Here is a 57,671-nt window from a genome sequence, read left to right on the forward strand (position 1 = left end):
ATACGACCGTGTTCGGTGAGTGCGCGCCGAAGGAGAAACTCGATCTGGGCGTTGGTACTTCGGAGGTCGTCGGCCGCCCACCGGGCGAGCGCGTCGTGCACCGCAGGATCCAACCGAAGCAGGATCTTCTTACGCTCGGATCTCGGAGCTGGATCCGTGGCCATGTGGCCTTTCCTTTACTGGTAGAGCGAACCGGTGTTCAGCACCGGTTGAGCGTCGCGGTCGCCGCACAGCACGACCAGAAGGTTACTGATCATCGTGGCCTTGCGTTCCTCGTCGAGTTCGACGACGTGCTTTTCCTCGAGCTGCTTGAGTGCCATGTCGACCATGGACACCGCACCTTCGACGATTTGCTTGCGCGCGGCGATCACAGCACCCGCTTGCTGGCGCCGAAGCATCGCGCTGGCGATCTCCGGTGCATAGGAGAGCCTGTTAATCCGTGTCTCGATCACTTCGACACCTGCCGCCCGCACGCGGGCGTGAACCTCCTCCGACAAGGTGGTTGTGATGATATCGGCGTTCTCGCGCAACGAAACTCGGCCTTCGGCGTCGTACGGATAGCTGCCGGCGATATGGCGGACGGCCGCCTCGGTCTGCACCGAGACGAACTCCTCGTAGTCGTCCACCTGGAACGACGCGAGCGCAGTGTCGGCGACTTGCCAGACGACCACCGCCGAGATCTCGATGGGATTGCCGTCGGCGTCGTTCACCTTCGCCTGACCGGTCTCATGGTTTCGGATACGCGTGGAGATCGATCGACGGACCGTCAGCGGGTTCGTCCATCGCAGTCCCGGCGTGCGCAGGGTGCCGCTGTACGAGCTGCCCAGGAGCTGAAGAACTCTGGCCTGATTCGGTTGCACCAAAGTCAGACCCATCAGCAGGGGGAGTGACGCGATGAACAGCACCACTCCGACCGGAATCAGGGCAAAGAGTCCCAGAACTCCGCCTACGACGGACAGCGCGATTCCGGCCAGGAACAAAAGGACGCCGCCGAGAAGCATCCACCCGCCGGACAGGTCCCAGCCTGGGCGTTCGGCGATCGTGGTGGTGGCGACACCGGTCGGTTTCTCGGCCACGGTAGGGGTGCTGGTCATGCGAGACTCGCTTTCCATCGGTAAGTGATATTTAATTGATATCACATTTTTGATCCATGTGGAGGGGCGCGTGCGACACATGTTGTTGTGTTGGCATCGCGGACCCGACACAACGGGTAGTGTTCAGGCAAGCCAACATTCGGCAGTATCTCTCTCGCTAGGTAGGAATTATGGTCAAGCTGGTCAGTCGCGTTTCCGCCATCAACTGGAACCGCGTCCAGGACGAGAAGGACGCCGAGGTGTGGGATCGCCTCGTCAGCAATTTCTGGCTGCCCGAAAAGGTGCCGGTCTCCAACGACATCCCGTCCTGGGGAACGCTGACCGCGCAGGAGCAGCAGCTCACGATGCGTGTCTTCACGGGTCTGACGTTGCTCGACACCATTCAGGGGACCGTCGGCGCGGTCAGTCTCATCCCCGACGCAATCACTCCCCACGAAGAAGCGGTCTACACCAACATCGCCTTCATGGAATCGGTGCACGCCAAGAGCTACAGCTCGATCTTCTCGACGCTGTGCTCCACCCCGGACATCGACGACGCGTTCCGCTGGTCGGAGGAGAACCCCAACCTGCAGCGCAAGGCGCAGATCGTTCTCGACTACTACAACGGCGAGTCGCCGCTCAAGCGCAAGGTCGCCTCGACGCTCCTCGAGAGCTTCCTCTTCTACTCCGGCTTCTACCTGCCGATGTACTGGTCCTCGCGCGCCAAGCTCACCAACACCGCCGACCTCATCCGCCTCATCATCCGTGACGAGGCCGTGCACGGGTACTACATCGGCTACAAGTACCAGAAGGGCCTCGAACAGCTCACCGAGGCCGAGCGCGAAGAGCTCAAGAACTACACGTTCGAGTTGCTCTTCGAGCTCTACGAGAACGAGGTCGACTACACGCAGGACCTCTACGACGGCGTCGGTCTGACCGAGGACGTCAAGAAGTTCCTGCGCTACAACGCCAACAAGGCACTCAACAACCTCGGCTATGAAGGCCTCTTCCCGAAGGACGAGACGGACGTCAATCCGGCTATCCTGTCGGCACTTTCACCGAATGCGGACGAGAATCACGACTTCTTCTCCGGCTCGGGAAGCTCCTACGTCATCGGCAAGGCCGTCAACACCGAAGACGACGACTGGGATTTCTAGAGCGACCCGCTCGGGACTTCTAGAGCGCCTATATCAAACGAAGCCCGACTCCTGCACACGCAGGAATCGGGCTTCGATTGTCCATGGGGGAGTGGACTAGCGCAGAAACCACGCTTCCGGCTTGTCCTGCAACGCTTTTTCGAGGCGTAGCCGCGAGGTTTCCGTCATGTCCGAAGGCAGTTCGCTCGGCGCGAACCACGCGACTTCGAGGTTCTCGTCGTCCGCCACATGCGCTTCTCCGCCGGTCCACTTGGCCAGAAAGCACACGTCCAGGTACTGAGTCACGTCGCCGTTGGGGTACGTAATGGGCTCTGTGACATCGACACTCGTGATCCGAACCAATTCGGCGTCGACTCCGGTTTCTTCCTTCGCCTCCCGCACCGCCGCCGACGACGGTTCCTCGCCGGGCTCGAGAACACCGGACACGACGGCCCATTGACCGTTGTCGGCTCGGCGGGTGAGCAGGACCCGACCGTCGTCGTCGCGAATCACGACGCTTACTCCGGACAGCCAGAGCGGCGCATGACCGACCTTCTCGCGCAGGGCGACAATGAATTCCGGGATCGGCATGATCAGAATCCGAACATCACGGTTGCGGCGAGCTGTCTCGAATGTGGGAGTCGTGTTTCGTTCCGGTCAGCTCGCATATCCGTTCAAGGTTCCCTTCAAATCCGCCAATACGGCATGGGCGGCAGTCATCCCGTTTCCGTTCCAGATTTCGTCTTCCGCCACGAACACACGCCGATCGGAGGCGGCGGCGAGGTCCTGCCACTGATCGCTTTTCATGACCTCGGTGCCGTAGGTACGGCCGTTCGACCCGTCGAAGAGGACGTAGATCAAGTCGCCGTCGGCTGCGCTGAGATCGTCGGCCGGAATCGGTGCTGTGGTCGCATCGGTCAATCGCTGGGCCGGTGGGCGCCGGACGCCGACGTCACTGAGGATCTGTCCGGCGAAGGACGCGGGACCCTCGATCTGCAGGTCCTTCGAACCGAACCGAACCACTGAGGCCTGCGTCTGTGATGCATTCAATGCGTCGCCGAGTTGCACGACGTCCTGCTGGTATCGATCGAGCTCCGCCGACGCCGCCGACGAGCGGCCAAGTGCCTGACCGGCCAGCGCGAACTGCGCTTTCCAATACACGGGATCCGAGCCCGCGAACACGGTGGGGGCGATGGCGTCGAGTTGCCCGTACAAGCCGTCGGACGCCGGACTCGACCCGAGGATCAAGTCCGGCGCGGCGGCCTTCACGGCGTTGACGTCGGGTGCGCTCACGGGGCCGACGCTCGGAATCTCCGAGATGCCGAAACCGAGGTACGACGGTTGAGGCGAGTCGACACCGGTCGCGGCGCCCACTACCCGCTCCCACAGACCGAGGGCGCACACGGCGTCCATCGAGACGCTGTCGAGGACCACGATCCGTTGGGGATCGGAAGGAACCTCGGTTTCACCCGCAGTGTGTACGACTCGACGCTTCACCTCGGGGCCCGCTCCCGGGTCGGCTTGCGTCGGCGTCGGGCACGCGGTGGCGGTGTCGCGTTCGATGCCCATCACGCCGGCACCGGCGATCGACGTAGTGGTCCGGACGATGGTGCTCGCCGGATCGTCCGACGAGTCGGACGAGCAACCACCGAGGACGAGCATCGTGGCGGTGATCCCCAGGATCGAGACGCGACGAACGGACGTGCGGGCGGTCGTGCGTGAGAGAACAGACGTGCGTGAGAGAACAGACAAGTCGACGGCTTCCTGTGTGAGCGGGCGCCGTTCAGGTTAGCTGTTCGACTCAGCTGTTCTGCTTGTCCACCTCGAACGTGTCCGAGAGGTCGTCGAGAATCATGTGGGCGCCCTGGATGCTGACCGGCGACATCCAACGTGAATCGTCCACGTCGACCTTGCGTCCTCGAAGCGTCTGCCACAGCGGGCTCTCGAGGAACGGCTTCGCAGCTTCGGCGCTCTTGCCCTCGGCGTCCTGCCAGGTGCTGATGAAGATGACGTCCGCGTCGGCTTCGTTGATCAGCTCGGGGCTGATCTTCATCATGATGTTGCCGGCATCGGCGGGGTCAGGTCCCTGGTTGTCCGGGCGCTTCAATCCGGCGTCCTGAAGAACGATGCCGCTGAACGAGGTGGTGCGGTAGAGACGTGCGGTCGGTTCACCGGCGAACCGGACTACCGAGATGACCGGGTTGTTCGCCTTCTCGTTGATTTCCTTGCCGACGGCAGCCGCGCGTGTTTCGTATTCGGTGATTTTCGCCTCGGCCAGCGATTCCTTGCCCAGCGCTTCACCGACTACGCGGATGTTGTCCTTCCACGTCGGACCGGTCGTCTGGGTGAAGACGGTGGGCGCGATTGCGGAGAGCTGCTCGTAGTTCTTCCCGTCGCGGACCTCGGCGGAGATGATGAGGTCCGGCTGCAGTGCGGCGATCTTCTCGAGGCTTGCACTGCTGACCGTGCCGACCGAGACGGCGTCCGCGGCGAATTCCTCCCGCGAGGATCCGAGGTAGTCGGGCAGACCGGGCTCGCGGTAGTCGACGTAGCCGACGAGCGGGGATTCGAGGAGAAGGACGGCGTCGGTGAAGCTGTTGTCGAGCGCGACGATCCGCTGGGGTGCTGCCGGGATTTCGGTGCTTCCACGGAAGTGTTCGATCGTGCGGGGGAATGCGCCCGACTCGGTCGAGGTGGTGGTTGCAGCGGGCTCGTCGTTACTCGAGCAGGCTGGAACGACCAAGGCGATCGAGGCTGCGACAGCTACCAGCGCGGCGCGGCGGGGAAAGAATTTCACTGAATACTCCTGAGGTGAGTTAGGCGAGGGTGACCTTATCAGTGGAGGAGATGGCCGAAAACGGACACCGGCCGAATTCTTCGACGGGTACGACACGCCGATTCGGATGTGGGTTCGGACTCCCGAGGGAACATAAACCGCAGGTCGTTCGTTTGGTGCCCCCAAAAACGGATGCTCGAGTACGACGCAGAGTAGGACCGGGTCGCGGTGCCTCGGAGTCACGGTCTACGATTCGATGAGCGCAAGCCAGAAGCCGTTGTCCGCAGCCCGGGCGACGGACCCTGCGGGCGCAACCAAGGGCTCTTTGACGGAGTCTGCGGAGCGACCAAAGGCACATTCAGGAGGATCAGTGACTGCCGTAGCGCCCCAGCCAGTCCCCACGATAGCGCCGGCCAGGCCTTACCCGCCGCGGCAGGGACCCAAGGGCTCATTCATTTTCAAGATGATCACGACCACCGATCCCAAGGTGCTCGGAATCATGTACTTGGCGACTTCCATCGCCTTCTTCCTCATCGGTGGCCTCATGGCACTGATGATGCGTGCCGAACTTGCTGTACCCGGCATGCAGTTCCTTTCCAACGAACAGTTCAACCAGCTGTTCACCATGCACGGCACGATCATGCTGCTGCTGTACGCGACCCCGATCGTCTTCGGCTTCGCGAACTACATTCTTCCGCTCCAGATCGGTGCACCCGACGTCGCGTTCCCGCGCCTGAACGCGTTCAGCTACTGGCTGTACCTGTTCGGTGCGATCATCACGACGGCCGGATTCGTCACGCCCGGTGGCGCAGCAGACTTCGGTTGGACGGCGTACACGCCGCTGACCAGCGCGCTGCACAGCCCCGGCGTCGGCGCCGACCTGTGGGTCTTGGGTCTGGCCGTCGCCGGCCTCGGCACCATCCTCGGTGGCGTCAACATGGTCACCACCGTGATCTGCCTGCGCGCACCCGGTATGACCATGTTCCGCATGCCGATCTTCACCTGGAACATCTTCATCACCAGCATCCTGATCCTGCTGGCGTTCCCGCTGCTGACCGCTGCATTCATGGGCCTGTTCGTCGACCGCCATCTCGGTGGGCACATCTTCGACCCGGCAACGGGCGGTGTGCTCCTGTGGCAGCACCTGTTCTGGTTCTTCGGTCACCCCGAGGTGTACATCATCGCGCTGCCGTTCTTCGGCATCGTCTCGGAGATCTTCCCGGTCTTCAGCCGTAAGCCGATCTTCGGCTACAGCGGTCTGGTGTACGCAACGTTGGCCATCGCCGCTCTGTCGATCGCGGTGTGGGCTCACCACATGTACGCAACCGGCGCTGTTCTCCTGCCGTACTTCTCGTTCATGACGTTCCTGATCGCCGTGCCGACAGGTGTGAAGATCTTCAACTGGATCGGCACGATGTGGAAGGGGCAATTGACCTTCGAATCGCCGATGCTGTTCTCGATCGGCTTCCTGATCACCTTCCTATTTGGTGGTCTGTCGGGTGTCATCCTCGCGAGCCCGCCGCTCGACTTCCACGTCACGGACAGCTACTTCGTCGTCGCCCACTTCCACTACGTGGTCTTCGGCACGGTCGTGTTCGCCACGTACGCCGGTATCTACTTCTGGTTCCCGAAGATGACCGGTCGCATGATGGACGAGCGCCTCGGCAAGTGGCACTTCTGGACCACGTTCGTCGGCTTCCACGGCACGTTCCTCGTTCAGCACTGGCTCGGTGCCGAAGGTATGCCGCGTCGTTACGCCGACTACCTGCCCTCGGACGGATTCACGGTTCTTAACTCGGTGTCCACGATCTTCGCCTTCGTACTCGGTGCCTCGACGCTTCCGTTCATCTGGAACGTCTTCAAGAGCTACCGCTACGGCGAAGTTGTCACCGTCGACGATCCGTGGGGTTACGGAAACTCGCTGGAGTGGGCAACCACCTGCCCGCCGCCGCGTCACAACTTCACCGAGTTGCCGCGCATCCGCAGCGAACGCCCGGCGTTCGAGCTGCACTACCCGCACATGGTGGAGCGGATGCGCGCGGAAGCGCACGTCGGCCCCGGCCACGGCGGGAAGAACGCCAGCACCGTGCTCGAAGATGCTCGTCACGAGCCGCTGACAGTCGGGGACGAAGGCGACCCCGGCACCGACAGCCGCTCCTGAGCGAAGTAACACACTGAAGTAATCGCGAAGGCCCCGCCCGAGTAACGGGTGGGGCCTTTCGCTTGGCACAATAGTGACGATAAAGACGCGAACGAAGAAACGATCGGAGTTTTCGGTGGGTGCCTCTGACACCACTGTTCTGGTGACTGTGACCGGGCCGGACCGCCCTGGCGTCACCTCGGTATTGTTCGCGGCGCTGTCGCGGCACGATGTGCGTCTACTCGACGTGGAGCAGGTGGTGATTCGAGGTCGACTGACACTCGGAGTCATGGTGGCCTGCCCGAACGATCCCGAAGCGCTTCAGGAAGAACTCGAACAGGCGATGGCGACGGTCGGAATGAACGTCGACATCGAAATCGGTGCCGATCCCGGACGGCCCGCGGTGTCCACCCATGCGGTAGTTGTTCTCGGCAGCCCGGTCAATGCTCGCGCTATGCGATCGGTTGCGCGCGAACTCGCGAAGCAGGGCGCCAACATCGATTCCATCCGTGGTGTCGCCGATTATCCCGTCACCGGTCTCGAACTCAGCGTCAGTGCCGCGGATACTGTCGACGGCGACGCGAAGCTGCGCACCGGACTCGCCGAGGTTGCTGCACTCGAAAACGTCGACATCGCGGTCGAGCGCGCAGGTCTCGCTCGCCGGGCCAAGCGTCTGATCGTGTTCGACGTGGATTCGACGCTCGTCCAGGGCGAGGTCATCGAGATGCTGGCCGCGAAGGCCGGCGTCGAGGACGAGGTCCGCGCAGTCACCGAAGCTGCAATGCGCGGCGAGATCGACTTCACCGAATCACTGCACCAGCGGGTGGCCACACTCGCCGGTCTCGACGCATCCGTCATCGACGAGGTGGCAGAGAGCATCGAACTGACGCCGGGTGCACGCACCACCATTCGCACCCTGCGCCGCCTCGGATTCCACTGCGGCGTCGTGTCCGGTGGCTTCCGCCAGGTCATCGAAGGCCTCGCACACGAACTCGAACTAGACTTCGTACACGCCAACACCCTCGAGATCGTCGACGGCAAGCTGACCGGACGTGTGATCGGTGAGATCGTCGACCGGGCTGCGAAGGCCGTGGCGCTGCGCAAGTTCGCCGATCAGGTCGGTGTGCCGATGGAACAGACCGTCGCCGTCGGTGACGGTGCCAACGACATCGACATGCTCAACGCTGCGGGCCTGGGTGTGGCGTTCAACGCCAAGCCTGCGCTGCGTGAGGTAGCGGATGCGGCTCTGTCGCACCCCTTCCTCGATGCTGTGCTGTTCATTCTCGGTGTGACTCGCGACGAGGTCGAGGCGGCAGACGCCGTCGACGGTGGCGTACGACGCGTACCGATTCCATGAGTTCCGATCCAGCAGTCACCTCCGATCCAGCTGTGACTTCAGATCCAACTGTGATGTCCGGCCCCGATTCTCGGTGGCGCCAGCGTCACGCGGTGCTGGCCGCTGGATACGGTGGGCAAGACGATCCTGCGGATCCGGCGCTGGTGCTGGCGATGCCGATCGTTCTCCATATTCCGAAGGCAGACCCGCCGAAGCGCACTGCACTGCTCGAGGCTGCGGCAACCGCGGCAGTTGCGCTGTGCCTGGACGAACGCGTCGGGTTCACCGAAGACGGGGAACCCGGCCCGTGGCACGAGGATTATTCAGCCTGGGTGGGCGCCCGGATCCGGAAGGTGTCTCGTCGAGCGCGAGGTGCTCAGTGGCTTGCGGCGCAGGAGGTACCGGGCATCACCGTCGACGTGGATGGTGCCCAGGCGCGGGCGTTGGTTCCCGGGCCGGTCGGAGAACTGGACCCCCGAATCAAGAAGTTGCAGATCGGTGGCACCGATCTCGAGCACGACGAACCCGGACCGCCCGAGCCTGGACTGCCGGTGCTGTGGATCGACGCGGCGCTCGAGATGACGGTAGGCAAGGCGTCGGCTCAGGTCGGCCATGCCTCGATGTTGTTGGCAGCGGCCATGTCCGAGGAACAATGCTGGACCTGGGCGCAGAACGACTTTCGCTGCTCGGTCCGCGACGCAAGTCCGAAACAGTGGGCCGAGGCGGTAGATCGATTGAAGAAGTCGGAGGCCGTCGCGGTTCGTGATGCAGGGTTCACGGAAGTCGCACCGGGTTCCATGACAGTCATCGCGGTTCCGTAAGACTCAACCGACCAGTCCAGTATCGGCAACTTGGCTATGGATGAACAGTCCAGTGGCCTTCAGGATGGTCGAGTGTTGATACGGAGATTTGCCTCGCTGTTCGTCGGTCTGTGGTTGTACGGGTTCTCGATGGCCATGATGATCACAGCGGGGCTCGGCCTCGATCCGTGGGATGTGTTTCATCAGGGTGTGGCCGAGCACGTTTCGCTCAGCTTCGGCGTGATCACTGCAATCACCGGTGCGGTGGTACTGCTGCTCTGGATTCCGATCCGTCAGCGCCCAGGATTCGGCACGGTCGCCAATGTCGTGGTGATTGCCATATCGGTGGATACTTCACTGGCCTTCTTGCCGGTCTTCGATTCCATGCCAGTTCGCGCTGCCATCATGGTCGGGGGAATTCTCCTCAACGGACTGGCCAGCGTTCTCTACATCGGCGCCGGCATGGGGCCGGGTCCTCGCGACGGATTGATGACCGGACTGGTCGCTCGCACCGGCCTGTCGGTCAGGCTCGTGCGTACCAGCATCGAAATCGCGGTCCTCGCTACCGGATGGCTTCTCGGTGGAACCGTTGGCGTCGGAACCGTGTTGTACGCCTTCGGAATCGGACCGACCATTCAATTCCTGATCAAGGTGCTACCGGATTCCATGACAGCAGCGGTGACCGGCGGACGTGCCACCGAACGTAAGGCCAAGACCGTGGGTCCGGTCAACGAAATTTCGGTGCCGACGGAAACTTCCGCGGTCGAGGCAGGCTCTCCGGTGGGTGACGCCGAATCGAACGATGCAGTCAAGGTGCCGTCGAACCATTCCGGAGTTCCGACGGTGACTTGAGTCGGTCCGCCGGAATGCAGGATCAGGAGCCAACTGTCGTCACCGAGAGGGCGCCCGGTCCGCGTGTGGGACCGAACGTCGGCGCCATCGATCCAGGCCTGCAGGGTTCGGTGAGCCTCGTCGTACCACGCGGTGTCGTCGAACTCGATGCCGGCAGCGTCGAACCAGACGAGGTCCGGGTGTTCCAGTCTTCTTCTGCCTTCGAAGAATTCGGGCTGACGCAACGCCGGTGCCGCTCGGCGTAGTCCGAGAGCTCGGGAGACGAATCGCACCAACGACTGATCGGCGCTCGTCCAGTCCAGTGCCCACGACTGTGCAGGGGAGGCAAGAGCGGGAACACAGTACGCGTTGTTGTTCCCGCCCAGGCTGTGGCCGAACTCGTCACCGGCGGTGAGCATCGGTGTACCAGTCGACAGCACAAGCGTGGCGAGCAGCGCCCGTACGTGGCGCGCCCTGGCGTCCTGAATTTCGGGATCGGTGCTCGGACCTTCGATTCCGTGGTTGAACGAATCGTTGTGATCGGCGCCGTCGCGATTGTCTTCACCGTTGGCCTCGTTGTGCTTATGGTCGTATGTCACTAGATCGGCGGCCGTGAACCCGTCGTGCGCGGTGACGAAGTTGATCGATGCCCAGGGGCGACGGCCGCTGCCGGCAAAGATGTCCTCGGAACCGGCGAGGCGCGACGCGACCTTCCGGACGCTGGAGCCGCCGTTCCAGAACTGGCGAATGGTGCTGCGGTACTTGTCGTTCCATTCGGACCACTGGAGTCCGAAGTTTCCGACCTGGTATCCGTCGGCAGTCGCATCCCAGGGTTCGGCGATGAGCTTGCACCGAGTCAGTACCGGATCGGAGGAGATAGCCGACAGGATTGACGCGCGCTGGTCGAAGCCGCCGCCGCGCGGCCGACCCAACGCGCTCGCGAGATCGAATCGGAAGCCGTCGACACCCATTTCGGTGGCCCAGTAACGGAGGCTGTCGGTGATCATGCGGACGGCGATGGGGGAGCAGGCGTCGACCGTGTTGCCGCACCCGGTCAGATCGATGTCGCGGCCGTCTGTGTCGAGAAGGTAGTAGCCGGGGCCGTCCAAACCTCGCCAGCTGACACTGATTCCGTCGACGCTCTGCTCGCAGGTGTGGTTGTAGACGACGTCGAGGATGACCTCGATGCCTGCCGCGTGAAGTGCGTCGACCATGATCCGGAACTCGGTGACTTCGCTGCCCGGCGTTGCCGCGTATCCGGGATGCGGGGCGAAGTACGACGCCGTCGAGTAACCCCAGTGGTTGCGCATCCCTCGCTCGCGGACGCTGTGTTCGGTCAGAAACGCCTGCACGGGAAGCAGTTCCACGGCGGTGACGCCGAGTGCGACGAGGTGATCGATCACAGCCGGCGCGGTCAGACCGAGGTACGTTCCGCGGTGGGCAGCGGGAACTCCTGGATGCGTGGCGGTGTACGAGCCCACATGCAGCTCGTAGATCACGCTTTCCTCCCACGGCGTCTCGAGGCGGGCGGCGGCGGGCACGAGGCCTGGAGTCACCACGGACAGTGGCACGTGGCCGAGCGAGTCGAGCGTCGACGGGTCGCCGAAGGGATCGTCGGCGTACGACAGCAGGGCACGGTGATCACCGAGTTCCCCCTCGATGCGGCGCGCCCACGGATCGACGAGCAGCTTGTGTGGATTCAGTCTCAGCCCGGCGCGCGGATTCCACGGACCGCTCGCCCGAATTCCGTATCGCTGCCCCGCACCGATCCCGGCGATGATTCCATGCCAGATTCCGTACGTGTGTTGCCGAAGTTCGACGCGATCTTCGTTTCCGGCCTGGTCGATCAGGCAGATGTGGACGCTCGACGCGGCCGGGGCGTGGACCGCGAACTGGGTTCCGGAGTCCACGATGTGGGCGCCGAGGGGGAACGGAGACCCGGGCGTCGGGGTGTGAGTTTCGATGAGAGGCGACACGCAAGATGATCCTGCCGTGAACGGCCGGAGAATGTGCGGGAAGATGTTCGGGTGCCGCTACCTGATCCAGATCTGCTCATCGATTTCGACAACGTACTCATCCGCCGGGGAGGGTCCACTCTCGTGGGTCCCGTCACCTGGAAAGTGGAGCTCGACGAGCGATGGGTGGTGCTCGGACCCAACGGCGCCGGCAAGACGTCGCTGCTGCGCATCGCGGCCGGCGAGACCTTCCCGACCAGTGGTTCCGCCCACCTCCTCGGTGAAGTTCTCGGCAAGGTCGACGTCAACGAGTTGCGCCCGCGAATCGGATTGTCCTCGTCGTCGCTGGCAAACCGGGTTCCCGGCGACGAGAAGGTGAGCGACCTCGTCGTGTCGGCGGGCTACGCCGTTCTCGGTCGGTGGCGCGAGGAGTACGAATCCATGGACACCTCGCGTGCTGTCGAGATGCTCGAAAGCCTCGGCGCCGAGCACCTGGCGGATCGTACGTACGGGACGCTTTCCGAAGGCGAGCGCAAGCGCGTCCTCATCGCGCGAGCCCTGATGACCGATCCTGAACTTCTTCTTCTGGACGAGCCGGCAGCCGGCCTCGATCTCGGTGGCCGTGAGGAACTTGTGGCCAGGCTCGCCGAACTGGCTGCCGATCCGGATGCCCCGGCAACCGTTCTGATCACCCATCACGTCGAGGAAATCCCGCCGGGATTCACTCACGCACTCCTTCTCAAGGAAGGTGAGGTCGTCTCCCAGGGGCTTCTGGACGACGTCATCACTGCCGAAAATCTGAGCGCGGCATTCAGCCAGTCCATCAGTCTCGACAAGGCGGACGGCCGGTACTTCGCCCGCCGCGCGAGGCCGTCCGGAGCTCATCGCGCGTGAGCTTCAGTGGGACCTGAAATGCGGCCCAGATCACAGATCGCGTAGGTTCGCGAAGCATGGCTAACGAGAATGCAAACGCTGTCCCCGGCCCCAAGGATGCGTCGACCGTCATCTTGGTGCGCGATGCCGAATCCGGTATCGAGATCTTCCTGCTTCAACGAGTACAGGGGATGGCGTTTGCCGGGGGCATGACGGTCTTCCCCGGCGGCGGCGTCGACAAGTCCGACGCGACGGCCGAGGTCGAGTGGGCCGGCCCGTCGGTCGAGTGGTGGGCCGAGCGGTTCAGCACGGATGTGGCTCGGGCGAAGGCCCTCGTCTTGGCTGCGGTTCGGGAAACGTTCGAGGAGTGCGGCGTCCTGCTCGCCGGACCGACCGCAGGCACCGTCGTGGCCGACACGGCCGGCTACGCGCAGGACCGGGTTGCTCTCGAAAAGCACGAGTTGTCGTTCAGTGATTTCCTGAAAAAGGAGAACCTGGTCCTGCGAACGGATCTGCTGCGGCCGTGGGCGAACTGGATCACGCCGGTGGGCGAGACCCGCCGCTACGACACACGCTTCTTCGTCGCAGCGTCACCGACCGGACAGATTGCGGACGGAGTCACCTCCGAGGCCGCCGAGGTTCGTTGGCAGAGCCCGCAGGACGCTCTTGCGCATTGGCGTGAGGGTGGCAGCATCCTGTTGCCGCCGACATGGAGTCAGCTGACCGAATTGGCCAAGTTCAGCTCGGTGGCGGAGATACTCGCAGCCGAGCCGGAGATCCCCGTCATCCTGCCTACGCTGATCACCGACGAGGAAACCCTGCGCGTGGAATTCCCGAACCAGGACGGCTACTACACCGCCGGACCGCATCCGTGGTCGATCAAGGCGGCAAAGTAGATTCTCGATCATGGCTGAATTTGTGACTCTCGAAGTTTCCGAAGGCATCGGCACCATCCGTCTGGCGCGCCCGCCCATGAACGCGCTGAACCGTCAGGTTCAGGACGAGTTGGCAGCTGCCGCACACGCTGCGACCGTCGACAAGGCGGTCAAGGCCGTCATCGTCTACGGCGGGGAGAAGGTCTTTGCTGCCGGCGCCGACGTCAAGGAAATGGCCGAGATGGACTACGGCCAGATCCGCGACGCGATCGGTGGCATGCAGGCCGGGCTCGGCGCCGTGGCGTCCATCCCGAAGCCGACCGTTGCCGCGATCACCGGATACGCACTCGGTGGCGGACTCGAAGTTGCACTCTCGGCCGATCGCCGGATCGTCGGAGACAACGCCAAGCTCGGAGTTCCGGAGATTCTGCTCGGAATCATTCCCGGTGGCGGCGGAACGCAGCGCCTGGCCCGCCTGATCGGGCCGGCCAAGGCCAAGGATCTGGTCTTCACCGGCCGTTTTGTCGGCGCTGACGAGGCGTTGGCCATCGGGTTGGTCGACCAGGTCGTCGCTCCTGACGACGTGTACACCGCAGCCCGCACGTGGGCCTCGCAGTTCGTCGGAGGTGCGTCGCGTGCGTTGGCTGCTGCCAAGGCGGCCATCGACGAGGGTCTGAACACCGACCTGGAATCCGGCCTCAAGATCGAGCAGCATCTGTTCGCCGGATTGTTCGCGACCAAGGATCAGACGATCGGCATGGAGTCGTTCATCGCCAACGGTCCGGGCAAGGCCGAGTTCACGGGCGAGTAGGCTCCCCTAAACTAGAACTTGTTCATCTCTTACCAGCGAGTAGGATAGCCGCCATGACAGCCAGCCCGAATGACGACGCAACCGTCACGCCGCCCGCCGCTACCGACACCTCGGTAGTCGACCCCGCGCCGCGGCCGCACGCCACGGCCGAAGAGGTCGAGGCCGCTCGTAAGGACACCAAGCTCGCCCAGGTGCTCTACCACGACTGGGAAGCCGAAACTTACGACGACAAGTGGTCCATCTCGTACGACGAGCGCTGCATCGACTACGCACGTGGTCGTTTCGACGCCGTCGCGGGCGACCAGCCGCTCCCGTACGAGCGCGCCCTCGAACTGGGTTGCGGCACCGGATTCTTCCTCCTCAACCTGATGCAGGGTGGAGTCGCCAAAACCGGCTCGGTCACCGACCTCTCGCCCGGCATGGTCAAGGTCGCGCTGCGCAATGCCGAGAGCCTCGGCCTGCCGGTCGACGGCCGTGTCGCCGACGCCGAGACCATTCCGTACGAGGACAACACCTTCGACCTGGTTGTCGGCCACGCCGTGCTGCACCACATTCCGGACGTCGAGAAGTCGCTGCGTGAGGTCCTTCGTGTCCTCAAGCCCGGCGGACGTTTCGTCTTCGCCGGTGAGCCCACCACTGTCGGCAACTTCTACGCTCGCTGGCTCGGCCGCGCGACGTGGGAAGCAACCACACGCGTGACCAAGCTGCCGTTCCTCGCAGACTGGCGTCGCCCGCAGGAAGAGCTCGACGAGTCCTCCCGCGCAGCAGCTCTCGAAGCTGTCGTCGACATCCACACGTTCGATCCCACGGACCTCGAGAACATGGCGAAGTCCGCCGGCGCCGATCAGGTCCACGCTGCCACCGAGGAGTTCGCCGCGGCTCTTCTCGGCTGGCCTGTCCGCACCTTCGAGGCGGCTGTTCCGCCGGAGAAGCTCGGTTGGGGCTGGGGGCGTTTCGCTTTCGGTGGTTGGAAGACGCTCAGCTGGGTCGACGAGAAGGTACTCCGCCACGTCGTTCCTCGCGGATTCTTCTACAACGTCATGATCACCGGCGTGAAGCCCGGCAACTGAATTGGGCTATGACTTCACCCTCGGCGACGTCGACTATCTCGGAAGTGATTCTGGCGTAGCGGCCTTGGCCGAGGTGGATCAGCTCGAACTGTCCACGCGTACGCGTCTGGCCGACATCGGCCGGGCGCGTACGCGTTTCGGTGATCACATGCCCGCGCTCGTGGACACCGTCCTACTACGGCGTAAGGCGGCCGCGAAACTGCCGGGCAGTGAGCAGTGGTTGTTCACGGACGACGCGATGCAACAAGCCACTCCTGGCGTTGTCGCGGCCCACCGGGCGCAGCGTCTGATCGGGCGCGACGTCCATGACGTGACGTGCTCCATCGGCGCCGAACTGCACGCATTGACCGGCGTTGCGCATCGCGTGATCGGCAGCGACATCGATTCCGTTCGGCTGGCGATGGCGCAGCGCAATGTGCCGAGTGCAGCATTGTTGCGCGCCGACGCTCTCCGCCCGACGAGCCGCGAAACCGTCGTACTGGCAGATCCCGCAAGGCGATCGGGCGGTCGCCGCACTCATGATCCCGCAGCGCTGATGCCGCCGTTACCAGACCTCATCGAGGCGTACTCCGGGCGAGATCTCGCCGTGAAGTGCGCTCCCGGACTCGATTTCGACAACCTCGGTTGGGCAGGCGAAGTCGAGGTCGTCTCGCTCGACGGCGGCGTCAAGGAAGCCTGCCTGTGGTCGACGGGACTGGCCGAGTCCGGCGTCACGCGTCGAGCGTCGGTGCTTCGCTCCGACGGGACCGGTTGGGCGATCACCGACGCCGAGGACGACGTCATCCCGGAGCAGGCACCGGGGGAGTGGATCGTCGACCCGGACGGGGCGGTAGTGCGCGCGGGCCTCGTGCGCCACTACGCGGCCAGACACGGCCTGTGGCAACTGGATCCGCGGATCGCTTATCTGACCGGTGACAGTGTCCCTGAGGGCGTTCGCGGATTCCGGATCCTCGAGCAGATCAAGTACTCGGAGAAACTGCTCAAGCAGACGCTGGCCAAGCGGGACTGCGGTGTCGCCGAAATCTTGGTGCGGGGAGTCGACGTCGATCCGGCAGTGCTGCGTCCGCGGCTCAAGCTGAAAGGCTCGCTCGCGCTGAGCGTCGTGATCGTTCGGATCGGACGATCGGCGTCGGCCTTCATCTGTGAGGCATCCCGCTAGATCACTTGAAGACGAACAGCTCACCGATTGCGCTGGGCGTCAACACTTCGCCCTTGGGTCCGATGGAGGTGCCGACGGTGAAGCCGACCGCGCCCGGCAACGTGTCCTGATCCACCGTCTCGCCGGTTTCGGTGTCGAAGGTGATCAGGCTCAGTCCGTTCTCGCCCTCGCGCACGACGGTGTATCCGGTGTTTCCGGCGGTCTGTGCCGGAACACCCAGCTGCAGAAGGTCTTTACGCTCCCAGACCAGTTCGGCGTGATCCCCCTCGTCGCGCACGGCAAGGAGATGCCCCTTGTCGCCGCCGGCGGGGATGATCAGGCCGTCGTCGGACGTCGAGGCGCTGCCCGCCGAGTTGAAGCCGATGTCGTAACTCCACCGCGGGTCACCGGTTTCGGCGTCCACCGCCCAGAGTGATCCGTTGTTGTCGGTGGCGTACACGGTCTTGCCGTCCTTCGACAGGTCCGGGCTCGACGCAGTCCCACCGGGAAGCGCGTCGGTGGACCACTCACGGGTGATGGACGGGTTGTTGCCGCCCGTGTACTTCATGGCGACCAGATCGGCTGCCTGCGAACTGGGTCCGTAGAAGGTGAAGTAGAACTTGCCGGTGCCCAGGTCGACTGCCGGCGTATTGGCCACCGGGCAACCGGACGTGCCGAGGAAGCACTCGTTCAAACCCTTGTTGTCGGGAATGAGTTCTGCATTCGCGCCCTGGTCGATCGTCGGCGGCGGGATCAGGTCGAACGACGGAAGAACCTTTGCGCCGGTCTGCGGATCGAGCACGTTGATCTGGCCCAGTTGCGTGATGAAGAGCAGGTTCCCGTCGCCGGTGAACTGCGACGAGAGCGGGGTGCCGACAACAAGAGTGCGCCAACGTACTTGGCCGGTCTCAGTGAACGACATCATCGCGCCGCTCTCGCCGACGTAGACATTGGTGGCCGTGTCGACGATGGGCGTCGAGGCGACTACTCCGTCGTTGAGTCGAGCGCACCACTTCTTGCGACCCGAATCCATCTGGAACGAAAAGAGATTGCAGCCGTTCTCGGTGCGGGCGGTGACGAAGCTCTGACCGTTCGCGGCGACCGAGGCGTAGGCGGCAACAGGACCGCCGAGGGGCCGTGACCACGCGAACTCGATATCGCGTGATCCGGTGACCGGACTCGTGTCGCTGTTGCGTGCGTCGGCATGCATGGCCGGCCAACCCGCCGACGCGTACCGGTCCACCCGGCCGTCGTCGCTGCCGCAACCGGCGATCAGGACCGCAGCGATCGCCGTCGACACCATCACGGACGACCGTAGGACCCGCCGCATCACAATCTCCCTGCCTTCACTTCGTCAAGAGCCTTCGACAACTGCACAAGCCCGGACCAGAGACTATCCCGACCGGGGCAACGTGACGGGGCACACCCCGAGGGTCGGTGAGTCGGCCCCACGTAGGCTGAACACTCATGACGAGCATGTGGGGCGCACCGTTGCGCACTCGATGGCGGGGATCACGCCGAGGCGACAGCGATCAGGCCAAGTTCTTGACGGTCGATTCCCTCAAATGGGTTCTGGCGAACAAGGCGTACACACCCTGGTACCTGGTGCGGTACTACCGTCTCGCCAAGTTCAAGATGGCCAACCCGCACGTGATCCTGCGCGGCATGGTGTTCCTCGGCAAGAACGTCGAAATCCATTCCACCCCCGACCTGTCTCGCCTCGAGATCGGGCGCTGGGTGCACATCGGTGACGGCAATGCGATCCGGTGCCACGAAGGCTCGCTGCGCATCGGCGACAAGGTCGTCTTCGGCAAGGACAACGTCGTCAACACCTACCTCGACATCGAAATCGGTGCTTCGACGCTCGTAGCCGACTGGTGCTACATCTGCGACTTCGACCACCGCATGGACGACATCAACACACCGATCAAGGACCAGGGCATCGTCAAGGGCCCCGTCCGTATCGGCCCGGACACCTGGGTTGCCGCCAAGGTCACCGTGCTGCGGAACACCCGCGTCGGACGTGGTTGTGTCCTCGGGGCGCACGCCGTCGTCAAGGGAGACATCCCGGACTACAGCATCGCCGTCGGCTCGCCCGCGAAGGCGGTCAAGAACCGCAAGTCCGATTGGGAAGCCGGCGCTGCCGATCGCGCGAAGTACGTCGCCGCGCTCGAGGACATCGCGCGCAAGAAGGCTGCCGCAGACGCTGCCGACGCGTCGTCGACGTCGTAAGCCACTTTTCGACAGATCCCGCGATTACTTTCGGCGCCGCCACCGGTCTGTATCGGTATCGGCGCCGAAAGTCTGCGCCGGTGAAAGGAGTGCCGACATGAGCGAACAGACACCCGAATGGGTCGTGGCGCAGCGCCGCGAACTGGTGGGATTTCTCGAAGGCCTGAGCGCAGAGCAGTGGAACGCGCCGACCCTGTGCGACGGGTGGCGCGTCCGCGAAGTGATCGCGCACATCACCATGCCGTACCGATACTCGGCGCCGCGATTCGTCGTGGAAATGGTCAAGTCACGCGGAAATTTCAACAAGATGTCGAATCGGCGAGCGCTCGCCGACGCGTCGGAAGTTGGTGAGCAACAACTGCTCGCCTCGCTTCGTGACAACGTTGCACACCCGTGGAAGCCGCCGGGCGGCGGCTTCGAGGGCGCGCTTTCGCACGACGTGATCCACGGTCAGGACATTCGCGTGGCACTCGGCGACGATTACGTGGTGCCGGAAGACCGGCTCAGCCGCGTCCTCGGCGGCCTCTCACCCAAAACAGTGAAGTATTTCGGGACGGACCTCGACGGCGCGCGTCTGCGCGCCGACGACCGGGACTGGGAATACGGTGCGGGCGCCGAGGTCCACGGAGCGGCGCAGGATCTGCTGCTGGTGCTGTGCGGTCGGATGCTGCCGCCAGGCCATCTGCTCGGGGATGCGAGTTCTCGCTTCACCGCGCCGCTCCCGACCCCTTGAGGTCAGCGCCCAGGTAGCGGACGCTCGGGTATCTGCGGACGGGCCAGGGGCTGCCGCACCCGACGCTTTGCGCCCGCGTAGACGTGCGCAGTCTCCTCGGCGACCTGATGCCAGTCGAAGTCCGACGTCAGGCGTGCCCGGGCGGCCACGGCCCGCTCCTGTGCCCCGGCGGGATCGTCGAGAACCTCGCGAACTGCCGAGGTGAGTCCGGCGATGTCGCCCGGTTGGAAAGACATGCCTGTCACGCCGTCGACGACGGCCTCGCCCAGTCCGCCTGCGGTGGACGTGATCAGCGGAGTGCCGGCTGCCGCCGCTTCGAGTGCGATGATCCCGAACGGCTCGTAGCGTGACGGCAGGACGATGGCATCCGCGCCGTGCAGCCAGCTGAGCAGTTCGGTGTGATCGAGGTTGCCGAGAAAGTCGACGGCCCGCGCGACGCGATGCGTGCGTGCCTGTTGGTAGAGCCAGGTGAACTGGGTACCTTCGCCTGCGATCGCGAGGGTCGTGCCAGGGTGGCTACGACGGATTCGGGGGAGTGCTGCGATGGCGTCCTGCACGCCCTTCTCGTATTCCAGGCGGCCGACGAAGAGGAGTTTCGGCGGTCCGGAACGCGGTCCTCGTTCGCGAAAGTTCCACGTGGTCACGTCGATTCCGTTGCGGATGACGGTGATCGGTGGAAGCGTCGGGCCGTAGAGCTCGGTCACTTCTTCCTGCATTGACGCCGAACAGGTTATGAGAGAGTCGGATTCGTTTGCAAGCCACCATTCGACGGAGTGGACCTGACGGTTGATTCGGCCGGAGATCCAGCCGCTGTGCCGACCGGCTTCGGTGGCGTGAAGCGTGGAAACCAGTGGTACGTCGTAGAATTCGGCCAGGGCGATCGCCGGATGTGCAACCAACCAGTCGTGCGCGTGCACCACATCCGGTTGCCAACCTTCGCCGACGCCCGGCTTGTGCAGCGCCATCCCGGCACGGACCATCGCATGGCCCATGGCCAGGGTCCACGCGAGCATGTCCTCACCGAAGACGAAGTGCGCCGGGTCCTCGGCCACCGCGACGACGAGAACGCCCTCGGAAATGTGCGTGACTGTCGGGTGGGTCGATGAATCGGTGCCGGACGGGCGGCGTGAGAGCACCACGACCTCATGGCCCGCGGCTGCCAATTCGGTGGCGAGATGGTGGACGTGTCGACCGAGCCCGCCGACGACGACCGGTGGGTACTCCCACGAGACGATGAGAATTTTCACGACGGACTCAGTTCTGTTTCAGGTAGACGGCGAGCATCCAGTCCCGGGAACAACCCGTCGGCGCGATTCCAGCCTTCGGCGAGTCCCACGGCGACGGCATCGCGGCCGGATACCAGCGCTTCGGAGATTTCCCTGGTCGCATGGGCGTGCTTGTGCGCACGTTCGCGGGCGTACCCCGCGGCCGAATCCTTGCTCACCATGAATGCCCAATCGCTCGAAACTGTCATCAGTGTCTCGCGAAGTACCTGATCGTTGACGCGGTTTCGCAGTTCCGGTCGTCCGGGTGCGTTGTCGCGTCCGCGAGACTTGTCCACGGTGCCGAGCGCGGTCTCCACCACTTCGGAGTTCAGTTGCACCAGGTCGGATACCTGATCGCCGGCCCACACGCGCCAGTCCTTACCCGATCCCCAGGACGAGTCCTCGAGCTGAACGGGTTCGCCGACGTATCCCGATGCCTTGGCGTCGGCGAGGGTGCCGACGCGAATTCCGGCTTCGGGGAGCGCGCGCAGGAGCTTCTCGAGCCACTGCGGACCTTCGTGCCACCAGTGCCCGAACAGTTCGGTGTCGAAAGCGGCGACCACGAGGGCGTCGCGGCCGATGCGGGCGGATTCACTGCGCAGACGCGCCCGAACGGTTTCGACGAAGTCGGCGACATGCTTGTCGACGGCGGCCGCGGCGAGTTCGGGGTCGTACGGCAACTTGTCGGCGGAGTCGACGGTCCGTCCGGTGACCCGCGACGGCTTGAGGCCCGTCGCGTGGTCGTAGGTGTGGAAGTCGCGGTAGGCAGCGTGGCCCGGGTATCCGGACTTGGGGGACCAGACACGGTAGCTGACCTGCAGGTCGCGGCCGAAAGCGACGACGTCGGATTCTCGAACCGGTCGGCCGAGGGACGTGTCGCCGCGCAGGGCGGGGCCGTCGACCATGAAGTGAGTGACACCGGCTTCGGCGTAACCGCGCTCCATGCCCGGGGTGTACCCGCACTCGGGTCCCCAGATCCCGGTAGGGGTGTGGTTCCACCGGGCATGCGCGTCGGCGAGACCTTCGCGGAGGGAGAAGGCTCGCAAGCGGGGATCGAGCAGTGGTTGGAACGGATGGGCCAGCGGCCCGCCGAGAAGCTCGAATGCCTCACGATCGATGAGGTCGCGAAATACCGGCGAGGCACCGTGCTGCCAGTGAGTCTCGAAATCTTCGAGAGCGGCTGCTGACGCCCGGTGTTCGCGCGCTCCGAGTTCGCGGTGCGCTGCGTCCGGCATGCCGGCGGCCTCGTGGGCGCGGATCTGCCAGTTGCCGAGCCAGTGATGCATTCCGGCGAGGCAGTGGGGATCGTCCAACTGGGCTGCGAGTACCGGCGTGATTCCCAGCGTCAGCAAGTGCGATCGACCCTCGTCGGCCAGGCGTCGTAGCGCCGCGGCGAGCGGAATGTACGACGCAGCCCAGGACTGGTAGATCCATTCCTCGCCGACTGGCCATCTGCCGTGGTTGGCGAGCCACGGCAGATGGGAGTGCAGAACCAGGGCGAACATCCCCGGTTCGGTGACGGGTGTTGCGTTACTCACTCGCCGGTTTCCTTCACGGCAGCTTCCTTCACAGCGGTGTCTTTCGCAGCGGTGTCTTTCACGGCGATAGCGACGAGGTCGAGGCTGTCGTCGATGTCAGGTTCGCTGATGCTGAAATCGTCGACGGTGATGCCCTCGACGTCGCGGGTGAGATCTTCCGGCCAGGGCTCACCGGCCAGCGCGCGGTCGATCTGCGCATTGATGAACGATCCGCCGTGCTTGGCGTCGAGTTCCTTCAGGCGCGAACCGTGGTGCACACCGGTCATCAACTGAACGCGGAATCCGGCGTCTTCGAGCAATTCGGTCATTTCAGCGGCGTTGAGCTCACGAGTGTGGAAAGGGTTGAGCGGCGTGTCGCGGCCGGGGGAGAAGGTGATCCGGTTGGGGGTGCTGATCAGAAGTTCACCGCCGGGAGCGAGAACTCGGAAGCACTCGCGCAGGAACTGACCCTGATCCCACAGGTGCTCGATCACCTGGAAATTGACGACGACGTCAACGGAGTTGTCGGCCAGAGGAAGCTCGGCGAGGTTGCCGTGAAGCATCTCGACGCGTGGGTAGCGGGCACGGACGTGTTCGACCGCGGAGATGTCGTAATCGAGGCCGGTAACCTTCGTTGCGACGTCGGCAATCATGTTGGCGCCGTAGCCTTCTCCGGATCCGGCTTCGAGGACTCGGCGGTCCGTGCAGCGCTCCAGAAGTGCGCGGTACACCACTTCGTGGCGTCGGAACCAGTAGTTCTCCTCGGGGATTCCTGGCACCGTTCGCTCGCCCGTCAGGGGCAGGGGTGCGTCCTCGTGGTTGCTGACACTCGTTTCACTCACCCGTGCGAGATTAGTGCCATCCGAGTAGAACGTGTTCGCCGTGGTCCAGATCACTGCTGTCAATTCCTGTTCGTGCCGTTATGGTGGACGAGGTTCCACGTTAAGTTACCCACCGGTAACTTAACGTGGGGTAATCTAACGCACAGCCGACGTGAACCGAGAAATCCGCCCGTAGGGAGACCTGTCGGACTCTCTTTTCGGACGCTCGGACTGCGCGAGCACCACAGACGATTTATCAGGTGAATTACACACAGGAGGTCGACGAAGACCCATGACGAATATCGTTGTTTTGATCAAGCAGGTCCCCGACACATGGTCCGAGCGCAAGCTGACCGACGGCGACTACACGCTTGACCGTGAAGCCGCCGACGCAGTCCTCGACGAGATCAACGAGCGCTCCGTCGAAGAAGCACTCCTCATCAAGGAAGCTCAGGGCGGTGAGGTAACGGTGCTGTCCGCAGGTCCCGACCGCGCCACCGACGCTATCCGCAAGGCTCTGTCGATGGGCGCCGACAAGGCTGTCCACATCAACGACCCGGCACTGCATGGCTCCGACGCGATCCAGACCGCATGGACCCTCGCTGCTGCTCTCGGACAGATCACCTTCGAGAACGACGAGCCTGCCGACCTGATCATCGCCGGCAACGAGGCCACCGACGGCCGCGTCGGCGCTGTGCCGGCCATCATCGCCGAGTACCTGGGCATCCCGCAGCTCACGCAGCTGCGCAAGGTCGTCGTCGCCGACGGCAAGATCACCGGTGAGCGCGAGACCGACGAGGGCGTCTTCGGCCTCGAAGCTTCGCTGCCCGCGATCGTCTCGGTCACCGAGAAGATCAATGAGCCGCGCTTCCCGTCCTTCAAGGGCATCATGGCCGCGAAGAAGAAGGAAGTTCTCGTCTACACGTTGGCCGACCTCGGAGTCGACCCGGAGACCGTCGGAGTTGCCAACGCCGGCACCACCGTGACGTCCTCCACCCCGAAGCCCCCCCGTACCGCTGGTGAGCGCATCGTCGACGAGGGAGACGGTGGCACCAAGATTGCCGCTTACCTCGTCAGCAACAAGGTCATCTGATCGCGCCCTTCTAGACATCCAGCAGAAGAACTCAGGGAGAGTTAAGTCATGGCAGAAGTACTTGTGCTCGTAGAGCACGCAGAGGGTGCGCTGAAGAAGGTCAGCACCGAACTCATCACCGCTGCACGCGCACTCGGTGAGCCGTCGGCAGTTGTCGCCGGCCCCGCGGGCACCGCAGCAAAGCTCGCCGACGCGCTGGCAGCAGCCGGCGCCGAGAAGATCTACGTCGCCGAGTCCGACGACATCGACGGCTACCTCGTCACCCCCAAGGTCGACGTTCTCGCCGCTCTGGTCGAGTCCACCAGCCCGGCAGCAGTCATCACCGCAGCCGGCACCGAGGGCAAAGAGGTTGCCGGTCGTCTGGCCGCACGTCTGGGCTCCGGACTGCTGACCGACGTCATCGAGATCAAGGCTGACGGCACCGGCGTCCACTCCATCTTCGGTGGCGCGTTCACCGTCGAGGCCAAGGCCAACGGCGACGTTCCCGTCTACTCGGTTCGTCCGGGTGCCGTCGAGGCTGCTCCGCAGGCCGGCGCAGGCGAGCAGATCACCGTCGAGGTTCCGGCTCAGGACGAGAGTGCCGTCAAGGTCACCTCGCGTGAGCCCATCGTCGGCGGCGACCGCCCCGAGCTCACCGAGGCGTCGGTTGTCGTCTCCGGTGGACGTGGCGTCGGCAGCGCGGACAAGTTCTCCGTCGTCGAAGAGCTGGCCGATTCCCTCGGCGCTGCAGTCGGTGCTTCGCGTGCCGCTGTGGACTCGGGCTACTACCCCGGACAGTTCCAGGTCGGTCAGACCGGTAAGACGGTCTCCCCGCAGCTGTACATCGCGCTCGGCATTTCCGGTGCCATCCAGCACCGCGCCGGCATGCAGACGTCCAAGACCATCGTCGCGGTCAACAAGGACGAAGAGGCACCCATCTTCGAGATCGCCGACTTCGGCATCGTGGGCGACCTGTTCAACGTCGCACCGCAGCTCACCGAAGCTGTGAAGTCCCACAAGGGCTAAAAAGCACAATCTGCTGTGCGCCTTTATCAACCCCCCGCGGTTGATAAAGGCGCACAGTGCTTTATTCACCCGGCCTGCATCGGTATGTCACTTCGTCGATACCGGGATGCCGTTCGCGCTCGATAAACCTTGCGCATGACAATTACGTCAGTCCTTCGCTCCGCGAGTGACAATCTCGGCCGTGAGGTCGCCCAGCCGAGATATTCCCTGATCGTCTCCTCCGACCGCGAGCATCGCGTCGCTGCGCAGCGTCTTCGATACCGAGTGTTCGCCTCCGAGCCTGGCTTCTCCCTCCCGGCAACGGCCGGGGTGTTCGAACTCGACGCCGACGCCTTCGACGAATTCTGTGATCATCTTCTCGTTCGTGACAACATCACCGGGGAGTACGTCGGCTGCTACCGAATGCTGCCGCCGGATTCCGCTGCGGCGGCCGGTGGGTATTACACCGCAACGGAATTCGACATCTCCGCGCTCGACCCGGTGGCGAACAGGATCGTCGAGATGGGTCGCGCGTGCGTCGATCCCGCTCACCGCACCGGATCCGTCCTGAGCCTGATGTGGTCGGGCATCCTGCACTACCTCGAACTGACCGGATACGAGTGGGTGATGGGTTGCGTCTCCGTGCCCATCCTGCCGCGCCCCGATGCCATCGCCGGCGCAGATGTCCGCGGCGTGCGTGACTTCGTGATGAACAAGCACGCCAGCCCGGTTTCGCGACGGGTGACACCTCGAAACCCGGTGGTCCTCGGCGGCCGGACGCTCGACGAGATTGCCGCACCGGAACGCCTCACGATGCCGCCGTTGCTCCGCGGCTACCTACGGATGGGCGCGACAATTTGCGGGGAGCCTGCTCACGATCCCGAGTTCGGCGTGGCTGATTTTGTTGCGCTGCAAGGCCTTCACTCCGCAAACAAGCGTTATCTCGAACGGCTGCGATCGGCGGCCGCCGCACACGAGTCGGGGATCGGCTGATGACCGCGGCGGCGCCGTACTGGGTACCGACGAGCCCCTGCGGCGACGGGTGTCTACCCGCGGACGCACCCGGTGTGTCGAGTATCACCGTGATTGCCCGCGGGGTCATGGTCGGTGCCGCCCTGGTGACTGCGCCGGTGTTGTCGGCCGGCTGGCTGCTCCCGCGCACCTGGCGCACTGAGATGCAACGCGGATACTCGCGGGCGTTGCTGCGCTGTCTGGGGATCAAGCTCACGGTCGACGATCAACGGTTGGGGCGCGCCGAACCGGCAGGCGTGATGGTTGTCGCCGGTCACGTCTCGTGGACCGATGTACTGGTCGCGAGCGCCGTTGCTCCGGCCAACTTCGTCGCCCGCGCCGACCTGCTCGACTGGGCAGTGCTCGGCGGTCTCGCGCGGCGGATGCGCGTCGTACCCATCGATCGAGCACGACTGCGGGACCTCCCCGGAACCGTCGACGTCGTGCGCGAACGCCTGCAGCGCGGTGTCCGCGTGATGGTTTTTCCCGAGGGGACGACCTGGTGCGGCCGAGCGTACGGCGGTTTCCGCCCGGCGATGTTCCAAGCTGCCGTCGACGCCGAATGCCCGGTTCAGCCGATGGCGATCCGATACGAGAACGCCGACGGTTCCCTGTGCACCGGACCGTGCTTTGTCGGCACCGAAACGATCGGTCAGTCCATCCGCCGGATCCTGCGTCAGAAGAACGTCGAGGTGAAGGTCAGGCTGGCTCCGCTCGAGGAGGCAGGGGAGTGCCGAGCCGATCTCGCGCAGCGATGCGAGAGAGCCGTACGCGGCGTCGACAGCATCGATCTGGCAGCTCACGACATCTTCGACCCCGCACCGGAACTCGTGACACAAGCCGTGGGACAAATCGATCCCTCCCCGGCGATGACTGCTTAGCCTGCTGAGCGAGGCTGGGCGAGCTCTCGTGCTGGGCTATCCTTGTCAAGCCATGACTCTGCCTGCACACAGTGCCCACGCCGGATTTCCGGTGTACCTCGATCATGCCGCCACGACTCCGATGTCGGCAGCCGCTATCGAGGCGATGACCGATACCTTCAAAACCGTGGGCAACGCGTCCTCGCTGCACGGCTCCGGCCGTGCGGCCCGGCGCCGCGTCGAGGAATCGCGCGAATCGATCGCCGCCAGCCTGGGCGCGCGGCCGTCGGAGGTCATCTTCACCTCCGGGGGAACCGAGAGCGACAACCTCGCGGTCAAGGGCATCTACTGGGCTCGCCGTGACGCCGATCCACGACGCACTCGCATTCTGGCCAGCTCCGTCGAGCATCATGCTGTGCTCGACGCCGTCGAGTGGCTCGAGCAGCACGAGGGCGCGCGCGTGACGTGGTTGCCGGTCGACGAGAACGGTGTGGTCGATCCGCAGACGTTGCGCGACGAACTGTCCGTCCACGCCGACGAAGTAGCACTGGTGACGGTGATGTGGGCCAACAACGAGGTCGGCTCGATCATGCCGATCGTGGAGTTGGCGGAGGTCTCGGCCGAGTTCGAGATTCCGATGCACAGCGACGCGGTCCAGGCCGTTGCTCAGTTGCCCGTCGACTTCGCGGCGAGCAAGTTGTCCGCGCTGAGCATCGCCGCACATAAATTCGGTGGTCCGCACGGCGTCGGTGCACTCTTGCTCGGACGCCAGGTTCCCTGTGTGCCGCTCCTTCACGGCGGTGGGCACGAACGTGATCTGCGTTCGGGCACTCCGGATACTGCGGGAGTTGTCGGAATGGCTGCGGCGCTGCGCGCAAACGTCGAGAACTTCGATTCCAGCACAAGGGAATTGGCGCAGCTGCGTGACCGTTTGATCGAGGGAGTCCTGGAGATCCTTCCCGAGTCGGTGCTCAACGGCCCGACCGGTTCCGATCGGCTTCCCGGTAACGCGCACTTCACCTTTCCCGGCTGCGAGGGCGATTCGTTGCTGATGCTCCTCGACGCAGCCGGTATCGAATGTTCCACCGGTTCGGCCTGCACTGCCGGTGTGGCCCGGGCCAGCCACGTGTTGATCGCGATGGGCGTCGAATCGCCCGTAGCGCGTGGCTCACTGAGATTTTCGCTCGGACATACGTCGAGTGTCACCGATGTGGATGCGCTGCTCGCAGCCCTTCCGCAAGTAGTAGAGCGCGCTCGGGCCGCCGGTCTTGCCGGTGCCGGTTCGCGTGGAGGGGATCGCTGATGCGAGTACTCGCAGCCATGAGCGGAGGTGTCGACTCCGCTGTCGCCGCCGCCCGCGCTGTTGCCGCCGGACATGACGTCGTCGGCGTTCATCTTGCGCTGTCCACGGCGCCGGGCGCATTGCGTACGGGTTCGCGGGGTTGCTGCTCGAAGGAAGATGCCGGCGACGCGAGGCGCGCCGCCGACGTCCTCGGAATACCCTTCTACGTCTGGGATTTCGCCGATCGCTTCAAGGAAGACGTGATCGACGACTTCGTGGCGTCGTACGCGGCAGGTGAGACCCCCAACCCCTGCCTGCGCTGCAACGAGAAGATCAAGTTCACCGCACTCGCCGATCGCGCGGTCGCTCTCGGCTTCGACGCCGTGGCGACCGGTCACTACGCACGCCTCGAAGACGGCGTCCTGCGCCGGGCGGTCGACGCGGACAAGGATCAGTCGTACGTCCTCGGTGTGCTGACGGCAGAGCAGCTTTCACGCGCGATGTTCCCGATCGGTGACACCCCGAAGGAACAGATCCGCGAGGAAGCGGCCGAGCGCGGCCTGGCTGTGGCGAACAAGCCTGACAGCCACGACATCTGCTTCATCCCGACCGGTGACACACGAGCATTCCTGGGTGCGCGCATCGGCGTTCGTCCCGGAAGCGTTGTCGACGCCGATTCCGGTGAAGTCCTCGCCGCGCACGACGGCGTCCACGGCTTCACGATCGGACAGCGCAAGGGTCTCGGCGTCGAAGGTCCGGCGGGTGATGGCCGCCCGCGGTACGTGACCGCGATCGAGCCCGAAACCGGAACGGTCCGAGTGGGTTCGGCCAAGAACCTCGACGTCTGGGCCATCTCGGCGCAGCGTGCGATCTGGACTTCGGGCCAGGCGCCGGAAGGCCCCGTCGAATGCATGGTGCAGGTTCGTGCGCACGGCGGACTGGCACAGGCCGTCGCGGAGGCCGTCGATGACGGTACTTCGAGCGGCGGTATCTCGATTTCGTTGCGCGAACCACTGACCGGCGTCGCAAAGGGTCAAGCTGTCGTGTTGTATCGCCCCGACAGCGAACTGGGCGACCAGGTTCTCGGCAGTGGCACCATCTCGGGCACCGAATCCGAGCCGAACACACTGTGACGCAGCAGGTTTCCATCGGTGGTCTCGTCACCGGAATCGGATCCTGGCCGGGCACGGATGCCCGCGAAAGTGCAGCAACCATCCTCGGCGAGCTTGGCGGTTTCCCACATCTGGTGGAGCTGCCGGGCCGCGGTCTCGGCGCAGACATGGTCGGCCGGGCAGGGGCCATTTTGGTCGACATCAACCTCGACGCCTCGACACGTGCCTATCGCGTCGTGCCTCGCCGGGGCAACGTCGCGAAGCGGGCCGAGGACTTCCTGAATCAGGATCTCGACGCTCTCGAGGAAGCTTGGGAGTCGGCTCGCTTGGTCGGCGGAGAGCACGTGATCAAGCTTCAAGCTGCCGGCCCGTTGACGCTCGGCGCCGAGATCGAGGTCGCGAACGGCTCACGAGTTCTCGTCGACCGCGGGGCGCTCCGCGACATCGCCGAATCACTCGGTGAGGGTCTCGCGCGTCATGCGGCCGAGGTCACTCGCCGGACCGGCGCCGCAGTGGTGATCCAGTTGGACGAGCCCCAGATCGCGGCCGTACTGGCCGGTTCGCTGCCAGGGCGCACCAAGATGGAGAGCGTTCCGGCACTGCCCGAACCCGAGGCGCTCGCCGTTCTCGACTCGACGATCAGCGGTTGCGGGCTGCCCACGATCGTCCACAGCTGCGGCGCCGACATGCCGTGGGATCTATTGAGGCGAAGTCAGGCGTTCGGCGTGAGCTTCGACATGTCGCTCATCGGCTCACGCGATCTCGACGGTATCGGCCAGTTGTTCGACGCCGGCAAGGAATTGGCGCTCGGTCTGGTTCCGTCCGTGGAGCCGGAAAAGCCGGTGACGTGGAAAGAGTGCGCGATTCCCGCCGTCACGCTGATCGATCGTCTCGGATTCTCGCGTGAACTCCTGCAGAACCAGGTCGCGGTCACTCCGCGTTGTGGTCTTGCGGGTGCGAGCCTGGAGTGGGCTCGTGCCGCTCTTCGGCTGAGCACAGACGTCGGCAAGGCATTGGTGGACGATCCGTCGGCGTTCTGATGCGTGGAGTCATGTGGTGTGTCGGTGTGACCCGATAATCTTCTAGCTGTGACTGAAACCGCGGATGCAATGCAGCCAGCGCCCAACGAGGCGCGCGAGCAGTGGACGGAGCTGGCCGAAGAGGTACGCCAGCATCAGTTCCGCTACTACGTTCGTGATGCGCCCGTCATTTCGGACGGTGCATTCGACACATTGCTCGGGCAGCTCAATGCTCTCGAAGAGCAGTATCCGGATCTGCGGACTGCCGACTCTCCGACGCAACTGGTCGGCGGCGGATTCGCGACGGACTTCACCTCCGTCGATCACCTCGAGCGGATGCTCAGCCTCGACAACGTCTTCGACGAGTCCGAGCTGCGTGGATGGATCGCCAAGGTAGAGCAGGAAACCGGGCCCGAACTGCACTATCTGTGCGAAGTGAAGATCGACGGTGTCGCGCTCAACCTTGTCTACGAGAACGGCAAACTCGTGCGCGCCGCTACCCGCGGCGACGGTCGCACCGGCGAGCTGGTCACACTCAACGCCCTGACGATCAACGACATACCGGAGCGGCTCACCGCCACGGACGAGTACCCGATTCCGAGCCTGCTCGAGGTGCGCGGTGAGGTGTTCTTCCGCCTCGAGGACTTCGCGGCACTCAATGCCTCGCTGGTGGAGGAGGGCAAAGCGCCGTTCGCCAATCCGCGCAACTCCGCGGCGGGCTCCCTGCGTCAGAAGAATCCGGCCGTCACCGCGCGTCGTCGCCTCGGCATGATCTGCCACGGGTTCGGACGCATGGAAGGTTTCGATCCGGCTTCGCAGTACGACGCCTACGTGGCCCTCGCCGCCTGGGGTCTGCCGGTGTCCACGCACACCTCGCGGGTGGTCGGCGCCGACGCCGTGGTCGAGAAGATGAAGTACTGGGGAGAACATCGCCACGACGTCGAGCACGAGATCGACGGCCTGGTGGTCAAGGTCGACGAGATGTCGTTGCATCGACGTCTGGGCACCACGTCTCGCGCACCGCGGTGGGCGATCGCGTACAAGTACCCGCCGGAAGAGGTTACGACCAAGCTCCTCGACATCCGGGTCAGCGTCGGGCGCACCGGACGCGTGACGCCGTTCGCGCACATGGAACCCGTCACGGTGGCGGGTTCCACTGTGTCCTTGGCCACGCTGCACAACGGATCCGAGGTCAAGCGCAAGGGTGTGCTGATCGGCGACACCGTGGTGTTGCGTAAGGCCGGAGACGTTATCCCCGAGGTCCTCGGGCCCGTGGCAGACGTGCGCGACGGTACCGAGCGCGAGTTCGTCATGCCGACGCACTGCCCCGAGTGCGGCACGTTGTTGGCACCGGCAAAAGAGGGCGACGTCGACGTGCGATGCCCCAATCAGCAGTACTGCCCGGCGCAGTTGCGCGAGCGCGTGTTCCACGTTGCCGGTCGCGGGGCATTCGACATTGAGGTGCTCGGATACGAGGCCGCGACCGGTCTGCTGGAAGCGAAGGTCATCGGCGACGAGGGTGATCTCTTCTCCCTCGACGCCGAGAAACTGATCGACGTTCCGATCTTCCGTACCAATGCGGGAGCACTGTCCGCCAACGGAAAACGCTTGCTGGCCAATCTCAATTCGGCCAAGGACAAGCCGCTCTGGAGAGTGCTTGTGGCACTGTCGATTCGGCACGTCGGCCCTACTGCCGCCAGGGCGTTGGCCGGCGAATTCGGTTCGTTGCAGCGCATTCGGGAAGCGTCGGTCGACGAGTTGGCTGCAGTGGACGGCGTCGGATCCACGATCGCGGCGGCGGTCGTGGAGTGGTTCTCCGTCGACTGGCACCAGCAGATCGTCGACAAGTGGGCTTCGGCCGGAGTACGCATGGAGGACGAACGAGACGATTCGATTCCGCGCAATCTCGAGGGTCTCTCGATCGTCGTCACCGGTTCGCTCGAGACGTACTCGCGAGATCAGGCGAAGGAAGCGATTCTGGTGCGCGGGGGCAAGGCGGCAGGTTCGGTGTCGAAGAAGACAGCCTTCGTCGTCGTTGGTGAAGCGCCCGGTTCCAAGCACGACAAGGCAGTCGAATTGGGTGTGCCGGTGCTCGACGAGGACGGCTTCCGGCGGTTGCTCGAAGATGGCCCTGATGCAGTCGCTCCCACCGAATTGGACGCAGCAGAGTGACTCTGTCCGATTTCTGAGATTGACGTGTGGGGTGCCATAGTGACGCCATGATCGAGATTCGTGAAGTTCTGCCGGCTGAGTTCGAGACCGTCGGCGAGCTGACTGTGCAGTCGTACGTGGGCGGCGGATTTGTCGCCGACGGATCCCCGTACGCGGAGCGCCTGCGCGACACCGCAACTCGGGTGGAGCAGGGGCGGGTGCTGGTTGCCGTTCTCGGCGATCAGGTCGTGGGTTCGTTGACGATTGCCGAGCCCGGTACGCCCTTCGCCGACGTCGCGCAGAAGGGCGAACTCGAGTTCCGCATGCTTGCGGTATCGCCGCAGGCTCGGGGATCGGGCGCCGGAACCGCATTGGTTCGCGCAGTGATCGCCGACGCATACGATCGCGGCGATCACTCGGTGGTCATCTCGACGCAGCCCGAGATGGTCGATGCGCGTCGTATCTACGACCGCAACGGTTTTGTCCCGGATCCCGAGCGCGCGTGGGAGCCCATTCGCGGCATGGAACTGACCGTCATGGTTCGCGGTCTGGCTTGATTACCCAGGCCGGTTAACCCAGCACCGTCGCGACGATTCCTGCGAGGTAGCCCAGGCGAGCTATCTCCGAGGGTCGGAATTCGGGTCCACCGGGGCGGCCGAGCATGAGGACTCGATTGCCGGAACCGAGAGGTGCGGCAGCGAGGCTGGTGTTCATGTCGCGCCATACGTCCGGAACCCAGTCCGCCTCGCCGTCGAGGGCAGTGGGCTTGTCCAGCGGCATCCACGGAACGTCGGTGGCATGGGTTTCCGGAGCGCCTGCGCTTCCGACGACGCGGTACGCCCCGCGCTTGCCCAAGTCCGCGATGACACACCATCCGACTCGGAGCACCCGCGGCGCGCCGTCGACGAGAACCTGTAGTCGATCGTTTCTGGCGGCGGCGACGGAGTCGATCAGCTCGAGTTCGCGGTGAGTATCGAGAATCCCGGCGTACGGGCGGATCGAATCGACCAGCACGTCGGGCAGATGCTCGGCAGCGGTGATCAAAGTGTCGGGCAGTGCGCCGGGTTCGACGTCGACGACGAGGTCGTCGATGGCAAATCCGTCGCCCCGTTCCACGACGTCGAGAGAGAGGATGTCTGCGCCGACGGAACCGAGAGCCACGGCGAGTGCGCCGAGGCTGCCTGGTCGGTCGGGCAGTTGGACGCGAAGCAGGTACGACACGTGCGTGCCTTTCGCTGATCGGATCTCGCCCGGGTCACGTCGACCCGGGCCTTACTCATCTTTGCACTTGCCCAACCTGCGGTGGTGGGTGCCGCGGCGGGGTCACACCGGGTGCACATGCTTGTCACACGAGCGAAACACGAGGTGGATTCGACGTGGCGGTGGACACAGTAGGCGTGCGTACCGGTCGACACAGCAGGCGTGCTTACAGGTCTGTGTCGGTGAGGAACTAGGCTGGACCGGCAATGTTCACGTCCTCTTCCGAAAGGGGCCCCGCGGTGCCTGCCATCTCCCGTGACGAGGTCGCGCACCTCGCGCGGCTGTCCAGACTCGCCCTGTCCGATGCCGAACTCGACGAGTTCGCCGGTCAGTTGGATTCGATTCTCAACCACGTCAAGGTGGTCACCGAGGTTGCGGCCGACGACGTCCCGCCCATGGCGAACCCCAATGCCGTCACCAACGTGACGCGCCCCGACGTGATCGTGCCCGGGTTGACCCCCGAGCAGGCATTGTCCGGAGCACCCGCAGTCGAACAGGATCGCTTTGCGGTTCCGCAGATCCTTGGAGAGGGCGAATGACCGATCTGACCACGCTGGACGCCGCTGAGCTGGCCGGCAAGATCCACTCGCGTGAGGTGTCCTCGGTAGAGGTCACGCAGGCGCATCTCGACCGCATCGCTGCCGTCGACACCGAGTACCACGCATTCCTGCACGTCGCCGGCGAGCAGGCTCTCGAAGCTGCCGCAGCAGTGGACAACTCGCTCGCAGGCGGAAACGAACCCGCTTCGGCACTCGCCGGTGTTCCGATCGCGTTGAAGGACATCTTCACCACGACGGACATGCCGACCACCTGTGCGTCGAAGATTCTCGAAGGCTGGGTTGCGCCGTACGACGCGACCCTGACGTCCAAGCTGCGCGCTGCCGGCATCCCGATTCTCGGCAAGACGAACCTCGACGAATTTGCGATGGGCTCCTCGACGGAGAACTCCGCCTTCGGTCCGACTCGCAACCCGTGGGACGTCACCCGCATCCCCGGAGGATCCGGTGGCGGTAGCGCGGCAGCACTCGCATCCCGTCAGGCTCCACTGGCCATCGGTACCGACACCGGCGGTTCGATCCGTCAGCCTGCTGCGGTCACCGCGACGGTCGGAACCAAGCCGACGTACGGAACCGTCTCACGCTTCGGACTCGTCGCGTGCGCGTCCTCGCTCGATCAGGGCGGCCCCTGTGGTCGCACCGTGCTCGACACCGCTCTGCTGCACGAGGTCATCGCCGGACACGATCCGCGTGACTCCACGTCCATCGACGCCCCCGTGCGTCCGGTGGTTGCCGCAGCACGTGAAGGTGCAAATGGCGACCTGCGCGGCGTGAAGGTCGGTGTTGTCAAGGAACTGCACTCCGACAGCTACCAGCCCGGCGTCATCGCTTCCTTCGACGCCGCAGTCGAGCAGCTCAAGGCTCTCGGCGCCGAGGTTGTCGAGGTCTCGTGCCCGAGCTTCGAGCACGCGCTCGCGTCGTACTACCTGGTGCTACCCAGTGAGGTTTCGTCCAACCTGGCTCGCTTCGACGCCATGCGCTACGGACTGCGTGTCGACGAAGGCAACATGAGCGCCGACCAGGTCATGGCCGCCACCCGCGCCGCCGGTTTCGGCCCAGAGGTCAAGCGTCGCATCATGATCGGCACCTACGCACTGTCCTCGGGCTACTACGACGCCTACTACGGCTCGGCGCTCAAGGTGCGTACGCTCATCGCGCGCGATTTCGACAAGGCCTACGAGAAGGTAGACGTACTGGTCTCGCCGACCAGCCCGTTCACCCCGTGGAAGTTGGGTGAGAAGGTCGGCGACCCGCTGGCCATGTACCTCTCCGACCTGTGCACGTTGCCGACCAACCTGGCGGGACACTGCGCGATGTCGGTGCCCTCGGGTCTGTCTGCGGACGACAACCTGCCGGTGGGCCTGCAGATCATGGCGCCCGCCATGGCTGACGAGCGCCTCTACCGTGTCGGTGCCGCCTACGAAGCTGCACGCGGCCCGATCGCGACTGCAGTCTGACCTGTTTGCTGTGCGCCTTTATTAACCCCCCGCGGTTAATAAAGGCGCACAGCAGTTTCAGGAGCAGGTCCCCAAAGCCGTCCCCTGATCGGTTCCGTAGCGATGACCGTGGCCGGCGGGAACACCGAGCGAACCGAGCATGTCCGCGGTCGTCTGCAAGAACGTGACGCCTGGAATCCACTGCGGGATCGGAGCATCCTGGACGGCGCGGCTCAGGTCCGGCTTCTGCGTCGCGAGGGCGGGGGACCACCACACCACCGGGTCGGACGTGTTCGCGAGAACGGTTGCGCCCTCCGTCCGCGTCGCGCCCGCCGGGGGACCGGCCCACAACACGTCGCACGCGGCGGTGGGGCTTTTCTCGATCAACGCAGCGCTGCCCCCGACGGCGCCCAGGCTCTGTCCGTAGAGGAACAGGTCCGGTCGCTCTGCGGTCGGCATCGAGGCGATGTGTGCACCGACCGCAGTGAACAGAACGGTGGCTGAATCTTCGGCCTCGTCCCGGCTGAACAGGAACGTCGCCCAGCTGGGTGCGTCGGAGTATTGCTGGCCGACTATCGCGACGTCGCCGCCGAACCGTTGCTCGATACCGTCGACTGCGTGCGTGTCGATCCACCCCGAGCCGGTCGGAACGGCCACCACGACGCTGTTGCGGGCAAAGCCGCCGACGCGATCGAGTTCACTCACGGCGAGAGCGGCACGCGATGCGGCGTCGGGTGCGGAATCCAAACCGGCGTAGACGCGCACCGAGTCTTCGCCTGCTGCGACGAATTTGCGTCCCTCCGCGCCCATCGACGTCCACGAGATGAGAGATTCGGGGCTGCCTGACACGGAGGCCGAAAGTGGCTGTGTCAGAGCAGTGTCGATGTACGCGTTGGAACTGTCGAATGAATCTGAAAGACCGTTCCACACGGCGGGACCGACTACCAACTGCACTCCGAGAACACCCATGACCAGTGCGCCGACGCTCCGCGCGAAACCCATCCACCGCAGCGCCTTCGAAATTCCGACCCCGATGCCCCAGAGACCAAGTGCGGTCAGTGCTGCAATGCAACCCGCCTCCGCCCAGTGGAGAAGTCCGGCAGGCGGTGCTCCCATCGCCGCTCGCAACGAGTTCTGCCAACTGGAGGCGGCGAACATCGCAATCGCGGTGGCGGCCGTCGACAACCCCAACGCACTGATGCGCCAATGATGTTCGTCGAATCGAGCCTTCACGCGATCGGAGACGAGCCGACGGGTAACCGCGGAGAACGCCCACATCGCCAGTAGTCCGGCCGCGACGAGCAGACCGCTGAACGCACCCTGGAGCACGGCTGATCTCGGCAGCAGTCCGGGAGCAAGTGAGATGGCGGACATCGCTGCCACGGCGACGCTCGTCGACACTCGGGGGAGTGCGAGCACCCCGACTCGGGCGAGGACGGGGGTCCGTGACGCATTCAGAACGCTCATGCTGCAATCGCTTTCGGGGAGTAGGAGAACTCGTTCGACGGGTCGAGGCGCCGCGATCGCATCAGGGTGAAGCCGAGGGCGGAGACTGCCAGAACGCCGGCCGTGCCGTAACCGAATCCCGATTCCGTGACCGGCGTCAGATAGCTTTGGCGCCAAGAATTTCCGTTCACCGCTGTGACGGCTACATCGGCCATCGCGAAGCAATACCCTCGTGAGAGAAAGGACGTGCGGTCTTCACACGCGGCATGCATTCGCTCGTCGAGCTGACCGTCGAGGACCTGACGTGCCCACGGCCCCAGTTCAGTTCCGTGCGAATGCGCGTAGCGGAGCAGGTCGTAGCCGAGATCGTGCGCTTTGCAGGCCGAGTCGAATTCGTCGGGAAGTGGGACCGGCGACGAGCAGTCGCCGTGAGGATTGGCGAGGTATCCATCGACGACGGTGGGGGTGTAGCCCGCGAATGCCGCAAAGTCCGCCGGGATGGTGGTCACAGCGTCAGAGGCATCCGCGGTAGTCACGGTGGCGATCGCCCTGGATGCGTTCGAGTTCTCGGTGCGCGGCGGCTCGGCGCCGCTCGATCCGGCAGTGACGATGATTGCCGCCGTTGCCGCCAGGGCCAGGGCAGCCCAGGTGCCGCCGCTTCGAGAGAGGTCTTTCACTCGTGTGATCCGCATGCCGTTCACGCTATGAACGGACAATCCTGGCGGTCATCGCTCTGTGGAGGGGTTCTCCGAGGCCGATTCGGGTGAGAATTCCCTCCCCTGTGATACCTCGGAGGTAGGGGGATCTCACTCTGCAGTATGAGGACTTTCGGGGTTCGCCTTCATAGGCTTGACGGGTGATCAAGGTCCGCAGGAAGAACAGGGGCGCACCGGATGCGCCCGCACCGACATTCGCCACTGCCGGGTCGATGCTGTCCGGCCTCGACGGGGCGGTAGTGCATTCGGAGAAAGTGCGCCGCGCAACCCGTTTCGTGGCCCACGGTCAGTTCTGGAACTTCGTCATAGTCGCGGTCACCTTGATCCTCTACGCGATCGCGTGGCCGACACTGCAACTGACGCATCATGTTTCGCCGCCGATCATGCCGTTCGTCGCCGCGTTGGCCGCCTTTCCGTTTGTCCTGATCCGGATCAACGCACCGTTGGGGTGGGCGGTGTCGGCGGTGTCGGCGCTGATCATCCCGTTGGTGTTCGACAACACGCCCGGTTACGACTATCCGTGGCAGGTCGTCCACATCATCGTGCTGATGTGCTTGCTCGCCGCGGTGAGTCTGCGAGCGCCCATTCAGGTTGTCGGTGTCGCCTGGATCGCCACGGTGCTGCTCTTCCTCGGCAACGCCCCGGGAAGCGACGGAGCGGGTTGGGCTGTCGGGCTGAGTGCCCTGGTGGTCTTCTGCCTGTTGATCCGCTGGTTGGTTCTCTCGCGCCGCCAGTTGGCCAAGCAGGAGGAAGTCAGTGAACTCGAACGCACTCGGCGAACGATCCTCGAGGAGAAGGCGCGGATCGCCCGCGACTTGCACGACATCGTGGCCCACCACATGTCGATGGTGGTCGTGCAAGCGCAGAGTGCGCCGTACCGACTCGATGCGGTCACTCCGGAGATCCGGACCGAATTCGAATCGATAAGTGAGACAGGGCGAGCAGCACTCAATGAGATTCGTGGTCTCCTCGGAGTACTGCGCAGCGACGGCGACTCGGTGGTGACGGCCCCGCAACCGGGCGTCGACCAGTTGGACGAACTGCTGCTCGGCAGTACACGTGCCGGACTTCCGGTGTCGTGGCGAGTCGACGGAGATCGAGCGTCGGTCTCGGAATCCACGGGACTTGCGCTATACCGGATCATTCAGGAGTCGATCACCAATGCGGCCAGGCATTCACCTGGCGGACCCATCGAAGTCGCCGTGGCGTTCGGCCCGCAATCGGTGAGCGCGCTCGTGAACAACGGACCTTCGCCACTGGGTGGCAATCAGCACTCGGCGTCGGAAACCACTGGTGGCAATGGAATACGCGGAATGCGTGAGCGGGCTTCGGCCGTAGGCGGCATGCTGTTGGCAAACCGGCGCGAGGACGGAGGGTTCGAGGTCCGGGCCGAGTTGCCGTCGATGCCCGCCTAGGCTGTCCGAGTGCCCATCACAGTATTCATCGCAGACGACCAGGCGATGGTTCGACAAGGGTTCGGAGCCCTACTCTCCGCCCAGCCCGACATCAGCGTGATCGGCGATGCGCCGGACGGCAAGATCGCCGTCGCCGAGGTCGCGCGATTGCGTCCGGATGTGGTGTTGATGGATGTTCGCATGCCCGAGATGAACGGACTCGACGCTGCCCGCCAGATTCTGTCCGCCGGATGGGAACCGCCGGTGCGAGTCCTCATGCTCACCACTTTCGACATCGACGACTACGTCTACGAGGCACTGAGCGTCGGGGCGAGCGGTTTCATGCTCAAGGACGCACCGGCTGAGGAACTGATTCGGGCGGTACGCGTCGTCGCCGAAGGGCAGGCCTTGCTGGCGCCGACGGTGACGCGACGGCTGATTGCCGATGTGACCAGCCGGCGGGCGGCCCCGCGCGCACGGCCCGCAGCGCTCGACGCCCTGACCCCGCGTGAGCGCGAGGTCCTCGAACTGATCGCCCGCGGATTGTCCAACGTCGAGATCGCCGAGCGGCTGTTCGTCGCCGAGCAGACCGTCAAGACCCATGTCGGGAAGGTGCTGTCGAAGCTCGATCTGCGTGATCGCGCCCAGGCAGTCGTGTTGGCGTACGAAAGCGGGCTCGTCACGCCGGGTTAGTGATCCCGTACGGCGCGGCGTTGCGGCTCGGCAACGCCGCTATCCTGCGGCAATACGGTGACTGGGGGAAGATGGACACCAAGATCCACAATCCGGTCACGAGAGGTGCTGCACTATGCGAATCGGAATCCTCACGGGCGGCGGCGACTGCCCGGGCTTGAACGCGGTCATCCGCGCCGTCGTACGTACGTCGGCCGGTCGTTACGGCAGTACCGTGGTCGGATTCCGGGACGGCTGGCGGGGACTTCTCGAGGACCGCAAGGTCCCTCTCGACGCGGACGATCGCATCAACCGCATCCTCACTCGCGGCGGCACGATCCTCGGCACCGCTCGTGTGAACCCCGACAAACTGCGCGCGGGTCTCGATCAGATCAAGCAGACCCTCGACGACAACGGGATCGACGTCCTGATCCCGATCGGCGGCGAAGGCACGCTCACTGCGGCCAGTTGGCTTTCCGAGAGTGGCGTGCCCGTGATCGGCGTGCCCAAGACGATCGACAACGACATCGACTGCACCGACGTGACTTTCGGTTTCGACACCGCCTTGGCCGTCGCCACCGACGCCATCGACAGACTCCACACCACGGCCGAATCACACCAGCGCGTCATGCTCGTCGAGGTCATGGGCCGGCACGCGGGCTGGATCGCGCTGCAAGCCGGACTGGCGTCGGGGGCACACCTGACGCTGGTTCCGGAACAACCGTTCGACGTCGACGAGGTGTGCGCGATGGTCAAGAAGCGCTTCCAGCGCGGCGACTCCCACTTCATCTGCGTCGTCGCCGAAGGCGCGATGCCCGATCCCGCGTCGATGACTCTGCGCGAGGGTGGCATCGACGAGTTCGGCCACAAGATCTTCACCGGAGTCGCGCAGCAGCTCGGTAACGAGATCGAGCGTCGGATCGGCAAGGAAGTTCGCACCACCGTCCTCGGACACATTCAGCGCGGCGGCACCCCGACGCCGCACGACCGCATCCTTGCCACCCGCTTCGGCGTACATGCCACCGACGCAGCTCACCGCGGAGATTTCGGTCAGATGGTCGCCTTGCACGGAACGTCCATCGACCTCGTTCCGCTCGCCGAGGCGACCCGCAAACTCAAGACGGTGCCCAAGGAGCGCTACGAGGAGGCAGCCGCATTCTTCGGCTGAGCCGCAGACGCATAAACTGATCACCATGACTGCTGTCGATGCGCCCGACATCCTCGATTACGACGAAGTACTGACCAAGTACGAGCCTGTGATGGGTATGGAGGTGCACGTAGAACTCGGCACCGCGACCAAGATGTTCTGCCCGTGCCCCACCGAGTTCGGTGCCGAACCCAATACCCAGGTGTGCCCGGTCTGTCTGGGCATGCCCGGTTCGTTGCCGGTGGTGAACGCAGCTGCTGTCGAATCCGCGATCCGGATCGGTCTTGCGCTCAACTGCTCCATCACACCGTGGGGTCGATTCGCGCGTAAGAACTACTTCTACCCGGATCAGCCGAAGAACTACCAGATCTCCCAGTACGACGAGCCGATCGCGACCGAGGGCTACCTCGACGTGATCCTCGACGACGGCACGACGTGGCGTGTCGACATCGAGCGCGCGCACATGGAAGAGGACACCGGAAAGTCCCTCCATGTCGGCGGTGCTACCGGCCGTATCCACGGCGCAAGCCACTCACTACTCGACTACAACCGTGCCGGTGTGCCGCTGGTCGAGATCGTCACCAAGACCATCCACGGTGCCGGCGAGCGCGCTCCCGAGGTTGCCCGTGCCTACGTGACGGCGCTTCGTGATCTGCTGAAGTCCCTCGACGTCTCCGACGTGCGGATGGATCAGGGATCGATGCGTTGCGACGCCAACATTTCGCTGATGCCGATCGGCGCCGAGGAACTCGGAACGCGTACCGAGACCAAGAACGTCAACTCCCTCAAAAGTGTCGAGGTCGCGGTTCGCTACGAAATGCGCCGTCAGGCAGCAGTTCTCGACGCCGGCGGTGAGGTCATCCAGGAGACCCGTCACTTCCAGGAAGCCGACGGCACCACCGCCGCTGGACGCCGTAAGGAAACGGCCGAGGACTACCGCTACTTCCCGGAGCCGGATCTCGAGCCTGTTGCCCCGAGCGCCGAGTGGGTGGAAGAACTGCGCGGCACCTTGCCGGAGCTTCCCTGGATTCGCCGCGCGCGGATCCAGAAGGACTGGGGAATCTCCGACGAGGTCATGCGCGACCTCGTCAATGCCGGTGCCATCGATCTGGTGATCGCGACCACCGAGGCCGGTGCGTCGCCCGAGGCAGCGCGGTCGTGGTGGCTGTCCTACCTGTCACAGCAGGCCAACGCCCGTGGCGTCGAACTCGGTGCTCTGCCGATCACCCCGGCGCAGGTTGCCCAGGTCGTCGCTCTCATCGATAGCGGCAAGCTCAACAACAAGGTCGCTCGCCAGGTCGTCGATCACGTCCTCGACGGCGAGGGTGATCCGGAGCAGGTTGTCGCGGCGCACCCGGAGTTGGTCGTCGAACGTGACGAAACCAAGCTCAAGGCAGCCGTCGACGAAGCGCTCGCAGCCAACCCCGACATCGCGGACAAGATCCGCAGTGGCAAGGTGCAGGCCGCCGGAAAGATTGTCGGCGACGTCATGAAGGCCACTCGTGGGCAGGCAGACGCGGCTCGTGTGAAGGAACTTGTCATCGAGGCGTGCAGCTAGTCCTCGGTAGCGAACACTGATGCCCGGCCGAATCGAATTCGGCCGGGCATCAGTGTTTTACCGCTGTCGATCTGGATACTGTCGATCTGGATACTGTCGATCTACAGACCGGGGACCACAACCGCGCGGCCGCTGAGCGTTCCGGCGGCCAGTCGTCGATACGCTTCGGCTCCGTTGTCGAGGCTGAAGGTCTCCACCGCTATGTCGAAGATGCCGGCGTGGGCGAGGTCGATCAATTCGATCAATTCGGTGCGGGCACCCCAGTAAGGAACGGTCACCGAAGCCTCGTAAGGACTTTGGAAGAACCCGACCTTGGCATGCGCCTGACCGTCGCCGATCCCGACGATGGTGACGTCGGATCCGACGCCGGCGACAGCCATCGCGGTGTCGATGGTGGGCTGGTAGCCGACGAAGTCGAGAACCAGTGCGGCGCCCTGACTTCCGGTGATCTTGCGGACGTTCTCGGCCGCATCCTTGTCGGAGAGCACCACTTCGTGAGCGCCGACCTTGGTTGCCAGTTCGAGCTTGTCCGCGCTCACGTCGAGTGCGATGACCGTGGCTGCCGAGAGGTGGCGGAGGAGCTGAATGGCGACGTGGCCGAGACCACCGGTGCCGATGACAACCGCGTACGAGCCTCCGCGAAGTTTCGGCAGAGAACGCTTGATCGCGTGATAGGGCGTCAGGCCGGCGTCGGTCAGTGGCACTGTCTTGACCGGGTCGAGGTCGCCGATCGGGACGAGGTGGCGAGGTGAGTCGACGATCATGAATTCGGCCAATGCGCCGGGGGCGCCGAGTCCGGGAGGATTGATGCCGAGTTCTTTTGCGCGAGAACAGTAGTTTTCCAGTCCCTGCGAGCAGTGCCAACAGTTGCCGCAACCCCAAGGTCCGTAGACGACGACATTGCTTCCGATGCCGAGCCCCTCGACACCCTCGCCGACGGCCGCGACTCGGCCGGCGCCTTCGTGACCGAGAGTAAGCGGAAGGCCGTAGGTGTACTGCTCCTCGGGCAGGCTCATGATGAAGTCGTCCGAGTGGCAGACGCCGGCAGCGGTGACTTCCAGGAGCACTTCACCTGGACCGGGCTCGGGTTTGGGAATCTCCGTGAGTTCGGGCTCTGCGCCGATTCTCGTGTACTGGATTGCCTTCATTCCGACTCCTTTGTCGTGGTTGGCCAACCGGTCCTGGAAGTGCGTATGGAAATCAGAGGCTCAGTCGATCCCGCCGCTGCCACTCGGCATCGGGATCTTGACCACCTTGTCGTCGTTCGGACCCGGCTCGCCCGCGGTTTTGTTTATCGTGCTCGCCCACATCAAACCGTCGGATCCGAGTGCCAAACCGCCCAGTTGGCCGTACGTGTCTTTCGCCACTGCCGACGGCGCGGTCGTGACGGCACCTGTTCCTGGATCTGCGGCCAGCGCCGAGATCGCTTTGCCGGCCCCCAGCGCGACAGCTACCACTCCCTGCGCCGCAATGCACCCTCCGACGCCGGGTCGGTCAGGCCACGTCCAAGCGGGGGACGTCACCGTTCCGTCGGAGCCGACACGTTGGAGGCGATCCTCGAGAGTGGTTCGGTCGGTCACCCACGTCGCGATACCCGGATCCACACACACGCCGCCGCCGTTCCCGATTCCGGACAGAACAACTTCCGGGCGAGGCGGCGCTGCGGTGGGCGTCAACGATCGGACTCGCAACAATTTCCCCGCCAACGAGCCGGGATCCTGAGCAACCGCAGGGTTTCCGGTATCGCCCGTCAGGACCATGAGCTGGTCCGGGGCTGCGAACTCCAGTGACCCGCCGTTGCCACTCGCGCCGCGTGGAATTCCACCGAGGACTTCCTTTGCGGTGTCGCCCGGAGCGATGCGGACCACCCGGTTGTCGGTACCGGTGGTGACGTAGGCATAGATCAGATTGTCTTCGACAAATGTGGGGGAGAGGGCGATGTCGAGCAGTCCGCCGTCGCCGCTGCCGTCGACGTCGATCTTGGCAACCTCGACGGGCGTCGTGTTGGGCGCTACCTGCATGATTCGACCGGTCCGACGTTCGGCGACCAACCCCGAGTTCCCGTCCGGGAGTGTGACGAGCCCACCCGTGGTGTCGAGACAGGTTGCGATCACGGCAGTGTCGGCGTCCTGACAGGGGCCGAGAGGGCCGGTACGTGGCGCCGGCGGCGTGGTCGAGGGCGGCGGATTCTCCGGCTGCACTTCGGCGCTGGCCTGGTTGGTCGGCTCGGGTGTGAACGGCGAGGCAGTCGATTCGTCGAAGTCGGCGCAACCTGCGAGCAACGATGTCCCGAGCACCAGAGCCAGTGCGCCCAGCGCTGCATGCCTACCCGTAGTCATGCCCAAGACGTTACGTAACCCACGACCGATGCCGCCACGCCGGACCAAGGTTCCCCGTCGAGTTCGTGAATCGGTCATAGGCTCACCTACGTGACTGACGAGCGAAAAGATCCCAGCGAGTTGTCGGATGCGGACAAGCCGACGGGCAATGTGTCCAGTCCGTATGATTCGCCCACCGAACAATTTCCGACGGTGAGCGCCAAAAACCCGTTGCCGCGTACCGACGACGATCTTGACTTCGGTTCCACGAACGCCAACTCCCTCACCGAACAGATACCGACGTATCGCGCACCGGGCGCAGATCAACCGACGGTGGCTCTCGAGCGTGAGACGGCGTACGACGCTCCGATCGCCGCTGTCCCCACCGCCGAAGCGGTGGCAGGTACAACGGAGGCTCCGCGGAGTCGAGGCACTCTCGACCTCGGCTTGCTTGCCTTGCGGTTGGCCGTCGGTGGAACTGCATTGGTGCACGGTCTGCAGAAGTTGACCGGTATCTGGAACGGGCCGGGTCTGGGCGGGTTCGAGACGATGCTGGCGGATGCCGGGTTCCAGCAGGCGAAGTGGATGGCGATACTCGGCGCCGTCGGTGAGGTCGCGGGTGGCGCGCTCCTCATTCTCGGGTTGCTGACTCCCGTTGCGGCAGCGTCGGTTCTGGCCGTGATGATCAACGCGTGGGCGCTGCGTCAGGCGAGCGCCCCGGGTCTCGAGTACTTCGCCCCGGCCGGTACCGAATACGAGATGCTGCTGGGAATCTGCGCCGGCGTCATCATCTTGACGGGTCCTGGCCGTATCGCACTGGATGGTCGTCGGGGCTGGGCCACCCGCCCGTTTGTCGGGTCGCTCGTGGTCTTGATTCTCGGCATCGCTGCCGGCGTCTGCACTTGGATCTTCCTGAACGGTGCCAATCCGCTCATCTGAAATTCGCACAACCAAAACGAACCGCCGCCTTCCGAATCGGAAGGCGGCGGTTCGTTTGTGAAGGGTCAGTCCTTGACGAGTACCGGATCGGCATTCGCAGACGGGATGGCTGTTCCGTCCTTGAGCTTGCGGCCGAGGACCGACTTGCGGTGTCCGTAGGCGAAGTACACGAGCACACCGATGGCCATCCAGACGAGGAAGCGGATCCAGGTCTCGACCGAGAGGTTGAGCATCAGCCAACCGCAGGCGAGCACGGCGACGATCGGAACGAACGGAACCAGTGGGACGCGGAATCCGCGCGGCAGGTCGGGGCGGGTGCGGCGCAGGACGATAACGCCGACGCAGACCAGGACGAATGCGAAGAGCGTGCCGATGTTGACCATTTCTTCGAGCGTGCCCATGGGGAAGAACGCTGCCAGGACGGCAACGATGCCACCGACGATCAACGTGATGCGCATCGGGATGCCCTTGGCGTTGGTCTTGGCCAGGCTGCGCGGCATGAGGCCGTCACGGGACATGGCGAAGAGGACGCGGGTCTGGCCGAGCATCATGACCATGACAACTGTCGTGAGGCCGGCCAGGCCACCGAAGTTGATGGCGGTTTGTGCCCAACCAATGCCGTTGGCCTCGAATGCGGTTGCGAGGGTGGCGCTGGAATCGCCGACCAGCGGACTGCCGTCCTTGAGTTCGGTGTACTTGACCATTCCGGTCAGTACGAGCGTGACGGCAACGTAGAGAACCGTGACGATGGCGAGCGAGCCGAAGATTCCTCGCGGCAACGACTTCTGCGGGTTCTTGGTTTCCTCGGCGGTGGTGGCGACGACGTCGAAACCGATGAAGGCGAAGAACACGAGGCTGGCGGCGGCGAGCAATCCGTATGCGCCGTAGCTGCTTCCACCGGCGCCGGTCAGCCAGGAGAACAATGTCTGGTGGATTCCGCTGGCAGAGCTCTCAGCCCCCTCGGACGGCGGGATGAAGGGGGAGTAGTTCTCCTTCTTGATGTAGAACGCGCCGACGACGATGACGAGCAGTACTACCGCGATCTTGATTGCGGTGATGACAGCGGAGACTCGCGAGGAAACCTTGGTGCCGATCGCGAGGATCAGCGTGATCGCTCCGATGATGAGCAGTGCGCCCCAGTCGAAGCTGATCGATCCGATGTGCGCGGTGGTACTGCCGCTGGCACCGATGACGTTGCCGAGATAGAGCGACCAACCCTTGCCGACGACAGCGGAGGCGAGTGCGAACTCGAGGATGAGGTCCCAGCCGATGATCCAGGCCGCGAACTCACCGAACGTCGCGTAGGAGAACGTGTATGCGCTGCCGGCGACCGGAACAGTGGAGGCGAACTCCGCGTAACACAGTGCGGCAAGGCCACAGGCAATGGCAGCGAGAACGAATGCCAGTGAAATGGAGGGTCCTGCGACATTGCCTGCGGTTCGAGCAGTGAGCGTGAAGATGCCTGCGCCGATGACGACGGCGACTCCGAATACCGTGAGGTCCTTCGCGGTCAATTCCTTCTTGAGCTTTGTCTCAGGCTCGTCGGTGTCCGCGATCGATTGCTCGACGGATTTGGTGCGCCATATGCCGACTCCGGGCATGTATTGCTCCTTGGTTGTTTCCTCGTCGACCTTGTGGGTGACGGGCGGTGGCTGACTGTCGTCGTTGTGATGTGCGTCTCAGCGACCTGATGAGGGAACCACTGGTGAGCGCCGTGTGCAAGTCAGGTCGCTCGAACTGACCGAAATGATCACCTGACTGAAAGTCATCCCCCCTCATGTATCTGAATTGATCAGTTGGTGTCTGGAACCCTACGTCCAAGTGAATTCGCTCACGAGCCAGACGCGCGATTCGGTCTGAAATGTCTGATAGCTCATATCGTTCCGATTGATTGCTCCGCGTGTCGACCAGTCTTCGGTACCTGTCGGTCTGTTTTGCAGTCAATAAGTTCACCGCGCCGGTGTCTGGCAAAGGTCCGTTCCGATCACGGCACTGCGTACGGCGACGACGGTTGGACCGGCCATCGACTGGGTCACGACACGGTCTGGACGGTTCCACAGGCCGCTGAACCCGATCATCATTACACGATGCAGTACAAGGGAATTCGGCTCCAAATACTCGATCGTGGTCTTCGGTAGGTGGAGTCGGGTTCCCGGCTACGTGCATCTCGAGATGTCGGCACTGGCGTGGATCTGATCCCGATTCATGTCTCTCGCCGACAGAAAAGATCCCCGGCCGAAGAGCAGCCGGGGATCTTTTACCGTTCGTGGCGGGACTTACGGAACGTAGCGAACCGCGCCCTTGTCCGCCGACGTTGCCAGGGCGGCGTAGGCGCGCAGGGCTGTCGTCACGGTGCGCTGACGATCGACCGGCTGCCACGGGCGCTCCGAGGTCTCCATCTTGGCGCGTCGCTCGGCGAGGACGTCGTCGTCGACAAGGATCTCCAGCGTGCGCGAGGCGACGTCGATGCGAACCTGATCGCCGTTCTGGACGAGTCCGATGACTCCGCCTGCGGCGGCCTCAGGGGAGATGTGGCCGATGGACAGTCCGGAGGTTCCGCCCGAGAAACGACCGTCGGTGATCAGTGCGCATTCCTTACCGAGGCCCGCGCCCTTCAGGAAGGCGGTGGGGTGCAGCATTTCCTGCATGCCGGGGCCGCCCTTGGGGCCTTCGTAACGCACGACGAGAACGTCGCCGGCCTTGATCTTCTTCTGCAAGATGACCGAGACGGCTTCTTCCTGAGACTCGACGACCAGCGCCGGGCCCTGGAAGGAGAACAGTTCCTCGTCGATGCCGGCCGTCTTGAGGATCGCACCGTCGAGTGCGATGTTGCCGCGAAGGACAACCAAGCCGCCTTCGACGGTGTAGGCGTTCTCGACGTCGCGGATGCAGCCGCCGGCCGCATCCGTGTCGAGGGCAGACCAACGGTTGTCCGTGGAGAACGGTTCGATGGTGCGCACGCCGCCGGGAGCCGCGTGGAAAAGCTCGATTGCTTCGTCGGTTGCCTTGCCGGAGCGGATGTCCCATTCGTCGAGCCACTGATCGAAGCTCTTGGTGTGCACGGTGGAGACGTCGGTTTCGAGGAGTCCGCCGCGGCGAAGCTCACCGAGCAGTGCGGGGATTCCGCCGGCGCGGTGGACGTCTTCCATGTGATAGTCCGAGTTGGGGGAGACCTTGGACAGGCACGGCACCTTGCGGCTGATCGCGTCGATGGTGTCGAGGTCGAAATCGACCTCGCCTTCCTGCGCCGCAGCCAACGTGTGCAGGACTGTGTTGGTGGAACCGCCCATGGCGACGTCGAGAGCCATTGCGTTGCGGAACGCTGCCGGGGTCGCGATGTTGCGCGGCAGAACCGACTCGTCGCCGTCGCGGTAGTACTTGAGGGCAGCCTCGACCACTGTGGTGCCCGCACGAGAGAAGAGTGCGTGACGCGCTTTGTGAGTTGCCAGCGTGGAGCCGTTGCCCGGCAATGCGAGACCGAGGGCTTCGGTCAGGCAGTTCATGGAGTTGGCGGTGAACATGCCGGAGCAGGACCCGCACGTCGGGCACGCGCTTCGCTCGACCTCGTCGAGGCCTTCGTCGGACACGGCATCGTTGGCCGAGGCGGAGATCGCGGTGATGAGGTCGGTGGGGGCTTGGGCCACGCCGCCGACGACCACTGCCTTACCGGCCTCCATCGGACCACCGGAGACGAAGACGGTCGGGATGTTCAGACGCATCGCGGCGTTGAGCATGCCGGGAGTGATCTTGTCGCAGTTGGAGATACACACCAGTGCGTCGGCCGTGTGGGCGTTTGCCATGTACTCGACCGAGTCGGCGATGATCTCGCGGCTCGGGAGTGAGTAGAGCATTCCGCCGTGGCCCATCGCGATGCCGTCGTCGACTGCGATGGTGTGGAACTCACGAGCGACGCCGCCGGCTGCACTGATGGCCTCGGCAACGATCTCGCCCACGTTCTTGAGATGCACGTGGCCGGGTACGAACTGGGTGTACGAGTTCGCTACGGCGACGATCGGCTTGCCGAAGTCGGAATCCGTCATTCCTGTGGCGCGCCACAGGGATCGGGCTCCGGCAGCATTACGTCCGATGGTGGTGGTGCGTGACCTCAACGGGGGCATGGGCGTGTTCCTTATGTGATCGTTGCTGATCCACTCAAATAGAAGCGAGGGCCTTTTAACGCTACTCGCGTGCTATTGGCGCTTCTCTTCGGGCTGGACCGAACCGTTGTCGGCGTTGTCGGACTCGACCTCGGCTTCTGCTGCTGCGTCTTCCTCTTCGGCTTCCTTGGCGGCGAAGGCTTCTGCGGCCGATGCATAGGGATCAGTGATGCGGCCGCCGCTGGCGATCGCGATCTCGGGAAGCCTGACGAAGCTGACCGCAGGCAAGGTCACCTCGGTTCCGTCGGTGAGTTCTGCGCGCGCCCAGCTGCGCTTCGGGAAGCGGAAACCCTTGACGTCGTCCCAGGCGAGGGTGCGCTTGGAGAACGTCGAGCGGACCTCGAGACCGTCAGGGCTGACGGTGGTGCGCAGTCGCGCGACGAGATAGACGGCGATGATCGGAAGGATCAGCAACCAGCTGAAGGCGACGGGCCACCCGAAGATCGGGAAGCTGACCGCGAACAGAAGGAACGCGCACGCCATGTAAGCGAGCTGCGAAATGCGGATGACGTGCCGAAGTGGTTTCGGCGTGTGGGATGATTGAGCCGGTGGCACGGGCTGCTGCGAAGTTGACACCTCTACATCTTCGCATTGCAGCCGATGTATCTCAGATTCTGGGACGGTCGACTCACCAAGTTTGCCGTTCGCGACTAGCGCCTCTACTGTCGAGTGCGTGAAACAGAATGAGTTGCTCGTAATCGGCCGGCGCGTCGTCGCCTGAGTCGATTTTTCAACTCACCAGATAACGACGCGCCACCCTCGCTCAGCAGATGCTGACGGGGGTTTTTTGTTGCCCGGAGCCAAATCAGAGGATTTCCCAGTGAGCGCACCAACAGCACGGCCTCAACCAACGCCGCGCAAGTCAGGGACACCGAGCCCGACAACCGCGGCTGCCGCAACCCAGACGGCCAACCGTCGCCAGCTCCCGCCTGAGCGGGTAACCGGCGCGCAGTCTGTGGTTCGAGCCCTCGAAGAGCTCGAGGTCGACACGGTATTCGGCATTCCCGGCGGTGCCGTGCTCCCGGTTTACGACCCACTCTTCGATTCGGTCAAGGTCCGCCACGTGCTCGTGCGCCACGAGCAGGGTGCAGGCCACGCTGCCACCGGTTACGCCCAGGCGACCGGCAAGGTCGGCGTGTGCATGGCTACCTCGGGTCCCGGTGCGACCAACCTGGTCACGCCGCTGGCTGACGCGCAGATGGACTCCGTTCCGATCGTCGCGATCACCGGACAGGTGGCGCGCTCGCTGATCGGTACCGACGGCTTCCAGGAAGCCGACATCTCAGGCATCACGATGCCGGTCACCAAGCACAACTTCCTGATCACCGACGCGATCGACATCCCGCGCATCATGGCCGAGGCGTTCTACCTCGCAGCCAGTGGTCGCCCCGGTGCCGTCCTGGTCGATATCCCGAAGGACATCCTGCAGTCGCAGACCACGTTCTCGTGGCCGCCGGAGATGCGTCTGCCGGGATACCGCCCGGTCACCAAGCCGCACGGCAAGCAGGTACGTGAAGCTGCACGTCTGATCGCCGACGCCAAGTCGCCGGTGCTGTACGTCGGTGGCGGCGTCATCAAGTCCGACTCCTCGCCGGAGCTGCTCGAATTGGCCGAGCTGACCGGAATCCCCGTCGTCACCACATTGATGGCCCGCGGCGCGTTCCCGGACAGCCACGACCTCAACTGCGGTATGCCCGGTATGCACGGCACCGTTGCCGCGGTCGCCGCTCTGCAGCGCAGCGATCTCCTGATCACCCTCGGCGCGCGTTTCGACGACCGCGTCACCGGTCAGCTGAATTCCTTTGCGCCCGATGCCAAGGTCATCCACGCCGACATCGATCCGGCCGAGATCGGCAAGAACCGATACGCGGACGTCCCGATCGTGGGCGACTGCAAAGAGGTCATTACCGAACTCATCGAGGCGATCCGTGCCGACATGGCCACGGGTACCACGTTCGACCTCACCGTGTGGTGGGCGTACCTGAACGACATCCGTCGTACGTACCCGCTGAGCTACGACCGCCCCACCGACGGTCAGCTGAGCCCGGAGTATGTCATCCAGACCGTCGGCAAGCTCGCGGGACCGGACGCCATCTACTGTGCCGGCGTCGGCCAGCACCAGATGTGGGCCGCGCAGTTCGTCGGTTACGAGAAGCCCCGCACGTGGCTCAACTCGGGTGGACTCGGCACCATGGGCTACGCGGTTCCCGCGGCCATGGGCGCCAAGATGGGCATGCCCGACACCGAGGTGTGGGCGATCGACGGTGACGGCTGCTTCCAGATGACCAATCAGGAACTCGCAACCTGCGCACTCGAAGGTATTCCGATCAAGGTTGCCCTGATCAACAACGGCAACCTCGGCATGGTGCGTCAGTGGCAGACACTCTTCTACGAAGAGCGCTACTCCAACACCAACCTCGGAACGCACGGCGCCATCCGCATCCCGGACTTCGTCAAGCTCGCAGAAGCATTGGGCTGCCACGGAATTCGTGTCGAGCGCGAAGAAGATGTCGAAGCTGCGATCCGTGAGGCGCAGTCCATCAACGACAAGCCTGTCGTGATCGACTTCATCGTCACCGCCGACGCACAGGTGTGGCCGATGGTCGCTGCCGGGACGAGCAACGACGAAATCATGGCGGCCCGGGGCATCCGGCCGCTGTTCGACGACGACGAGGCAGTTGCCGAGCCCGCCGTCATCCACGAAGCCATGTCGCGCGAGCAAGCCGGACCCGCCGCGGGCACAGGGGAGGATCAGAAGTGAGCACCAGTCACACCCTCAGTGTTCTCGTCGAGGACAAGCCAGGCGTGCTGGCTCGCGTCTCCGCACTTTTCTCCCGCCGCGGATTCAACATCGAATCCCTTGCGGTGGGCGGAACCGAGATCCCCGAGATCTCACGTATGACCATCGTCGTCACGGTCGACGAGTTCCCTCTCGAGCAGGTGACGAAGCAGCTCAACAAGCTGATCAACGTCATCAAGATCGTCGAGCAGGACGGTGAAGCATCCGTCGCTCGCGAGCTCGTGCTCATCAAGGTGCGCGCAGATGCAAGCGTGCGCACGCAGGTCATCGAAACGGTGAACCTGTTCCGCGCCAAGGTGATCGACGTCTCCCCGGAGTCCGTCACCATCGAGGCGACCGGTACTCGGTCCAAGCTGGATGCACTGCTGCGGATGCTTGATCCGTACGGTATCCGGGAGATCGTTCAGTCCGGGGTCGTGGCAGTCGGTCGAGGGCCGAAGTCGATCACGGCCACCCGCTAGTACTTTTAGACACGTAAAAATCCAAGGAGAGGTTGAGAACTGTGGCAGTCGAGATGTTCTACGACGACGATGCCGATCTGTCGATCATTCAGGGCCGCAAGGTTGCTGTGATCGGCTACGGAAGCCAGGGCCACGCCCATTCGCTGAGCCTGCGCGACTCGGGCGTCGATGTGCGCATCGGCCTCAAGGAGGGCTCCAAGTCACGCGAAAAGGCTGAAGAGCAGGGGCTGACGGTCGGTACGCCGGCCGAGGTTTCCGAGTGGGCCGACGTCATCATGGTGCTCGCACCTGACACCGCTCAGGCGAGCATTTTCACCAACGACATCGAGCCGAACCTCAGGGACGGCGACGCGCTGTTCTTCGGTCACGGCCTGAACATTCACTTCGACCTGATCAAGGCTCCGGAGTTCGTCACCGTCGGCATGGTCGCTCCCAAGGGACCCGGCCACCTGGTGCGTCGTCAGTTCGTCGACGGCAAGGGCGTTCCTGCGCTCATCGCCATCGACCAGGATCCCAAGGGTGAAGGCCAGGCTCTCGCTCTGTCCTACGCCAAGGGCATCGGTGGAACGCGCGCAGGCGTCATCAAGACCACGTTCAAGGAAGAGACCGAGACGGACCTCTTCGGCGAGCAGGCCGTGCTGTGCGGCGGCACCGAGGAACTGGTCAAGACCGGTTTCGAGGTCATGGTCGAGGCCGGCTACGCACCCGAGATGGCGTACTTCGAGGTTCTGCACGAGCTCAAGCTCATCGTCGACCTCATGTACGAGGGTGGCATCGCCCGCATGAACTACTCGGTGTCCGACACCGCTGAGTTCGGTGGATACCTCTCCGGCCCGCGCGTCATCGACGCCGACACCAAGGAGCGCATGAAGGCGATCCTGGCCGACATCCAGTCCGGCGAGTTCACCCGTCGTCTGGTTGCCAACGTCGAGAACGGCAACACCGAGCTCGAGGGCCTGCGCAAGGCCAACGCCGAGCACCCCATCGAGGTCACCGGCAAGAAGCTGCGCGACCTGATGAGCTGGGTCGATCGTCCGATCACCGAAACCGCGTAATTCGCAGTTTCACGCTCCACGTCTCCACTGGCCTGATGGCGCGCCGGTTCAATTACGTTGAACCAGCGCGGCATTGGGCCGGAGCTGTTTTCCGGGCTGGTTGAGGCCGGATTCATATTGCATCGAGAATTTGCCCGCGAAAGTGTCCACTATGTGGTATTGCCTACCGCGTTGTGGATTCGAAGTCAGCGCGCACTAAACTATCGGTGGTTAAACCACCTTCACACCCACCTAATCAGGGAGTTTGCACGTGAGCCAGCCTGGCCGTCCCGTTGTTCTGATCGCCGACAAGCTCGCGCCGTCCACAGTCGAGGCGCTCGGTGACGGTGTGGAGGTGCGTTGGGTCGACGGACCCGACCGCCCGGCGCTGCTCGCCGCGGTACCCGAGGCCGACGCGATTCTCGTCCGTTCCGCCACCACCGTCGACGCCGAGGTTCTGGCTGCCGGCACCAAGCTGAAGATCATCGGCCGCGCCGGTGTCGGCCTGGACAACGTCGAGATCCCCGCCGCCACCGAGCGCGGCGTGATGGTCGTCAACGCACCGACCTCCAACATTCACTCCGCTGCCGAGCACGCTGTCGCGCTCCTCATGTCGACCGCTCGCCAGATTCCCGCAGCAGACAAGACCCTGCGTGAGAACACCTGGAAGCGAAGCAAGTTCAACGGTGTCGAGATCCTCGGCAAGACCGTCGGTGTCGTCGGACTCGGCCGCATCGGCCAGCTCTTCGCGCAGCGTCTCGCTGCGTTCGAGACCACGATCATTGCGTACGACCCCTACCTGCCCGCAGCGCGCGCAGCGCAGCTCGGCATCGAACTGGTCACCATCGACGAGCTCGTCGAGCGCGCCGACTTCATCTCCGTGCACCTGCCCAAGACCAAGGAAACGGCCGGCCTGATCAACGCCGAGCGTCTCGCCAAGGCCAAGGACGGCGTCATCATCGTCAACGCCGCCCGCGGTGGTCTGATCGACGAAGATGCCCTTTACGACGCACTGGTCTCCGGCAAGGTTCGCGGCGCCGGTCTCGACGTGTTCAGCACCGAGCCGTGCACCGATTCCAAGCTCTTCGGTCTCGACAACGTCGTTGTCACCCCGCACCTCGGTGCATCGACGTCCGAGGCTCAGGACCGCGCAGGCATCGACGTCGCGAAGAGTGTTCTCCTCGCTCTGGCAGGCGAATTCGTTCCCGAGGCCGTCAACGTCTCCGGTGGCCCCGTCGGCGAAGAAGTTGCTCCGTGGCTCGAGCTCGTCCGCAAGCTCGGTCTCCTCGCTGCGACGCTGTCGCCCGAGGCAGTTCAGACCGTGCAGGTTGTCGCCACCGGCGAGCTGTCGGCCGAAACCGTCGACATCCTCGGTCTGGCTGCACTGCGCGGCGTGTTCTCCGCCAGCAGCGACGAGGCTGTCACGTTCGTCAACGCTCCGGCACTTGCCGAGCAGCGCGGCGTGACCGTGTCGGTCGAGAAGCACTCCGAGGCTCTTGCTCACCGCAGTGCGGTCGAGGTTCGTGCAGTTGCCGCCGACGGCACGGTCACGTCGGTCACGGGCGCACTCACCGGCCTGCAGCAGGTCGAGAAGATCGTCAACATCAACGGACGCAGCTTCGACCTGCGCGCCGAGGGACACAACATCGTCGTTCACTACAGCGATCGTCCGGGCGTTCTCGGTGTGCTCGGCACGGTTCTCGGTAACGCGGGCGTCGATATTCTCGCCGCAGCGTTGAGCCAGGACGCCGAAGGCGAAGGCGCAACGGTCATCCTGCGCGTCGACCGCGTCGTCGGTGACACCGAGGTCGAGGCAATCGTCTCGCAGCTCGACGCTCGCGTCGCCCAGGTCGACCTTTCCTGATTTGTTTTTGCTGTGCGCCTTTATTAACCGCCCGCGGTTAATAAAGGCGCACAGTTCTACTGAGATGAGGACTCCATGAAGCTTGCGGTCATTCCGGGTGACGGAATCGGCGTCGAGGTCACAGCCGAAGCGCTCAAGGTGCTCGGCAAGTTGGTTCCGGATCTGGAAACCACCGAATACGATCTCGGTGCCCGTCGCTACAATGCCACCGGCGAGTTGCTTCCGGCCGACGAGCTGGACCAGATTCGTCAGCACGACGCAATCCTGTTGGGCGCCATCGGGGATCCGCGGATCGTCGCACCCGGCATCCTTGAGCGTGGACTGCTGCTGAACATGCGTTTCCAGCTCGATCATCACGTGAATCTTCGCCCCGCACAGCTGTATCCGGGTGCTTTGTCGCCGTTGGCGGCTCAGCCGGAGATCGATTTCGTCGTGGTTCGTGAAGGAACCGAGGGTCCGTACACCGGAAACGGTGGAGCGATCCGCGTCGGTACCGATCACGAGATCGCGACCGAGGTGTCGATCAACACCTGGTTCGGTGCCGAGCGCGTGGTGCGTTACGCATTTGCCTTGGCGCAGACCCGGTCCAAGCACCTCACCTTGATTCACAAGACCAACGTGCTCTCCAACGCGGGCGCAATCTGGACGCGTGCAATCGAGACCGTCGGCGCCGAGTTCCCGGACGTCGAAACCGCGTATTGCCACATCGACGCGGCCACGATCTACATGGTCACCGACCCGTCGCGCTTCGACGTGATCGTCACGGACAACCTCTTCGGTGACATCATCACCGACCTTGCCGGCGCGGTGACCGGTGGAATCGGTTTGGCCGCAAGCGGAAACATCGACGCGTCGGGTACCAACCCGTCGATGTTCGAGCCGGTGCACGGTAGTGCTCCCGATATCGCAGGCAAGGGGATCGCCGACCCCACTGCCGCGATCCTGTCCGCTGCACTGCTCCTTCGTCACCTCGGTCGCGAAGACGACGCCGCTCGGGTCGAGGCGGTAGTTGCCGCGG

General features: G+C 64.2%; 50 protein-coding genes and 1 pseudogene (2 of these 51 running past the window's edge). 33 read left to right on the top strand and 18 right to left on the bottom strand.

Going from position 1 to position 57,671, the window contains the following annotated elements; translation table 11 throughout:
• Together ACWF6P_RS25660 and ACWF6P_RS25665 are read right to left on the bottom strand one after the other, a co-directional pair.
• On the bottom strand, positions 1 to 164 hold the 5' portion of the coding sequence (locus tag ACWF6P_RS25660; RefSeq protein WP_003944723.1) for a hypothetical protein. The gene continues 49 nt to the left of window position 1, outside the view; 164 of the gene's 213 nt are visible here — the first part of the coding sequence; its start codon is at positions 162 to 164; its stop codon lies beyond the left edge, outside the window.
• A 12-nt stretch (positions 165 to 176) separates the two neighbouring features.
• Complete coding sequence (locus ACWF6P_RS25665) at positions 177 to 1,094, bottom strand: SPFH domain-containing protein (protein WP_378533891.1); 918 nt, start codon at positions 1,092 to 1,094, stop codon at positions 177 to 179.
• Between the two features lie 170 nt (positions 1,095 to 1,264).
• Here ACWF6P_RS25665 and nrdF point away from each other — a divergent pair, with 170 nt between their 5' ends.
• Entirely contained in the window at positions 1,265 to 2,230 is a 966-nt protein-coding gene (gene nrdF / locus ACWF6P_RS25670) for a class 1b ribonucleoside-diphosphate reductase subunit beta (RefSeq protein WP_003944744.1), read from the top strand.
• A gap of 96 nt (positions 2,231 to 2,326) precedes the next feature.
• Here the strand turns inward: nrdF and ACWF6P_RS25675 are convergent, their stop codons facing one another.
• The 3 genes from ACWF6P_RS25675 to ACWF6P_RS25685 form a co-directional block, all read right to left on the bottom strand.
• On the bottom strand, positions 2,327 to 2,800 hold the full coding sequence (locus ACWF6P_RS25675) for an NUDIX hydrolase (protein WP_452622970.1): 474 nt from the start codon (positions 2,798 to 2,800) through the stop codon (positions 2,327 to 2,329).
• 66 nt (positions 2,801 to 2,866) lie between these two features.
• Positions 2,867 to 3,961 carry an iron-siderophore ABC transporter substrate-binding protein gene (locus ACWF6P_RS25680; RefSeq protein ID WP_452622971.1) on the bottom strand — a complete coding sequence of 365 codons (1,095 nt, stop codon included), beginning with the start codon at positions 3,959 to 3,961 and terminating at the stop codon, positions 2,867 to 2,869.
• A 49-nt stretch (positions 3,962 to 4,010) separates the two neighbouring features.
• Positions 4,011 to 5,006 (bottom strand): ABC transporter substrate-binding protein, encoded by a 996-nt coding sequence (locus ACWF6P_RS25685; protein WP_042450041.1) that lies wholly within the window; start codon positions 5,004 to 5,006, stop codon positions 4,011 to 4,013.
• A gap of 349 nt (positions 5,007 to 5,355) precedes the next feature.
• Between ACWF6P_RS25685 and ctaD the strand changes: the two genes are divergently transcribed.
• The 4 genes from ctaD (at position 5,356) to yczE (ending at position 10,113) form a co-directional block, all read left to right on the top strand.
• Complete coding sequence (ctaD, locus tag ACWF6P_RS25690; protein WP_020907234.1) at positions 5,356 to 7,146, top strand: aa3-type cytochrome oxidase subunit I; 1,791 nt, start codon at positions 5,356 to 5,358, stop codon at positions 7,144 to 7,146.
• A 115-nt stretch (positions 7,147 to 7,261) separates the two neighbouring features.
• Positions 7,262 to 8,482: a phosphoserine phosphatase SerB gene (gene serB, locus ACWF6P_RS25695; RefSeq protein ID WP_020969288.1), complete on the top strand. Its 1,221-nt coding sequence runs from the start codon at positions 7,262 to 7,264 to the stop codon at positions 8,480 to 8,482.
• Between the two features lie 53 nt (positions 8,483 to 8,535).
• Entirely contained in the window at positions 8,536 to 9,282 is a 747-nt protein-coding gene (locus ACWF6P_RS25700) for a peptidyl-tRNA hydrolase (protein ID WP_378648712.1), read from the top strand.
• 36 nt (positions 9,283 to 9,318) lie between these two features.
• Positions 9,319 to 10,113 (top strand): membrane protein YczE, encoded by a 795-nt coding sequence (yczE, locus tag ACWF6P_RS25705; RefSeq protein WP_378648718.1) that lies wholly within the window; start codon positions 9,319 to 9,321, stop codon positions 10,111 to 10,113.
• Here yczE and glgX read toward each other — a convergent pair.
• Positions 10,026 to 12,068, bottom strand: a pseudogene (glgX, locus tag ACWF6P_RS25710) (glycogen debranching protein GlgX); the annotation flags it as partial. The gene yczE and the pseudogene glgX sit on opposite strands and share 88 nt — an antisense overlap.
• Positions 12,069 to 12,119: 51 nt before the next feature.
• Here glgX and ACWF6P_RS25715 point away from each other — a divergent pair.
• From ACWF6P_RS25715 to ACWF6P_RS25735, 5 genes are read left to right on the top strand one after another with little or no spacing between them, the layout of a single operon-like run.
• Positions 12,120 to 12,941, top strand: coding sequence for an ABC transporter ATP-binding protein (locus ACWF6P_RS25715; RefSeq protein ID WP_003944728.1), 822 nt, complete (start codon positions 12,120 to 12,122; stop codon positions 12,939 to 12,941).
• Positions 12,942 to 12,997: 56 nt separating this feature from the next.
• Positions 12,998 to 13,816, top strand: a complete 819-nt coding sequence (locus ACWF6P_RS25720) for an NUDIX hydrolase (protein WP_452622972.1) — start codon at positions 12,998 to 13,000, stop codon at positions 13,814 to 13,816.
• A gap of 10 nt (positions 13,817 to 13,826) precedes the next feature.
• Entirely contained in the window at positions 13,827 to 14,606 is a 780-nt protein-coding gene (locus ACWF6P_RS25725; RefSeq protein WP_452622973.1) for an enoyl-CoA hydratase/isomerase family protein, read from the top strand.
• A 53-nt stretch (positions 14,607 to 14,659) separates the two neighbouring features.
• A complete protein-coding gene (locus tag ACWF6P_RS25730) occupies positions 14,660 to 15,676 on the top strand; it encodes a class I SAM-dependent methyltransferase (RefSeq protein ID WP_003944733.1) in 1,017 nt (338 codons plus the stop codon).
• A gap of 1 nt (position 15,677) precedes the next feature.
• Positions 15,678 to 16,835 carry a THUMP-like domain-containing protein gene (locus tag ACWF6P_RS25735; protein ID WP_452622974.1) on the top strand — a complete coding sequence of 386 codons (1,158 nt, stop codon included), beginning with the start codon at positions 15,678 to 15,680 and terminating at the stop codon, positions 16,833 to 16,835.
• Position 16,836: 1 nt separating this feature from the next.
• Here ACWF6P_RS25735 and ACWF6P_RS25740 read toward each other — a convergent pair whose 3' ends face one another.
• A complete protein-coding gene (locus tag ACWF6P_RS25740) occupies positions 16,837 to 18,144 on the bottom strand; it encodes an outer membrane protein assembly factor BamB family protein (RefSeq protein ID WP_378533877.1) in 1,308 nt (435 codons plus the stop codon).
• 137 nt (positions 18,145 to 18,281) lie between these two features.
• On the opposite strand from ACWF6P_RS25740, the gene ACWF6P_RS25745 reads away from it, so the two are divergent.
• Together ACWF6P_RS25745 and ACWF6P_RS25750 are read left to right on the top strand one after the other, a co-directional pair.
• Positions 18,282 to 19,046: an acyltransferase gene (locus ACWF6P_RS25745; RefSeq protein WP_283303684.1), complete on the top strand. Its 765-nt coding sequence runs from the start codon at positions 18,282 to 18,284 to the stop codon at positions 19,044 to 19,046.
• A 97-nt stretch (positions 19,047 to 19,143) separates the two neighbouring features.
• On the top strand, positions 19,144 to 19,779 hold the full coding sequence (locus tag ACWF6P_RS25750; RefSeq protein ID WP_283303685.1) for a maleylpyruvate isomerase family mycothiol-dependent enzyme: 636 nt from the start codon (positions 19,144 to 19,146) through the stop codon (positions 19,777 to 19,779).
• 2 nt (positions 19,780 to 19,781) lie between these two features.
• Here ACWF6P_RS25750 and ACWF6P_RS25755 read toward each other — a convergent pair whose 3' ends face one another.
• The 3 genes from ACWF6P_RS25755 to ACWF6P_RS25765 are packed head-to-tail and all read right to left on the bottom strand — an operon-like array spanning position 19,782 to position 23,403.
• Positions 19,782 to 21,026: a glycosyltransferase family 4 protein gene (locus tag ACWF6P_RS25755; protein WP_283303686.1), complete on the bottom strand. Its 1,245-nt coding sequence runs from the start codon at positions 21,024 to 21,026 to the stop codon at positions 19,782 to 19,784.
• The gene (locus ACWF6P_RS25760) at positions 21,023 to 22,549 is read right to left on the bottom strand and encodes a 1,4-alpha-glucan branching protein domain-containing protein (RefSeq protein WP_452622994.1); all 1,527 of its coding nucleotides are present in this window, start codon (positions 22,547 to 22,549) and stop codon (positions 21,023 to 21,025) included. Before ACWF6P_RS25760 ends, ACWF6P_RS25755 begins: the two co-directional genes overlap by 4 nt.
• 29 nt (positions 22,550 to 22,578) lie before the next feature.
• Positions 22,579 to 23,403 (bottom strand): class I SAM-dependent methyltransferase, encoded by an 825-nt coding sequence (locus ACWF6P_RS25765; RefSeq protein WP_452622975.1) that lies wholly within the window; start codon positions 23,401 to 23,403, stop codon positions 22,579 to 22,581.
• Between the two features lie 271 nt (positions 23,404 to 23,674).
• On the opposite strand from ACWF6P_RS25765, the gene ACWF6P_RS25770 reads away from it, so the two are divergent.
• The 9 genes from ACWF6P_RS25770 (at position 23,675) to ACWF6P_RS25810 (ending at position 33,451) form a co-directional block, all read left to right on the top strand.
• Positions 23,675 to 24,475, top strand: a complete 801-nt coding sequence (locus ACWF6P_RS25770; protein ID WP_003944754.1) for an electron transfer flavoprotein subunit beta/FixA family protein — start codon at positions 23,675 to 23,677, stop codon at positions 24,473 to 24,475.
• A gap of 48 nt (positions 24,476 to 24,523) precedes the next feature.
• Positions 24,524 to 25,480 (top strand): electron transfer flavoprotein subunit alpha/FixB family protein, encoded by a 957-nt coding sequence (locus tag ACWF6P_RS25775; RefSeq protein WP_003944698.1) that lies wholly within the window; start codon positions 24,524 to 24,526, stop codon positions 25,478 to 25,480.
• Positions 25,481 to 25,615: 135 nt separating this feature from the next.
• The gene (locus ACWF6P_RS25780) at positions 25,616 to 26,452 is read left to right on the top strand and encodes a GNAT family N-acetyltransferase (protein ID WP_452622976.1); all 837 of its coding nucleotides are present in this window, start codon (positions 25,616 to 25,618) and stop codon (positions 26,450 to 26,452) included.
• Positions 26,452 to 27,351 (top strand): lysophospholipid acyltransferase family protein, encoded by a 900-nt coding sequence (locus ACWF6P_RS25785; RefSeq protein ID WP_452622977.1) that lies wholly within the window; start codon positions 26,452 to 26,454, stop codon positions 27,349 to 27,351. Before ACWF6P_RS25780 ends, ACWF6P_RS25785 begins: the two co-directional genes overlap by 1 nt.
• A 52-nt stretch (positions 27,352 to 27,403) precedes the next feature.
• Positions 27,404 to 28,633: a cysteine desulfurase family protein gene (locus ACWF6P_RS25790; protein ID WP_378449126.1), complete on the top strand. Its 1,230-nt coding sequence runs from the start codon at positions 27,404 to 27,406 to the stop codon at positions 28,631 to 28,633.
• Positions 28,633 to 29,745, top strand: a complete 1,113-nt coding sequence (gene mnmA / locus ACWF6P_RS25795; protein WP_378449125.1) for a tRNA 2-thiouridine(34) synthase MnmA — start codon at positions 28,633 to 28,635, stop codon at positions 29,743 to 29,745. The genes ACWF6P_RS25790 and mnmA overlap by 1 nt, the downstream gene beginning before the upstream one ends.
• The gene (locus ACWF6P_RS25800) at positions 29,742 to 30,764 is read left to right on the top strand and encodes a methionine synthase (protein ID WP_452622978.1); all 1,023 of its coding nucleotides are present in this window, start codon (positions 29,742 to 29,744) and stop codon (positions 30,762 to 30,764) included. Before mnmA ends, ACWF6P_RS25800 begins: the two co-directional genes overlap by 4 nt.
• A 69-nt stretch (positions 30,765 to 30,833) precedes the next feature.
• A complete protein-coding gene (ligA, locus tag ACWF6P_RS25805; RefSeq protein WP_452622995.1) occupies positions 30,834 to 32,915 on the top strand; it encodes an NAD-dependent DNA ligase LigA in 2,082 nt (693 codons plus the stop codon).
• 47 nt (positions 32,916 to 32,962) lie between these two features.
• Complete coding sequence (locus tag ACWF6P_RS25810) at positions 32,963 to 33,451, top strand: GNAT family N-acetyltransferase (protein ID WP_230812805.1); 489 nt, start codon at positions 32,963 to 32,965, stop codon at positions 33,449 to 33,451.
• Positions 33,452 to 33,464: 13 nt separating this feature from the next.
• On the opposite strand, the gene ACWF6P_RS25815 is transcribed toward ACWF6P_RS25810, so the two are convergent.
• Entirely contained in the window at positions 33,465 to 34,115 is a 651-nt protein-coding gene (locus ACWF6P_RS25815) for an amino acid-binding protein (protein WP_452622979.1), read from the bottom strand.
• Between the two features lie 278 nt (positions 34,116 to 34,393).
• On the opposite strand from ACWF6P_RS25815, the gene gatC reads away from it, so the two are divergent.
• Positions 34,394 to 34,693 carry an Asp-tRNA(Asn)/Glu-tRNA(Gln) amidotransferase subunit GatC gene (gene gatC / locus ACWF6P_RS25820; RefSeq protein ID WP_003944747.1) on the top strand — a complete coding sequence of 100 codons (300 nt, stop codon included), beginning with the start codon at positions 34,394 to 34,396 and terminating at the stop codon, positions 34,691 to 34,693.
• Positions 34,690 to 36,168: an Asp-tRNA(Asn)/Glu-tRNA(Gln) amidotransferase subunit GatA gene (gene gatA, locus ACWF6P_RS25825; RefSeq protein WP_378449122.1), complete on the top strand. Its 1,479-nt coding sequence runs from the start codon at positions 34,690 to 34,692 to the stop codon at positions 36,166 to 36,168. Before gatC ends, gatA begins: the two co-directional genes overlap by 4 nt.
• A gap of 57 nt (positions 36,169 to 36,225) precedes the next feature.
• On the opposite strand, the gene ACWF6P_RS25830 is transcribed toward gatA, so the two are convergent.
• Positions 36,226 to 37,614 carry an alpha/beta-hydrolase family protein gene (locus ACWF6P_RS25830; RefSeq protein ID WP_452622980.1) on the bottom strand — a complete coding sequence of 463 codons (1,389 nt, stop codon included), beginning with the start codon at positions 37,612 to 37,614 and terminating at the stop codon, positions 36,226 to 36,228.
• A complete protein-coding gene (locus ACWF6P_RS25835; protein ID WP_452622981.1) occupies positions 37,611 to 38,285 on the bottom strand; it encodes a hypothetical protein in 675 nt (224 codons plus the stop codon). Before ACWF6P_RS25835 ends, ACWF6P_RS25830 begins: the two co-directional genes overlap by 4 nt.
• A gap of 164 nt (positions 38,286 to 38,449) precedes the next feature.
• Here ACWF6P_RS25835 and ACWF6P_RS25840 point away from each other — a divergent pair, with 164 nt between their 5' ends.
• From ACWF6P_RS25840 to gatB, 4 genes are all read left to right on the top strand, one after another.
• Positions 38,450 to 39,724 (top strand): sensor histidine kinase, encoded by a 1,275-nt coding sequence (locus ACWF6P_RS25840; RefSeq protein WP_452622982.1) that lies wholly within the window; start codon positions 38,450 to 38,452, stop codon positions 39,722 to 39,724.
• Between the two features lie 9 nt (positions 39,725 to 39,733).
• A complete protein-coding gene (locus tag ACWF6P_RS25845) occupies positions 39,734 to 40,396 on the top strand; it encodes a response regulator (protein ID WP_007729374.1) in 663 nt (220 codons plus the stop codon).
• A gap of 115 nt (positions 40,397 to 40,511) precedes the next feature.
• Positions 40,512 to 41,543: an ATP-dependent 6-phosphofructokinase gene (locus tag ACWF6P_RS25850; RefSeq protein ID WP_283303701.1), complete on the top strand. Its 1,032-nt coding sequence runs from the start codon at positions 40,512 to 40,514 to the stop codon at positions 41,541 to 41,543.
• Positions 41,544 to 41,568: 25 nt separating this feature from the next.
• A complete protein-coding gene (gene gatB / locus ACWF6P_RS25855) occupies positions 41,569 to 43,080 on the top strand; it encodes an Asp-tRNA(Asn)/Glu-tRNA(Gln) amidotransferase subunit GatB (RefSeq protein ID WP_452622983.1) in 1,512 nt (503 codons plus the stop codon).
• A gap of 101 nt (positions 43,081 to 43,181) precedes the next feature.
• Here the strand turns inward: gatB and ACWF6P_RS25860 are convergent, their stop codons facing one another.
• Complete coding sequence (locus ACWF6P_RS25860) at positions 43,182 to 44,228, bottom strand: NAD(P)-dependent alcohol dehydrogenase (protein ID WP_452622984.1); 1,047 nt, start codon at positions 44,226 to 44,228, stop codon at positions 43,182 to 43,184.
• A gap of 60 nt (positions 44,229 to 44,288) precedes the next feature.
• Entirely contained in the window at positions 44,289 to 45,419 is a 1,131-nt protein-coding gene (locus tag ACWF6P_RS25865; RefSeq protein WP_378545333.1) for a PQQ-dependent sugar dehydrogenase, read from the bottom strand.
• A 90-nt stretch (positions 45,420 to 45,509) separates the two neighbouring features.
• On the opposite strand from ACWF6P_RS25865, the gene ACWF6P_RS25870 reads away from it, so the two are divergent.
• Positions 45,510 to 46,337 (top strand): DoxX family protein, encoded by an 828-nt coding sequence (locus ACWF6P_RS25870; RefSeq protein ID WP_378544650.1) that lies wholly within the window; start codon positions 45,510 to 45,512, stop codon positions 46,335 to 46,337.
• 65 nt (positions 46,338 to 46,402) lie between these two features.
• On the opposite strand, the gene ACWF6P_RS25875 is transcribed toward ACWF6P_RS25870, so the two are convergent.
• The 3 genes from ACWF6P_RS25875 to ACWF6P_RS25885 form a co-directional block, all read right to left on the bottom strand.
• A complete protein-coding gene (locus ACWF6P_RS25875; protein WP_452622985.1) occupies positions 46,403 to 47,938 on the bottom strand; it encodes an amino acid permease in 1,536 nt (511 codons plus the stop codon).
• Between the two features lie 675 nt (positions 47,939 to 48,613).
• A complete protein-coding gene (gene ilvD / locus ACWF6P_RS25880) occupies positions 48,614 to 50,455 on the bottom strand; it encodes a dihydroxy-acid dehydratase (RefSeq protein WP_452622986.1) in 1,842 nt (613 codons plus the stop codon).
• A 72-nt stretch (positions 50,456 to 50,527) separates the two neighbouring features.
• Positions 50,528 to 51,049 (bottom strand): PH domain-containing protein, encoded by a 522-nt coding sequence (locus ACWF6P_RS25885; protein WP_452622996.1) that lies wholly within the window; start codon positions 51,047 to 51,049, stop codon positions 50,528 to 50,530.
• A 265-nt stretch (positions 51,050 to 51,314) separates the two neighbouring features.
• Here ACWF6P_RS25885 and ACWF6P_RS25890 point away from each other — a divergent pair, with 265 nt between their 5' ends.
• The 5 genes from ACWF6P_RS25890 to ACWF6P_RS25910 form a co-directional block, all read left to right on the top strand.
• Positions 51,315 to 53,255 carry an acetolactate synthase large subunit gene (locus tag ACWF6P_RS25890; RefSeq protein WP_378450048.1) on the top strand — a complete coding sequence of 647 codons (1,941 nt, stop codon included), beginning with the start codon at positions 51,315 to 51,317 and terminating at the stop codon, positions 53,253 to 53,255.
• Complete coding sequence (gene ilvN, locus ACWF6P_RS25895) at positions 53,252 to 53,755, top strand: acetolactate synthase small subunit (RefSeq protein WP_003944718.1); 504 nt, start codon at positions 53,252 to 53,254, stop codon at positions 53,753 to 53,755. The genes ACWF6P_RS25890 and ilvN overlap by 4 nt, the downstream gene beginning before the upstream one ends.
• A gap of 53 nt (positions 53,756 to 53,808) precedes the next feature.
• Positions 53,809 to 54,810 (top strand): ketol-acid reductoisomerase, encoded by a 1,002-nt coding sequence (ilvC, locus tag ACWF6P_RS25900; protein WP_452622997.1) that lies wholly within the window; start codon positions 53,809 to 53,811, stop codon positions 54,808 to 54,810.
• 250 nt (positions 54,811 to 55,060) lie between these two features.
• Positions 55,061 to 56,653, top strand: coding sequence for a phosphoglycerate dehydrogenase (gene serA / locus ACWF6P_RS25905; protein ID WP_378450047.1), 1,593 nt, complete (start codon positions 55,061 to 55,063; stop codon positions 56,651 to 56,653).
• Between the two features lie 75 nt (positions 56,654 to 56,728).
• On the top strand, positions 56,729 to 57,671 hold the 5' portion of the coding sequence (locus ACWF6P_RS25910) for a 3-isopropylmalate dehydrogenase (protein WP_003944691.1). 71 nt of this gene lie beyond the right edge of the window; only the first 943 of its 1,014 coding nucleotides appear in the window; its start codon is at positions 56,729 to 56,731; the stop codon falls past the right edge of the window.

This window comes from Rhodococcus sp. NPDC055024 (genome assembly GCF_053608585.1).

Excerpts from the sequence above, each read along its gene's own strand:
- ACWF6P_RS25865 (WP_378545333.1), bottom strand. The coding sequence starts at position 45,419 with ATGACTACGGGTAGGCATGCAGCGCTGGGCGCACTGGCTCTGGTGCTC.
- ACWF6P_RS25830 (WP_452622980.1), bottom strand. The coding sequence starts at position 37,614 with ATGAGCGTTCTGAATGCGTCACGGACCCCCGTCCTCGCCCGAGTCGGG.
- ligA (WP_452622995.1), top strand. The coding sequence starts at position 30,834 with ATGCAGCCAGCGCCCAACGAGGCGCGCGAGCAGTGGACGGAGCTGGCC.
- ACWF6P_RS25675 (WP_452622970.1), bottom strand. The coding sequence starts at position 2,800 with ATGCCGATCCCGGAATTCATTGTCGCCCTGCGCGAGAAGGTCGGTCAT.
- ACWF6P_RS25775 (WP_003944698.1), top strand. The coding sequence starts at position 24,524 with ATGGCAGAAGTACTTGTGCTCGTAGAGCACGCAGAGGGTGCGCTGAAG.
- ACWF6P_RS25790 (WP_378449126.1), top strand. The coding sequence starts at position 27,404 with ATGACTCTGCCTGCACACAGTGCCCACGCCGGATTTCCGGTGTACCTC.
- gatA (WP_378449122.1), top strand. The coding sequence starts at position 34,690 with ATGACCGATCTGACCACGCTGGACGCCGCTGAGCTGGCCGGCAAGATC.
- ACWF6P_RS25740 (WP_378533877.1), bottom strand. The coding sequence starts at position 18,144 with ATGCGGCGGGTCCTACGGTCGTCCGTGATGGTGTCGACGGCGATCGCT.
- ACWF6P_RS25745 (WP_283303684.1), top strand. The coding sequence starts at position 18,282 with ATGACGAGCATGTGGGGCGCACCGTTGCGCACTCGATGGCGGGGATCA.
- mnmA (WP_378449125.1), top strand. The coding sequence starts at position 28,633 with ATGCGAGTACTCGCAGCCATGAGCGGAGGTGTCGACTCCGCTGTCGCC.
- ACWF6P_RS25750 (WP_283303685.1), top strand. The coding sequence starts at position 19,144 with ATGAGCGAACAGACACCCGAATGGGTCGTGGCGCAGCGCCGCGAACTG.
- yczE (WP_378648718.1), top strand. The coding sequence starts at position 9,319 with ATGGATGAACAGTCCAGTGGCCTTCAGGATGGTCGAGTGTTGATACGG.
- ACWF6P_RS25770 (WP_003944754.1), top strand. The coding sequence starts at position 23,675 with ATGACGAATATCGTTGTTTTGATCAAGCAGGTCCCCGACACATGGTCC.
- ACWF6P_RS25785 (WP_452622977.1), top strand. The coding sequence starts at position 26,452 with ATGACCGCGGCGGCGCCGTACTGGGTACCGACGAGCCCCTGCGGCGAC.
- ACWF6P_RS25725 (WP_452622973.1), top strand. The coding sequence starts at position 13,827 with ATGGCTGAATTTGTGACTCTCGAAGTTTCCGAAGGCATCGGCACCATC.
- ACWF6P_RS25810 (WP_230812805.1), top strand. The coding sequence starts at position 32,963 with ATGATCGAGATTCGTGAAGTTCTGCCGGCTGAGTTCGAGACCGTCGGC.
- ACWF6P_RS25875 (WP_452622985.1), bottom strand. The coding sequence starts at position 47,938 with ATGCCCGGAGTCGGCATATGGCGCACCAAATCCGTCGAGCAATCGATC.
- ilvC (WP_452622997.1), top strand. The coding sequence starts at position 53,809 with ATGTTCTACGACGACGATGCCGATCTGTCGATCATTCAGGGCCGCAAG.
- ACWF6P_RS25665 (WP_378533891.1), bottom strand. The coding sequence starts at position 1,094 with ATGACCAGCACCCCTACCGTGGCCGAGAAACCGACCGGTGTCGCCACC.
- gatB (WP_452622983.1), top strand. The coding sequence starts at position 41,569 with ATGACTGCTGTCGATGCGCCCGACATCCTCGATTACGACGAAGTACTG.
- ACWF6P_RS25760 (WP_452622994.1), bottom strand. The coding sequence starts at position 22,549 with ATGTTCGCCCTGGTTCTGCACTCCCATCTGCCGTGGCTCGCCAACCAC.
- ACWF6P_RS25860 (WP_452622984.1), bottom strand. The coding sequence starts at position 44,228 with ATGAAGGCAATCCAGTACACGAGAATCGGCGCAGAGCCCGAACTCACG.
- ACWF6P_RS25835 (WP_452622981.1), bottom strand. The coding sequence starts at position 38,285 with ATGCGGATCACACGAGTGAAAGACCTCTCTCGAAGCGGCGGCACCTGG.
- ACWF6P_RS25700 (WP_378648712.1), top strand. The coding sequence starts at position 8,536 with ATGTCCGGCCCCGATTCTCGGTGGCGCCAGCGTCACGCGGTGCTGGCC.
- nrdF (WP_003944744.1), top strand. The coding sequence starts at position 1,265 with ATGGTCAAGCTGGTCAGTCGCGTTTCCGCCATCAACTGGAACCGCGTC.
- ACWF6P_RS25730 (WP_003944733.1), top strand. The coding sequence starts at position 14,660 with ATGACAGCCAGCCCGAATGACGACGCAACCGTCACGCCGCCCGCCGCT.
- ACWF6P_RS25780 (WP_452622976.1), top strand. The coding sequence starts at position 25,616 with ATGACAATTACGTCAGTCCTTCGCTCCGCGAGTGACAATCTCGGCCGT.
- ACWF6P_RS25720 (WP_452622972.1), top strand. The coding sequence starts at position 12,998 with ATGGCTAACGAGAATGCAAACGCTGTCCCCGGCCCCAAGGATGCGTCG.
- ACWF6P_RS25850 (WP_283303701.1), top strand. The coding sequence starts at position 40,512 with ATGCGAATCGGAATCCTCACGGGCGGCGGCGACTGCCCGGGCTTGAAC.
- ilvD (WP_452622986.1), bottom strand. The coding sequence starts at position 50,455 with ATGCCCCCGTTGAGGTCACGCACCACCACCATCGGACGTAATGCTGCC.